Consider the following 57,671-nt stretch of genomic DNA (forward strand, 5'->3'; position numbering starts at 1 on the left):
TGTAGCTTAGCAGAAAGAAAATAAGCCCAATTAGACTAAGCAAAAAAATAACACATCTCCTTATTGCAAAAATTTTATTTTCTTCACTGGCTAATATATTTTTTAATTTTTTCATGTTATTTCCCTTCCTTTCAGGTTTTCTTGTTGGCATTCGCTAAACTCATTACAGTAAAAACTAACGAAATGAGTGTGCCGGCACCAAACAATGCAATTAAGGATAGCAAGCCTATTTCCCAAATTGCCATTGCTCCTACAGTGGTATCACTATCAAGACCATCCAAAACCGTCGTATCCGCTAACATATATAGATAATAATGATACGAGTCATTAATTTTTTCCAATAATGCAGGGTTTGTATCAAGAGTCGCTGCATTGAGGTCTTCCCATTCTTTTCCGCTTCCATAGTGCGTAAATCCACCAAGCATCATGTTTGTTCCAGCCATCAAACTTTCATTTGCTCGCATGTAATCAGCTGATTTTGTTGAATCCGTCAAAATGAATCCTTTGTAACCCCACTCTTCACGAGTCAACCCGGAAATAAAATCTGCATCCGCACTTGAAAAGGTGGTGCCGATCCGATTGAAACCTGTCATAACAGATTTAGACTCGGCTTTTACCAAGGCATATTCAAACGAACGCAACTCGTTTTCACGCCCGCCCTGTTCATCAAAAAATACTGCTATCCCGTCTCTGTTTGCTTCTTGATCATTGAAAGCAAAATGTTTCACACCTGCAATCATACCCATATCTTGGTAGGCCGTGATCACATTTTCGGCTACAATTCCTGACAATACGGAATCTTCGGAGTAATACTCGATATTTCTTCCGTTATATGGTGTACGATGAAGATTAAGTCCTGGGCCAAACCACCAATTGACACCTGTCCAAAAACCATCATCAGCCAGCTGCATCCCTTGCTCTTCTGCTAACTTATGGCTGAATGTCGAGGCTACTACAGTGCCACTGCTGAAAACATTTGGTTCATATCCGTATCCCTCATCTTCCTTATCCAAAGCATGAATACCACTTGTGTTGAACTTTCCATAAGGAACAATATACCCTAGCGGACTATCAGCTGGATACGGTCTAGGCGTCACTGACTCTTTATCTGTAAGTACATTCCCCATTAAGCTGTTCAATACATTATCAATGGCAGTAGCTTGCCTAATCGAATCAAATATAGGATCTTCAAAATCTTGTATACCTTTCATATCAAACGCCGTACTTCCGTTATCACTTGAAAACACAAATTCTGCTTTTTCAGCAGCTGCATTTGCCGCTTCAAGATCCAGCGTCTGGTTCTGTAGTTCTATTATCATTTCCGGACTAGCTGTAAATTCCTTTACTTCTTCCGGGAAGGTATCTGACCAATTATTTCTGCTTAAGTACGTTACAGAGGTCTCCGTCCCCAAATTATTGATATCTGCATCTTCAAACTGATTTTGCACAAGCCCCCCGTTGATGCTGGTAACAAAATCTACATTTGATGGTAGTTGTTCAATTCCTACTATGATACCGGTTGTCGTTACATCCGCTAATTTGCTTGCATCTTGTTGCTTGATGATTGTCTGAACTGCATCATGGGCACCATTTCCGGTTGCGAAATAGTAATCACCTTCTGAAAGTCGGAAGGCGCCCTTTACCCCGTCATGTTCAAATGTATTGTCATATGAAGAAAAATCACGCACATTAAATGTGATGGTCACTGTTTCTTTTTCGCCGGGCTCAAGTACGGAATCAGAGCCATCGTTTGTCTTGCCATATCCAACCAATTGAATTGCTGATTTTTCAATACCATTTTGTCTGTCATATTCCGTGTAAGGACTGTGTACGTAAAGTTGTACAACATGTTTTGCTCCTCTTTCACCTATATTGGTGACTTCAATATCAATAGAAGAATCGCCGTTACCACTCCAATCAATCTCTTTAGAAACAACTTCCTCGGAGAACACAGAACCCTCAATCCCATATCCAAATGAATAAGTGACTTCATTTTCATAATCCCAAAAACCACTGCCATCAAAAGTCTCATTTTTGGATGCTACGGTAGCATTACCTTGCTCCATGATTGAGTCATAATATCTTGTTTCGTAATATTTGTATCCTACATAGATACCTTCTGTTTCAGCTACATACCAATTTGACCTTAATTTAAATTGCGGGTTTTCGCCTGTAGCAGTCGGATCGATTTCTTCTCCATTTGAAAAATTATAGACACCGTAATTTTGAACAGCTGGTGATTTTGCAGTATTCACTGCATACGTGTCCGCCAAATGTCCTGATGGCAGTATCGTTCCAGCAAGCAAATCTGCAACTCCATAAAATCCGTAGGTTCCCGGAGTGCCAATCCATAAAATGGAGTCTATCTCACTATCATTTTTTAGTTCTTCTATTTCTAATGTATTAACAGAGTTCAGCAGGACGATAATCTTATTAAAGCCCTGCGTTTTTACATATGCCAACAAGTCCTTTTCATCATCCGAGAGACCCAGAACATTTCCTGTTTCACTGGTTGAAAACTCGTCCGGATTGCCGATTCCGCTCTCACCAGGATAAAAACTGCTGGCTTCACCTGCATCTCTTCCTATTACAACGATTGCTGCATCTTGAAAGTCAGCATACTCACTACTGTCGATCACACTGTATTCACTTTGGGGAACCTCGTTGATAACTGCCCCAATTTCAGTTGTTGCATTGTTGCCGGAATCCGCTCTGCTAGGGGCGTATTGTTTTACAACATTTTTGTACAACGATACTGTCGCTGGATTGACTGAGAATCCTCGATCGGATAACGCATCTGACAAAGATACTAATTGGTCTGCTTTTTTTGAAACTGTCGATCCAACCGAACTACCATACTGCGTCATATAGCTTCTCATCCCGAACAAAGTAACTCCTTTATCCCCAGTTACTTGTAGTCCATCAGCATTTCCTTTCAACAATACGGAACCTTCTTGTTGCAAGCGTATCGCCAGTTCTTTTTCTGCCTGAATGGATTCTTTAGCTGTTTTAAACCGCGACTGGTATTTGTAATCAGCTTCATCCTTACTTAAAGCGATTTCATTGCTGATAACACCAAATGCGCTATCTATCGTAGAGCGCCATGTATCACTAATGGAATATGCACACATAAAAAAAGTCAGCAGCGCGATAAAAACATTACTCATCCCTCTGAGAAAGTACAAATGGTTATTTATAAATTTTTTCATGTCTTACCCTCCTATTTTAAATTACTATCATTGTACCGATTGAGGGCAGTCTCTTATTGCATTTTTTTGCTTACTTTTTGCACTTCATTTACACACAATAGTCAATCTCCTGTACTTATTGGTAAAATTTATGCAATACGCTTTCATTATGTCTCGCTATAATTTAAGTACATCAAACATTGGAGGTTAAAAAATCATGAAAAAATCAATTGGTTACTTGTTCTCATTATTGGCATTGCCTGTTTTATTACTTGCCGGCTGCGGTGGTTCTGATAGTGCAGCCTATACTGCCAGCTATTCAATGGAAACTGCTGATCAGATTACAGGCCCTCACTTATTCCCTAACGAAACAATTGTAGGGATGATGTCCTCGCAAAATCAGTTATTCGTGGACTATCAACTTGAAATTGAAGGTGACGAATATACATTGACTTCAAAAGCTTACACAGGAAATCCCGATACTAAAGAAGCATATGAAGTTGGTGATGCAGCAGGAATTGCGCTTACAGTTTTGAATACCGCTAAAGGTAAAGTTTTAGAACAAACAGATACTACGATCAAAATTGATAAAGCAACATCGGTTACCTATTCTATCCCTGAAGATGAATGCGATTCCACAGCTAAACAATTAGCCGAAATCATTACATTAGCTGAGCCAGGCTCTGAATCTCCATTGGGTACTTGGTCGAGTGAAGATAAGCCCGAATTATTAGAAGCTGTACCGGCAACAACATTCTCTATAACAGAGGATGGAAATATCACAAGCTGGAAGTAAGTATTCGCTTGAATCGACAGAATTTTTTCATGTGGGTTAATGAAAATTAATCACGTGATATCCTTTATTATCATCAAAAAATAAAGCTCTACAGATCATTAAAAATGACTGTAAAGCTTTTTCTATATAAATACGGAAACCCATTTACCAAATTAAACAATTATATCATTAGAAAGGAAAAAAAATGAAAGTACTTAGCATAATCGTCCCCTGTTACAATTCTGCAGAATATATGGAACGCTGTATAAACTCACTATTGTTGGGAGGTGACGCAGTAGAAATCATTATCGTCAATGATGGCTCTAAAGATGATACAGCAAATATAGCAGATAATTATCAAAAACATTTTCCTTCTATCGTTAAGGCGATTCATCAAGAAAATGGCGGCCATGGTCAAGCGATCAACTCTGGTTTAAAGTTTGCAAACGGAAAATACGTCAAAGTAGTCGATAGTGATGATTGGTTAGAAGCAAACGCTTATAAACATATTTTGAACTTTCTGGAAAAACAATTTGACTCCGAACTTGATATGGTAATCAGTAACTATGTTTATGAAAAAATCGATGCCAAACACAAAAAAGTGATCAAATATGATAAATTTATGCCTGTCCAACAAGCATTTGGATGGGAAGATGTTCACTTTCCGATAGGCAAATATTTATTGATGCACTCCGTAATTTACCGAACAGAATTATTAAAGAAAATCAATTTGGAATTGCCGCAGCATACATTTTATGTAGATAATCTGTATGTCTTCCAACCTCTCATTCAAGTTCGGAAAATGTACTATTTGGATGTAGATTTGTACAGATACTATATCGGCAGAGAAGACCAGTCTGTTAATGAGGCAGTCATGATCAGTCGGATTGATCAGCAATTGTTCGTCAATCGACAAATGATTCATCATTATTCTACGGCTGAAGACTTGGATATCGCTGTTGTAAAATATATGCAGAAGTATGTTGAAATCATCACTGCCGTATCCTCCATCCTCTTGATCAAAGAAGGCTCTGAAGAGAGTTTACGGAAGAAAGAAGAACTCTGGTCATTTTTGAAACAAACGGATCCTGTTCTCCATAAAAAATTACGCAGGGGCTTGTTTGGTTTAGGTGTCCACTTACCCGGAAAATTCGGCAGAAAAACGGCTATTGGTGTATATCAGGTCGCCCAAAAAATGTACGGGTTCAATTGATGATCCAGGAAATCAGTAGCTGTAATGTAGCTTTGCATAGTCATTGTCCCTGTTGTTATTGATGTTAAATTAGATTCTATACTTTTTCGTGCTGATGGATAAAATTCCCTCAGCACGTTTTTATTTATGAAAAAACGCAACCGTGACAAAATAATTTAAACTCCCCATCCCCTTGGCAATTCGACCGTCATCTTTGTACCCTTTCCCAGCGTGCTCTCAACGGTGATGGAGCCTTTTAACAGATTCACGACGCGCAGGACTAGGGCCATTCCGAGGCCGTTGCCCTCAGAGGAGCGAGAAGGGTCGCCTTGGTAAAATTTGTCGAAGAGGCTGTTCAACGTTGTTTGTGCCATACCGCAACCAGTGTCAATGATCTGGACGTAAACCCTCTTCTGGTCGGAGGTCTGTTTGATGCTGATTTTTCCGTTCGGATCGGTGAACTTGATGGCGTTGGAGAGGATATTGTTCCACACGATATCCAGCATGCCGCTGTTCGAGGCGATAAAAATATTCTCTTCCAGTTCGATCTCGACTTCAAGCTGCTTCTGTTCGATGATGATTTCGTATTTGAGGATGGCTTCCGCCAATTGTCTGGAAAAATCCAGCTGTTCGATGTCCAGAATGATTTCCTGATTCTCCAGCTTGTTCAATTTGAGGACATTCGTAATCAGTGAGTCCAGTTTCCTTGATGCTTCCACGATGGTGGCGATGTAGTCTTGGGCATACTCAGGTGACAACTCCACTTTTTGAAGGGCTACGGCATAGCTTTGGATCACCGATAGCGGGGTCTTCATTTCGTGGGAGACATTGCTGATGATGTCATTTTTTAGCGTTTGGATGCTGCCGAGTTCCTCCACCATCTTGTTGAAATCCTCGAACATGACATCGATGTAGTCGTACTTGTCCTGCTTGTGGTACGGCGCAATGTAGACGGTGAAATCGCCTTCCGCGACGGTTTTGGCGGCTTGACTCAAGGTCTTCATCGGCTTGTCGAAATAATACTTTTTTTGATAGAAGATGATGCTGATGATCACAAGTGTAACGACTGCCCAGAAACCCACCATCGACAAAACATAATAGAATGGCATATGATTGACCCCGACGTATGTGTTGTAAATAAGCGCCTGTGCAACAGCCAATGCAATCAATACCCAAAAGATAACGAGAAACCCATACCAATAGCTCAGCTTTCGCTTGACCCTCGGATCAATGCCCAGTTCTTTTTTGTTTTTCTTCATTCTGACTCCCCTTTCTATCTGAAGAAAAAGAAACCCTTCGCCTGGCTTATAATCGGCCTGACGTAAAGGTTTCTCCCTGATAATCTCTTAATTTTTGCGTTTTTTGATGACAGCACCTACTCCGACTGCTGCCGCAGCCACTAAAACAAATAATACTTTCGGATCCATGTAGTCACCTCCTTTCAAGGTTTCATTTGTTTCTTTTTACATACATAAGCATACGCCGAGCTTGTTGCTGATTTGTTTAAGAATTGTTCGCATCGTGTTAATGTTGATCAGGACTGTTTCCTATCCTCATATCTGCAGTCGTAACTATCCTTTATGATGCGAAGACCGATAAGACAGGCCAACAATCCGAACACTATGCCCGCAATACCGCTGCTCGCTGTATAGTTGTCTTCATGGACTGCGGACATGATGGCGGTTTGCGTGATTGAAAAGCAGAGCAAAGTCCCAGATAGGCTGATTCCACGCAGGGCTTTCGCTTCCAAAGCCTGGCTATATCTTAATTTAACCGCTCCCCGCAGGTTGATTCCAAACAGAATAAATGTATATGCGGCAATCAGAACGGCCAGATTCAATGGATAGCTTCGGGTGATTTCCCCATAAAAAAGGCGAAGAGAATAGAGGCTATAACAACTGCTGGCACCCGTGATGATGATCCCCACTCGCCGATAACTCTTCTTTTTTCTCTTCGTATCCTGCTCGGGCATCTGTAGCGCGACAAAGCGAGCGATACCCATTCCGGAGCTGTACAGTGCATTGGCCAACATAAACCCCGATAGAGACAACAGGCTCAGCAGTGCCTTCGCCAAGACAAACAGCATATCCTTTAGGATGATCATGTAGGTGAAGAAGCGCCGATACTCCTTCTGGTACCCAGCGATTCGTTGGCGATTCGTAATGATTTGGTCAAAAAATCGGTCAGATCGCTTCTCCCTCGTTCCCAACACAGTCCCCTCCGCCTTTGTGTTTGTCCACACTTATTTCAGCACTGCCTTGTAGCCTATGCCGTGGACAGTTGTGATTTGGAAAGCTTCGCAGGCAGAAAACTTATCCCTCAGTTTGGTGATGTAGACGTCGACGGCCCGCAGACTGATTTGGCTCTCCAAACCCCAGAATTCATCCATCAGATTGGCACGCGAAAAGTTTTTTTGGGGATAGGACAACAATTTGAACAGAATATTGAATTCACGAGTCGTCACCGGGATCTCCGTCTCATCCAGACTGGCCGTCATAGCATCGGCATCCAACACGAGAGTCCCCGCCACCACTTTTCGTTCGCTCATGATGTTCGCCCGCCGCAACAAAGCCTCCACCCGCAACACGAGTTCGTTCAGGTCGACTGGTTTGACCATATAATCATCGATACCGGCCCGGAAACCTTTTTGTTTCGAGACGATGTCGTCCCTTGCGGTCATGAGCAGGATCGGAATTGTTTTATTCAAGGAACGGATCATTTTCGCAAATTCGAATCCGTCGACAAACGGCATCATGATATCAGAGATGATAAGATCGTACATCTCGCCATGCATCAGATCATAAGCTTCATTGGGGTTCAGGCAACCTTGTATCGTATATCCGTAATCGGATAGGTACATGCATACGATCTGGTTCAATTTCAGATCATCTTCCACCACTAACACTTTCGTCATCTGTTCACCTCCTCTGCATAAACCAAGAATACACTGTCTACGTAACAGCAAAGTAAACAATTCCCGCTGATGCTGCATTGATACAATAGAGTTATTCTTTAAGAGTACGCAACGGACTGCGGGAGGTGATAAGAACGAAGAGGACTCACAGAAAGCATCCGCTTTTGTGAGTCCTCTTCATTCCATTTTAAAGACTGCAAAATTCAGGTTAATCTTTAGAATATTCCCGTACTATTTACTCCGGAATAAAGTTGTTTCTAAAGCTTCCCAAATATGCCAAGCTCGGCTTTGGCATCCGCTTCTGGGTACTCCTGTCCACCGCAATCAATCCGAATGTTTTTCCATAGCCTTCTTGCCATTCGAAGTTATCCAACAAGGACCAGTGCAGATACCCGATCACCGGAATACCATCAGCAACGCATTCCCCCACGCCTGTCAATGCCCTTTTTATATATTCCACCCGCCTGCTGTCATCGTCCGTTCCGATGCCATTTTCCGTAACAAAAATCGGCTTCTGCAATTGCCCCGCCACACGACGGATAACATGCCCGATTCCTTCCGGATAGAACTCATAGCCCATCTGGGTGACTTCTGAACCTTCCGGAACCGGGAGACTTCCGTTTTCTCCCATCAGCTTTCTTGTATAATTCTGTACGCCAATAAAATCATCCTTTTGCAGATAAGGAAGGTAATGCGCAAAATCATCATCCCAGGCTTTCTCTGCCTGAGCTTCTCCCCTTGGCTGCACTTGGATGTCAAACAGCGACAACGTCAGCCCGACTTTCAGATGCGGGCATATTTCCTTCATGGCCTCGCGTGCAGACTCATGAGCACGCATAACCAGAATATCTCCCTTCTCTGAGCGCAGGGATAAAAAGGTGTTGACCGGCTGTTCCGGTTTCAGGCCAAAGACCGCCGCTTCCGCCGCCTTTCTTCCCTGCATTTCCTTTGGCAGTTCAAAATTCAGTCCGATTTGTGGAGTGATCCCCATTTTCATCATCATGTCTCTGGCTACGGCGGCAATCTGCAGTCCCATATTCGCTTCGTTGATTGTGCAGACATATTCCATTAGATCCCCTAATTTGCTGACCACATGGCGGCAGTAGTCTGCGAAATACTGAATGGTGATTTCACTTTCCCATCCGCCTTCGCTGATCAACCACTTTGGCGAAGAAAAGTGGTGCATGGTGACAACTGGAGTGATGTTGTGCTCTCTGCAGCATTTCAATACATTCTCGTAGTGTTTGATTTCCTTCTCATCAAACCGACCCTTTTCCGGCTCGATCCTCGCCTATTCAATGGAAAAGCGATAGGCATTCAGACCAGCTTCTGCTATCAGCTGAATATCTTCTTCATACCAGTTGTAGTGGTCTACCGCATCTAATGATGGTTCTTTGTAGCCGGAATTCTCCATCTGCTCCAATGCCCAAAAATCGCTGTGGATATTGTTTCCTTCCACTTGGTGCGCTGCTGTAGCTGCACCAAGCAAAAAACTTCCCAGCTTTTTTATTCATGCTTATTTCCTCCTTTTGCTTTTAAAATTATGTTCATACTTATTAGTTTCGTAGTTTATCTAGTTGTTTTTCAACATCAAAAAAGTGAAGGAGTATCAACATTATGAGGCAAATAACACCTGGCAGAATTGTATATAAGCCTTTAATTGAGAATAATGCAGCATCGGTTTGGACCGCACTCGATTGCATGTAGCCAGCAATTCCCATCATAACTCCGATAACAGCCGCTGAAACACCTTGGCCAAGGTTTGCAGTGAAGCTATTTAAAGCCGCAGCCAACCCTTCTATTCGTTTTCCAAACTTAAGTTCACCATAATCAATACACTGTAATATAAAATAATGGTTGAGCATTGTGACTCCTGACGCCCCAATACCTGTAAACATCACCGTCAGTAATACAATTGGGACATTCGTTGGGAAAAAGAAACGGATTCCGCTGGCAATTAAGGAGACAGCTAAACCTATGCGGATGAAATTTACCGCACCAACTTTTTTTGTCACTATTGGAAATAGTAATAATATAAAGGGTCCTGCTAAACCTAATAACCCAATCAGCCCCATCAACCCTAAATTACCTAGGATGTAAGTGAAATAATAAGTACCAACCATTGCCATGATATTTTGGATTGCATTTGCTAGCATTATGACACTTGACAAGATGAAAATGTATTTATTTTTAGAAAATAACTTGATGCTTTCTTTCAGACTCAATTGTTGGATCGAAGCCTCTTCAGGCTCAACTTTGACTTCTCTGATGGTAAAATATCGGATGACTCCTAATAACATCATGGGTATTGCATATATAAGTGATATCTTTGTCCATCCACCTGGTTCATTTCCAAAAGCAACCATCAGATTGGGCAGCAACATGCTGGCAACTGCTGCAAGCAACATGACAATCACGCCAGAGATAGCTAATAATTTCCCTCTATCACTGTCTTTTACGATGGCACGTCCCAGAAACACTGTTTCTGAAGCTTGTAGTGTTGTCTGGCAAATCGAAGTAATCAGGGTATAGACTATGAAGATATAAATGAGCGTGCTAGTTTGTCCCATATTTGGCGTACTAAAAAACATGACAATCAAAATCCATAGAGGAACGACCAGTAATTCATAAGGTCTCCCTTTCCCTCCTTTAAAGTTAACTTTATCAATCATATAACCCACAAATAGGTCTGCCATCGCATCAAAAATCTTTGCTACCAAAAATACGGTCCCCACTACCGCAATATTTAACCCTAGTACCTCAGTGGAGTAAAATGTAATCTGATTTAAAATAATCATACTGACAGCAATTGATACCGCTCGCGTTGACCATGCTGGAATATACCAGTTTGGCATACTCTTTGACATTTTTGCACTAATCGTTTTTTCCATCATAATCCTTCTTTCTTCTGTAGCTTATTTTTCTAATGATTATTGGGAATATGTTATGAATGGCCACTTCGTTTTTTCAGTATACGATTATTCTCCTTTGTCAAAGGTATACTGATAAGTACCCGCCGTAATCGTTTCCGGCATGTAATTCGGCAGACAAATCTCGGCGGTTGTGTTTGCCGGTATGGTCACCTCTAATTGATAGCCCTCTGTTCCTTTTTTCCAGCTCGTTGCAGCAAGCCCGTATAAGCTATTGTATGAAGCAGTGGCATATTCAAGGGTGCCTCCGGGTTGGGGTTTAATCTTGAAGTGGTTTTCGCCGCTTACCTCTATGCCTCCCACGGTATGGAACAGCCACTCGCATACTGCACCAGGAGAATAGTGGTTGTGGCTCTCTTTCCCTTCCCAATCTTCCCAAACCGTTGTAGCTCCCGCATTTACTTCTGCAAGCCAGCTGGGGGACTTTTCATTCTCCAGCATTTTATAGGCAATGTCCGTATACCCGTTATTCGATAAAGCCTCCAGAAGGAATGGCGTGGAGAGAAAGCCTGTTCCGACACGATAGTCCCTATTCTTTACTGCACTTACTAATGCTGTCGCAATTTCCTCTCGTTTTTCATCTTCCGCTAAGCCGAATGCCAAGGGCCGGACCAATACGGCTTGACGGTTGGTATCGAATGACTTGTCCTTGAGGAACAGCCATTCATAGGCTGCTTTTGCGCCTTTCGCGTATTCTCCGTATACAGCAGCATCCTCCTCTTTCCCGATTGCTGCAGCTATTTCGCTCATGCATTTCATCGTTTCATGCAGGTAGGCGGTACATATTTCCGTGTGCAATGTCCGTTCCTTAGGAGAGGTCCTGAATTCCTCTGGCTCGAGCCATTCCCCTAAATGGAAACCTTTCTCGTACGTATATTGGTCATAAGGATTATCCTTGGCCAGTTTTTTGTTTTTCATTCCCGTGTTCTTGATCATGAACTGCGCATAGCGCGCCATCTGCGGGTAGAAGGTTTCGATGATGTCTTTGTCTCCATACCATTTCCAGAAGCGATAAGGGATCAACACGATCGCATCCGCCCAACCAACCGATCCCCCGGTATTGTTGTACACCATGTCCATTCCGACATAAGGTATCACTGCGGCGTTTTTACCATTTTTGAATTGGCCATCCGCGAAGTCGTGCATCCATTTCCGGTAGAAAGGAGCGATATTCATCAGAAACGCCGCGGTATGGAAGAATACTTGCCCGTCCCCTGTCCATCCCAGACGCTCTCTCGTAGGACAATCCGTTGGAATATCGGCAAAGTTGCCTTTCATGCTCCAGCGCGTATTCTCCAAAAATCGGTTGACCTTTTCGTTGGAGCAGGAAAATTCTCCGGTCTCTTCCATATCGGAATAAACGGCGATGGCTGTGAATTGCGCGGGTTCTATATGGATATCCGTTTCCACTTCGGCATAACGGAAGCCGAAGATAGCAAAGCGGGTCCGGTACTCATCCTCCCCACCGCTGCAAACGTATTCAATTTCCTGTTTGGGTGTGGCGGCCATTTCCCCCGGAATCTTGCTTTCATTTCCGGTTATCAGCAGCAATTTTTTCACTGTCCCGAATTCTTTGGCGGGCTTCAGTTTCTGGAAATTTTTTTGGGTGAATTCCCCATCCTCATCCAAAATCTCACCCAAGCGCAGTTTCAGCTTTTGGCCTTTAGCCCCTTTGATCCGGAAGGAGATGAATCCGGCGATATTTTGACCGAAATCTAGCACTTTTTTTCCTGAAGGTGTCATAATCAATTTCGGCGTGAAGTGTTCCTGTTGTTTGATGTCGACATTGTTGGAAGCTGTAGGAACCAGCTGTTCCTTAACCAGTGCTGCCTTCCCCTGGTAGGTTGGTGCGAAGGAAGCATCCACCACTTCCCCATCCTTCAGATCAGCAAATCGGATGGCGCCGTCATTCGACCAAGAAAAACTGTCGTCACTGATTATTTTTTCGTGCGTTCCGTCCTCAAATTCCACTTCCAGTTGGCAAAGCAGTTTTGTCTGTTTCCCGAAAACGTTCGTTGGACCAAAACACCCGATTGATCCCCGATACCAGCCATCCGCCAATTGCATTTCCATGGTATTTTCACTTCCCAAAAGCTCAGTGACATCGTAGCTTTGATATTGGATACGGTAGCGGTAATCGGTACAACCAGGAGCCAATTCAAAATTTCCGACGCGCCGTCCATTGATGGTAGCCTCATACAGCCCGCAGGCGGTCATGTATAACCGGGCTTTCTTGATGTCCTTCTGCAATCGGAAAGTCTTTTTGAAGCAATCCACCGGATATCTTTCATTTTTACGGGGAGTATAGTTCCCGCTGATCCAATGTGCTTCCCAGTCATGTTCATCCAGAAGCCCCATTTCGAACCAGGAAGTAACGGCTTCCCCTTTTCTGTCTTGCTCATCCCAAAGTGAGACGGACCAAGCTATACGGTCACGGCTTTTCAAAGGAGGACCTTCGTAAGGGATATGCGTCATCCTATCGGAATAGATTTTCCCGGTATCCCAAACGACTTCGTCCGCTTTTTTTGCGCTGATGCAATACGCTGTTTGTGTGATCCCATTTTCACATTTCCAATAGAAACGTGGGTGTCTATTGTCCAGGCCAAGTGGCTCTTTTAGATATTCTGTTCGAAGTTCAATTGCCCTCACGCTTGTCCCTCCTCTTTTACTTGAATTTTCAGTTCAGCTGTTCCTGCGCTTACTCCTTGCACCTTCACAGTGATTTCTCCTTGCTGTCCGCTCCGCACGATTACTTGTGCACGGCCATAGTAGCTGGTGAACGCGCCTTTGTGGTATTCTTCCTCGGTCCGGGGATTGGCGCTTCCGAAAGCAAGCAACTCCCCGCCGTCAACCGTTACCTTCAAAAGCTGATCGTCATTGCTTTCAATGATCCCGTTCTCACCGATTAAGGAAACATCAATGTAGACGACCTCATTTTGCTTGATTGTATTTGTCTCGGCAGTCAGTTGTAATCCCGTCTTGCCGCTCGCGGATGTGAGTGCTGTCCTACCCATTTCATTGCCTTTTTCATCGAAGGTCACCGCCGTCAGCGTACCCGCCGCATAAGAACTCTTGAAAGTCACTTTGCAGTCTTTCAGTTTTTTCTTCTTCGTTGCTTTATCACCCAACCGTAATTGCACGGAATGGGCATCTGCGTAAACCTCTACTATGGCTTTATTACCTTCGCAATTCATCCAGGACCAACTGTTGATTCCATTCGTTCCTCGCCATACGGATTTTGCAGGACGATTTCCGGGCTTATTGACGGGCTGGACTGCTATATAAGGTTCTTTTCTGATTCCCCAAACGATTGCTGCATATTCCGCTTCTGCACCTACGTTGCCTAAAATATCAATTGCGCCAACGTCGGCCAGTAGCCATGGATAGGGTTTGTCAAATCGTCGGCCGTCTTCTGTATAACTCCAGGCTCCGATTCCTGCTTCTCCTAGATAATCCCAAGCTGTCCACATGAAATCTCCGATCAGGTAGGGCAATTCCTTTACCATTTTCCAGTTTTTAGCGATATCCTGTGGAAAGGTTTCTGATCCCACCAGAATTCTTTCGGGATGGATCTTCCCTTCTTTGCGGTAACGGCCGGAAGCATAGTTGTAGCCGGCGATATCCAAACTATCAAACAGTGGCGTAGTGACGGCATCGGCTTTTTTGGAGTTGGCTGCCTTGTTCATTCCCGTACCTACGAAGGATGTCATGAGATTGAACAACGTGCTGCTTACCTTCTTATCACCTCCACCGGCAGGCTCCTTCTCTCTTCCGCCTTCTTCTTTATAGATGCCTTTCCCTTTACTTGCCATATTGATGACCATCAGATTCACGCCGCAAGTCACAGGGCGCGTAGCATCCAGTTCCTTTATGATGGCCACCATTTCCCGCGCAAGTTGGACCCCTTTTTCGTCTTTCGGCTCGGAAATTTCATTTCCGATCGAATACATGATGACCGAAGGATGGTTGTAATCCCTTTCCACCATGGCGCGTAGGTCATGCTTATAGTGATCCATGAATTGGGAAGCATAGTCATATTTGCTCTTATGGAAATACCACATATCCCAAGACTCATCCATAACGTACATCCCATACTTATCACAAGCTTCCAGCATGGCTTTTGAAGCTGGATTGTGGGAAGACCGGATGGCATTGAATCCGGCTTCTTTCATAATCCGAATTCTGCGGTCTTCACTGACAGCGAGCGAAACGGCACCCAAAATGCCATTATCACTGTGGACACAACCGCCTCTGAGCAAGGTTTCATTCCCATTGACGAAGAGACCGTTCGCATTCCATTCAATAGTACGGATTCCAAAATCTTCCACTACCTGGTCAACAATCTCTCCGTCCTTTTTCAACTGCACCACGCACTGGTAAAGATGAGGGCTTTCGTCACTCCATAACTTTGCGCTAGGAATATCTAAAGAGAGATTGTCTCCTTTTCCTGAAGCCACGGTTATACCTTCATGGCGGATTTCCACCTGCACTTCTTCCCCGTTATGTTGCGTTTCTATCTGAATTCTTGCCGGCTGATGGGATAAAGTTGTTATTCTTAGCCCTTGGTGTCGTATATGTTCCTTATTTCCGATATGCATCCAGACCGGACGATGGATGCCGCTTCCTGTATACCAACGGCTGTTTGGATGCTGACTATTGTCCACGACTACTTTTATTTCATTTGTTTTGCCGTATTGCAAAAATCCTTCTGTATCGATCAAAAATTGAGTGTAGCCATAAGCATTTTTTCTGGCTTCTTTACCATTTATGTATACGCAAGCATCCTTGTAAACGCCCTCAAATTCGATAAGGATTTTTTTGTCGTTCCAATCCTCCGCTACAAAGAAATTCTTTCTATAGGTATAGATCCCACCGGGAAAAAAGGCCCCGGCACTTCCGGAGGCATTCTCAGGGTTACGTCTTTCCTCTATCATGGCATCATGAGGCAGCTGAACGACTTTCATAGTCGAACTTCCTTTTTTTAATAATAGCCAATCCGCCATAAAATCTATTTTCTTCATATCCACCATTCCTTTTCCAACTAACTACCACACATTATAGATAACGCTTTCTTTTTTGTATTGCATCCGAGTGTCCAAAATTATATAATTGTGTCATCAATCTGGAAGAGGCGGAGCTATCATGAACCTTAATTCATTTTTACGTTACTTTTATTCTTCGTACTATATTCCGATCTATTTGTATGAGCATGATAAATTGGTCGCAGCAGTTCCTGCACAGGAACCAGAAACCTACCCTTTGCCTGTTTATTTCTCTTTGCTGAATGACCCCATCCAGCAAATCACGTATACAATGACTTCTTTCCATTCCTACTATGGCGGTGTGAAATTGGAGGGAAATAAAATGCTTATCATTGGGCCTGTTAATGACTTTTCTTATAGTGAAGATTCGCTGCTGGCCATTCAAAAAGAGTTTGCAGTGAAAAATGTCAGTTCCGATGGCTTCATTGATTTTTTCAAAAATATTGCTCCTCAAAATTGGGACTCATTCGTAAATACTTTACTTTTTGTTGATTTTATTTTGAATGGAACAGAATTATCCAAAAAAGATGTTTTTCTCAGCACGGATGAACAGACCCAAAGTACAGTGATGGAAGATTATGTCACTTTACTTTCGGAAGAAAAAGAGGAAAACGCGCTCTATAACAGTTTCAATATCGAAGAGGCTATGGTGCATTTTGTGGAAACAGGCCAAACAGAAAAATTGAAGGCCTTCGCCGAGCAGGCCAGGTATGCAACAATTGGGAAAATTGCTCCTACGGCTCTTCGTCAATGGAAGAATCTATTTATAGTGAATGTGACGCTTATATCCCGGGCCGCAATGAGAGGGGGCCTCTCCCCCAGTCTGGCCTATCAATTATCGAATGTTTATCTGCAGCAAGCAGAAAGATTGACGGATGTAGAAGCGGTTAAATCCCTTTTATGGCAAGTTCAATTTGATTACACTAATCGTGTAGCAAGCTCTGCTATCCCAACCGGTGCGGATAAAACACTTCATGAAATTGTCCAATATGTTCGCAACAACACGAACGCACCTCTTACTGTATCTGAAATAGCAGAACGAGTAGGTTATACACGAACTTCCCTATCCAGAAAAGTGAAAAAAGAGCTCGGATTCAACTTAAGCACCTTCATAAGAGAGACGAAACTGGACGATGCGAAAGACTTGCTTGCTTATTCGGATAAAAGTATTACCCAAATCAGTAACTATTTATGCTTCTCAAGCCAAAGCCACTTCCAAAAATCATTCAAAGCCTATGTCGGATTAACTCCCGAAAAATACCGAAAGTCATTCTGGAAAATGGAAACACACACCTCTCGCCACTAATCATTTTTCAAATTTTCAAAAGAGCTGTAATGATGATAAAACTAAAAAAACCTTCTAAGCATCGGATATAGATTGGCGAACCAACTATATTCCGGCACTCAGCAAGGTTTTTTGTACATCAAATATCCGCTTTTTTCGGCATTTATATTTTGGCCGTTTCCAGGCCTGTTTTCATGATCTTCCCTTCCGCCTGCAGCCAGAGGATCTCATCCCGCATAGTATCCCGGAACGGGCGAACTTTGTAGCCCAGCTCCATTTCTGCTTTTTTGGAAGAAAAATGGTTGTTCCGCAGCATGTTGTAGACCGCGAAGGACGTCATTCTCGGATGACTGTTGGTCAAACGGCCGATCATGTCGGAAGTTTTTCCCAAAATTTTGGCAATGGACGCCGGCAGGATCGTCTTGACGTTCTTGGCACCGCTCAATTCCGACAACAGATCGAACATTTCCCGCATCGTCACGAGTTCATTGCTCATGATATAGGATTCTCCTCTGCGGCCTTTCCGCGCACAAGCAATGCAGCCTGCAGCCAAATCGCGGACATCCACGGCGTTGAAGGAGCCTTCGACACCGGCTTTCATTTCCCCCGCGACATAGTCGATCACGAACGAGCTGACGGGACCGTAGGCGAAGTCATTCGGACCGCAGATTCCGGAAGGGAAGACGATGGACGCATCCAACCCTTGTTCCACCGCATCCAGCACCAATTGGCTTGCCTCAGCTTTGGTTTGCCCATAGAAACCGACGATGCCTTTCGGCGAAAAAGAACGGACTTCTTCGATTTCCTGTCCCTTCGGTAATTCTGGTATGGCACTGGTCGAACTGACATAGACGAATTTTTTGACTTTCTTTTCGAAGGCTTTCTTCAACATATTCTCGGTTCCGCAGACATTGACTTCATGCACCTTCGGGTTGTAATCCCCGCTGACGGTCACGATGCTGGCGCAATGGATGACATACAGTTCGCGGTCACCTGTATCGAAAAAGCGATCGAGGTCCGCTTCCACCGTAATATCCCCGAGCACGACCTCCACATCGGCCGGCACATGGGGAAGGGCCGGATCGCCGTTCAACACCAACGCACGGACGTCCTCCCCTTGTTCGATCAATTGTCTTGAAATGTTGCTTCCCAATAGACCTGCGGCACCGGTCAATAAAAACAGTTTCTTTTTCATCTTTGCTCCACCTTTTTAGTTTGTTATTTTCTTGTGAAGGGTCCTACACCTGAGGCGATGCAGCCGCCGTCGCACACGATATCCGTGCCGGTCAGGTAACCCATCCGTTCATCGAGACAGGCTGCGAAAAGTTGGGCGATTTCGTCCACTTTCCCCAGACGTTTGATGGCATTGTATTTGAGATAAGTCTGGGCCTCTTCAGCCTCCAGTTCCCCCATCGGTGTTTCGAAATTCCCTGGGGTGACGGATAAGACCCGAATGCCTTTTTCTCCGAAACGGGAGGCATCTTGCTTAGCCAACCAGATCACAAAATGTTTGGATATGCCATAGGCCACGCCGCTCCTGACCTTTTTCGGGAACAGCTGCAGCCAGCGCAGCATTTTTTTCATGAACAGCTCTTCATCCACCAGAGCCATTTTATACAACCGCTTCGGCATGACGATTTTTGGCGTGAGATAGGCCGACATCGAGGAGACATCGATCAGGCAGCCGCCCGCTTCGATAACGTCGATGAAAGCATTATGGATATGCAAGGTTCCCAGTGCATTGGCGGCCATGATCGTCTCGGCTTCCCCCATATGCGGGGACATCCCGGCAGCATGCAGGACGCCCTGCACTTTTCCGAGCCCTTGCGAAAAATCCGCCAAAGCCTCGACCGACTGCTTATCCGAAATGTCGCAGGTAAACGTCGCGACATCCATATCATAGAAATCCAACTCCTTTTTTGCCTGCAACAGTTTCTTTTCGGTCCTTCCGACCAGAACCACTTTCCCATAGTCTCCAATTACCTTGGCGGTGGCCAGACCCATTCCGCTGCCGCCGCCAGTGATGACATATACTTTTTCCACGGAAGCACCTCCCTTTCGATGGCTTAAGTTTATAATGCTCACGTAACGGTAAAGTAAACAATTCTAATTTCTTGGGGATTTGTTACAATGAATTTACCTGATGCGTTTAAAATAATGGATATAAGATAATGAAAAATTTTGATTGGGAGGATGGTCCATGGCAACAATTTTAGTGGCGGAGGATGAAAAAAACCTTCAGCTGTTGATACAGGCTCAACTGAAGCCCTACTACACGGTTTTGACGGCAGATAACGGGGAAGAAGCCCTTGCGATCATCGAATCGCAGCACATCGACCTGCTCATCGCGGATATCATGATGCCGAAGATGGATGGAATCGAACTGTTGAAGGAACTTCGCCGGGATGGCTTCCAGTTCCCGGTCTTACTGCTGACGGCGAAACAGACGATCATGGATAAACGGGAAGGCTTCAAGACCGGCGCGGATGATTATCTGACGAAGCCGGTCATCTACGAGGAGTTGCTTCTGCGGATTGAGGCCTTGCTGCGGCGCGCGCACATTTCCGCCGAGCAAAAGATCGTCATCGGCGAGGTGATGCTGGATTCGGCGACCTATGCCCTTTCCGACAAGGACACAAGCCTGTCCTTGCCGAAAAAGGAGTTCGAGCTGCTGTTCAAATTGCTTTCTTATCCCGGGCAGATTTTCACCCGCAACCAGTTGTTGGATGAGATCTGGGGTTTCGATTCGGAAAGCAGCGAGGACACGATCAAAACGCACATGAATCGTCTGCGGAACAAATGCAAATCTTTTGAGGTGTTCCAGCTGATCACCGTGAAGGGCTTGGGCTACAAGGCGATGATTCTGGAGGAGGTTGGCAAAGATGACAAATAGGTATCGGAAAAATGAGAGCCCGCTCACGCATTGGCTGATCATGCAGGCATTGATCATTGTTGTGACCTCCGTCATGTCCTCCTTGTTGGTCGTGGTGTTCTATGATCTGATCACTTCACCAGCAGTACCGACTGATCCGATTATCGGGATCGGCATGGCCTTTCCGATGGCAGTTGTGACAGGCACCATTTTTTACTTCTTCTCAAAGAGAATGAATGAGAACACCAGCAAATTGATGAACGCCATCAAAGCAGTCTCTTCCGGGAATTACCGCTACAAACTGGATGCAGCAAACGGGCCTTTCCAAACGATATTCCAGGATTTCAACAAGATGACGGAGGAACTCGCCGGTGTGGAGTCGTTGCGGAATGAATTCGTCAACAAATTCTCGCACGAATTCAAGACGCCGATCGCCTCCATCAGCGGATTCGCCGACCTTATCCTCAGGGGCAACCTCAGCCCGGAAGATGAGCGGCAGTATCTGGAAATCATCCTGGCGGAGTCGAAGCGGCTCGCTGCCTTATCCACCGACTCCCTGTTGCTCTCCTCCTTGGAATCGCAGCAGATCATCGTGGATAAAAAGGCTTATTCTTTGGATGAACAACTGAAACAAGTCGCCATCATTCTCTCCCAACAGTGGACCGAAAAAAATATCCAAGTGGAATTGGAGCTACCTGAACTGACGTATTTCGGAAATGCTGAACTGATGCAACACGTGTGGATCAACTTGCTCAACAACGCCATCAAATACACACCCAAGGGTGGCACCATCGTTATTTCCGGGAAGCAGGAAAAAAGCCGGATCAGCGTCTCCTTCCGCGACTCCGGCATCGGCATGACCTCGAACGAAATAGCCAACATCTTCAACAAGTATTTCCAAAGCGATCCGAACGACAATGGCCGGGGCTTAGGACTTGGCCTCGCGATCGTGAGCCGGATTGTTTCCTTGGCGAAGGGCCAGGTAATGGTTAAAAGCGAGCAGGATAGCGGGAGTATATTCACTGTAATGTTGCCTGATTAAAATAGCAGCATTCATTGCCTTGTATCGAATTTTCGAGAAGCAAACATTATATAAAATACAAAGAAGAGGCCATCTTTTTCGAGATGCCCTCTTCTTTGTATCTACAATCCTATAACATTAGAGAATTATTGAGTAAACGATTCCATTTTTTTCTCAATATCATAAAAATGTAGAGCAATTAACATAAGCATACATATAGCAGCTGGAATAAGAGAATACAATGATCGGATAGAAAAAATAGCGCTGGCTGACTGCTCTGCTTGAGACCCAATGTATCCTCCTAGTGCCATCACAAAGCCGACACTAACGGCTGCAATTCCTTGACCAATTTTTGCAGCGAAATTGGTCACAGAGGTCGGCAACCCTTCTACTCTAATACCCGTTTTTTGTTCTCCATAATCAATACATTGTAAGATAAAGTAACTATTCATCATGGTAATGGTTGATGCACCTATCCCTGAAATCATTACTGTTGAATAAACCACAGGCAAATTAGTAGGAAAAATAAAACGCAAAACATTTGCAATAGTTGCTAAAATCAACCCGATTCTCACAAATCCTACAGCTCCAATTGTCCGAATTGCAGCAGGAAAGAGAAGTAAAACAAATGGAGCTGCTAACCCTACCAATCCCACTATCCCAAGTAAAGAGAGGTTACCGATTACATAAGTAAAATAGTATGTACCAGCGACACTAACGATATTTTGTACTAGATTAGCCCCTAAAATGATCAAAGATAGAATAAAAATATATTTATTTTGCTTTAAGATACTTATTCCTTTTTTGATGCTGATTTTCTCTTCTTTTGTTTCAGTGTCAATCGTTCTTTTCTCTTTTATTGTTACGAAACGAATCATACCCATCAACATCATCGGTATTCCTAGAATAAGAGATATTTTGGTCCAGCCTCCAGGTTGAGTTCCTAACGTTGCCATTAATGAAGGAAGCATTATGCTGACTGCTGCTGAAAATAACATAGTAAGAACACCTGAAATGGATAGAAGCTTTCCTCGCGTTGTTCCGTCTTGAACAGCTCTGCCTAAATAAACCGTTTCTGATGCCATCAAAAAAGTTGAACAAACTGAAAAAATTAAGGTATACATAATAAACACATAGATGATTTTTCCAGTTTCGCCAAAATTAGGGGTACTGAAAAGTAATATGATTAGAATCCATAACGGAATGATGAAGAGTTCATACGGCCTTGCTTTTCCTAATTTTGTATCTGTTCGATCAATAGCAAATCCGACTAATAAGTCAGTTATACCGTCAAAAAGTTTTGAAACTAATAAAATGACACCTACTACGCCAGAGCCTAAACCCAAAACCTCGGTAGAATAATAGGTAACTTGCATCATAAGTATGACACTTATCGCTACAGATATAGATCTCGATGCCCAAGCCGGCGTGTACCACAAAGGCATCTTTTTTGACACTTCTTGATTAATCCTTTTTTCCATTTTTCTTCCCTCTTCCTTTTTATAACTATTGGTTAATTGCCTGTTTTCGGTATTATTCCCAAATTTGAAACGGCGTTCCTCTTTTATCCTTGATATGATTCAACAAAAGCTTTGTAAAACCGCAAAATTATATTGAGGTACGAAAGCTGGGTTCTTGATTTAATTCTTTGCATAATTGTTTTATCTTTCACTCTCTCTTTTCCAAATCTCTGCCAATCTATAAAAACTGTCTTTCGGTTTTCTTGTTTGAGTTTTTCTGTCTACTTCAATAAGACCGAATGTTTTACTATAACCTAATTGCCATTCAAAGTTATCTAATAGCGACCAATGCATATATCCTAAAACAGGAATACCATCTGCTATACATCGCTTTACCCCGCTCAAAGCTTCTTCAATAAAAGTTACTCGATCCTTATCATTATCTGTTGCAACGCCATTTTCTGTCACTATAATAGGTAGATTTAATTCGCTAGAAACTTTACGAATCACATTTTCTAAAGCTTGAGGATAGAATTCATATCCCATTTGTGTTTTCTTCTTTTCTTCTGGAACAGATAGCTCTCCTTCTTCACCAACTAGCGTTCTGGTATAGTTTTGAAGTCCAAAAAAGTCATCTTTTTCAATAAATGGAAGGTAGTGTTTGAATTCATCATCCCACATCTCAACGGCTTTTTCTGTTGCATTCCCTACAACTTGAATATCGTGAAGAGAAAGAGTTAGGCCAATTTTAAAACGATTATCCACTGTTCTCATAGCATCTCTCGCTGCTTCATGAGCTTGCATAATAAGTAAATCCCCTTTTGGTGTACAAGGGCTCAAAAAAGTGTTAACGCTCTCAATTCCACCGAATGCTTTACCCGCTTCTCTTTGTCCAGCCATCATTTTTTCCGGTAATTGAAGTTTAACCCCGACTTGAATATTAATTCCTAAACTTTTTGCAAAAGATTTCATAACTGTGATAAGTTCATTTCTCATATTTGCTTCATTAATTGTACAGATAAATTCCATCAAGTCCCCTAATTCGGTTACCACATACCTACAATAATTTTTAAAGTAATCAACAATTTTTTCATTTTCCCATCCCCCTTCTCTGATTATCCATTGCGGGGAAGAAAAATGATGCATGGTTACAATTGGGGTTATTTTGTTTTCATGACAGCATTCCAGTACATTTCTATAGTGTTCCGTTGCTTCTCGATCAAATATTCCTTTCTCTGGTTCAATCCGTGCCCATTCAATAGAAAATCGATAAGCATTCATTCCCGCTTCCCTCATCAATTGAATATCTTCTTCATACCGGTTATAATGATCTACTGCTTCTCCAGACTTTTCTTTAAAAGTGCTATTTTTCAAATGCTCCATAATCCAAAAGTCGCTCTTGTCATTATTTCCTTCTACTTGATAGGCTGCCGTTGCAGCACCCAACAAAAAATTATTTGTCATTTTTTCTCTCTTCCTTTCAATATTTAACGTTTTATATAGTTATCCTTGTTTCTTTGTTATAAAAATAAAATTGTAGCAAATTATTTCCTATGATATGCTTTTATAAAAGTAGGGAAACAGTTATTACATATTCTGACATTTTTTTAAAGGAGGATATTTAGTTGAACAAAAAACAACAAATCTTGAAAATAATCTATGATTATTTCTCCTTCCCAGTATCAAGCGTGAATGAGAATGTATCCTTTTCTTCTGTCGATCAGCAAGACGCCAACTTTCCTATTTATACTTCAGAAACTATTGATTCCTATCAAATATATGACTTCAATTCACCATTTAAATTGTCACTTATTGATCATCGTGGCGACTTTGCTTCCTATTTATTTACAGATATGGTTACTTCCATATTTAGTAACAATCCGAAGAATGAGCATACATCCAGTCAGTTACATAAACATAATTTTTTTGAATTAGTCTATGTAATTGACGGACAAATTGATTTTAGGATTGAAGATACGCACCGGCGCTATCATGCTGGCGATGCATGTATCATAAATCCAAATGTAAAGCATGTAGAGATCAGAAACTCTCACTGCACGGTTTTATATCTTAATTTCAAACCGGAATTTTACAAAAATTTAAACTTATACTTTCAAGAAAATAATGATCAGCCTACTGAGCTTTCTGACTTTTTCAAAAGAAATGAGCACAGCACGCAGCGAATCGATTATATAGATTTTTCTCCAGTTCCTTCCGCAATAAGGGATCATTCCCAAGAGTCTTTACAAGTGCTATTCCATCTTATCGAGGAACTTCTTTTTAAACGAGCGGGTTACCAAGATATCGTCACTGGATACATCAAGCGCTTATTCTCTTTTCTACAAGCACCTTCTACTTACAGTTGTTCCAATACCCAGTTTCAAATATTGGAAAGTCATTCTCTCTTTGAACGTACTCTTTCGTATCTATACAACAATAAACGCAAAGTTTCCAGAGATGAGTTAGCAGAAGAACTCCATTATAATGGGAATTATATTAGCCAAGTCTTTCAAAAACATACAGGGCAAACGCTTGCAAGTTACATTCGCAACAACTATTTAAATGAAGCAAGTAATTTATTATTGAATACTACAATGAGCATCACAGATATCATTAAAAAACTAGGTTTCGAAAATCGAACTGCTTTCTATAATCAATTTAAAAACAAATTCGGTATGACACCTCAAATATATCGAGATTCTGTTGGGAAAAAACGTTAACTTTCTTTTTTATCTAGTACTTCAATAGTAGCTTTTTGCCTGGATAATCTTTCTGCTTCAATTTCTATCGTGACTTCACCCGGTTCTGAACAAAGAACAACCGCTAATGCTTTTCCATAATATGAAGTACATTGTGTAGTTACATAAGATTCTTCTGTCCTTGGATTTGCACTTCCAAATCCAAGGAGCTCTCCACCTATAACGTGAATATGTAGTAAACGATCGGCATTTGATTCTACTATTCCATTTTTGTCTTCAATTTTTATAGGTACATAAACAATTTCCCCAGCCCTTACTTTCATTTCTTCAGGATTCACTCCAACTCGAAGCTCTTCTTCAGCACTTGTTAAACTGTTTCTGCCGATCTCATAATTGTCCTTGTTATAAGCGATTGCTTCTAAATGGCCTGCTTTGTACCTTGTATGAAATAGAGCTTTCATTTCCTCTACTTTTTGTCTACCAATTTCTTCCCCATTTAAGTGGAGTACGATAAGATCTGCATCTGCATATACTTCTACAATTGCATCGTTTCCTACACAGTTTTTCCACGACCAACTCGGTAAAGCATTTGTTCCACGCCAGACAGATTTGGCGGGTTCGATTCCTCCGTGATTAGGCGGCTGAACGCAAATATATGGTTTTTCTGCTGTCCCCCAAACAATTGACGCATACCCTGCTTCGCCGTTATCATTTCCTAAGATATCAAAAACACCCATATCTGCTAATAGCCAAGGATAGGGCTTTTCAAATCCAATGTCATCTTCTGAATAAGCCCAAGCCCCTGCACCAACTTCTCCTAGATAATCCCATGCAGTCCACATAAAATCGCCAATAAGATAGGGATATTTTTTTACCATTTCCCAATTTTTATAAATATCTTGTGGAAACGTTTCGCTGCCATATAATAAACGGTTTGGATTTGCTTCCCCTTCAAGCGGATATCGACCTGATGCATAGTTATATCCAGCTATATCCAATAAATCCAAACTAGGAGAAGTCGCTATATTAGCTTCTTTTGAATTTGAAGAGTGATTCATTCCTACCCCTATTTTTGAAGTCATAATGTTAAACATCTTGCTACTATTCGGCAATTGTTGTTTTTCATCCCTGCCGCCATCATCTTTATAGATAAATTCCCCTTTAGCAGCCATTGAAACAATCATTAAGTTCATCCCACAGGTTACAGGTCTTGTAGGATCTAATTCATGCAAAATTGAAATAATCTCTTCTTCCAGTTCCAATCCTTCTTGACTAGCAGGTTCCGAAATTTCATTCCCAATTGAGTACATAATGACTGCAGGATGATTGTAATCTTTTTCTACCATTGCTTTCAAATCAGTATGGTATCCTTCTTTAAAATCTAAAGCATAATCATATTTATTTTTTCTGGAATACCACATATCCCAAGTTTCATCTATTAGATACATTCCATAGTAATCACAAGCTTTTACCAGAGCTTCGGACGCAAAATTATGAGAGCTTCTTAATGCATTAAATCCTGCTTCTTTTAGAATTTTTACCCTTCTAAATTCTGATTTCTCATAAGTTTTAGCCCCTAGAATACCATTATCATGATGAATGCACCCTCCCCTCAATAATGTTTCTTTACCGTTGATAAACAACCCCTTTGGGCTCCATTCAATTTTTCTAATTCCAAAAAGAACTGATCTTTTTTCTATAACGCTATCATTCAGTGATAAAGTAACGTTGCACTCATACAAGTGAGGGCTATCATCACTCCATAGCTTAGCTTCGGGGATTGTTAACTCTGCCCTTCCTTCGTTATCGGTTTTTGCGCTTATGATCTTTTCTCCAGAATCAATAATATCAATGGTCGCGATTCCTCCTGTGGAAGAAACATCAACTAAAATTTTTGCAGGATCAATAGAAATTGTTGTAATTTTTACTCCAGTAGGCAAAATATGTATTTTTTCTTGTTGCCATATCCAAACCGGACGATAAATTCCACTCCCAGTGTACCAGCGGCTGTTTGGCATCTCACTGTTATCAGCTATCACTTGGATAGTATTTTCTTTTCCATACTCCAAAAAAGGATCTGCCTTAATCCAGAATGGACGATAGCCATGTGAGCAATAATTAGCCTCTTTTCCATTTATATTTACTACTGATTTTTTATAGACACCTTCAAATTCAAAAGTAATTTCTTTTTCTTTCCACTCTAAAGGAACGAAGAAATTTTTCTCATAAATATACTTTCCGCCTGAAAAAAAAGCTCCTGCACTTCCTGAAGGCTGATCTGCGGATCTTTCTTCAAAAAGCATGGCGTCATGTGGTAAACGTACCTCTTCCTTCTCATCTTGATCAAATTTCCTAAACATCCAACCTTCATTCCAGTCTTTACGCATATATATGCCCTCCTATACTCTTTATATACTTAATAATTTAAAGGTTTTAGAAACCGTTTACAATGCGTTTGCACCCTCTATGATTTTACATATTGTATCATTTCCGTAGTTTTATTTTAAATTTTTCATATTAAATAGAAAGAAAAAACTAATAAATTAGCAGGGAAATAGTATTTTATTATGAGTACTGTGCTATTAACGTGTACTCCGAAACTTTAGAAATCTGTTCTTCAGTACGAGTGTTTACGTCCGACTTCCTTCAGATTCCACCTCACGGTGGACACCCTTGTCTTTCGCTAACAGTTCCTACTGCAGAGCCTGTAGTGGACTTTCACCACCAAGTTATCACCCATGCCGGGCGCACAAAAAGAACGCAGATGAATGATGTCATTTGCGTTCGTGAAAATAACTTGTAGGGAAAATTGACAACTCTAAATATTGAAAACGAATAAATGCATGATTTTATTTCGCATAACATCACATTCTCTTGAAATAAGTACGCGTGGTGCGTTTCCTCTAATGGTCCATTGAAACAATAAATTGAGAATGCAAATAAATCTCTATTTTTCCTATAACTTTTGTAACTTCTATAAAGATGTCCGGAAAATTCTTGAAGTAGCTTTTTATGGACTCGTTAATAATGTGATTCTTACATATGCGAATCCCTCATTTTACGTTTTTGTATCATTAGTCTTTAGCCACGAATAACGATGACAACTAGGAATTATCCAAAAATCTCTTGACTTAGAGTCAAGATCAACCTGTATAATGCGCTTATATTCGGAATTTTCCGGAGACGGTAGGTTAACGAAGAACTTACCTGAAAACAGATGTAACCGCAATCAAAAATCGATTTTCGAAGGAGAATGAAATGAAAAAACCAAACACGATGTTACTGGTCTTCAGCGCAATGAGCTTTGTGCTGGCGATGACGGCTTTTGCCTTCAGCGGCATTTTGGACAAAGTGGCTGTTTCGCTGGGCATCTCGGTGGCCCAGTCCGGTCTGTTGAACACGATGTATTCCTATGGGGCCGCATTTGGGGTGCCGATTACTTTGATCCTGTTCCGGACGGTCGAACGCAGCAAGATGCTGAAATTGATGCTGTTTGCGACGATTTTGACGACCTTCGCGCTCATCTATGCCCAAAATTTTGTGCAGCTGCTGATTGTCCGGCTCTTGATGGGGATTTCCGCCAACAGCTACGGCGTGTTGGCCATTTCGACGATTTTGGCGCTCTCGCCCAAGGATCGGCAAGGGCGTTCCTTGGCTTTCTATATCATGGGGAGTTCCTTGGCGCTCGTCATCGGCATCCCGTTGACGCGCGCCTTGTCCGCAGTCCTGGATTGGCGCAGCATTTTTTGGATACTGAATGCCATGATGCTGTTGTCTCTCGTTTATTTCCTGAAGTATTTGCCGAAAGCGGATCATGAAGCCACCAAACTGGATCTGAAAAATGAGCTGCAGTTCTTTAAGGACGGGAAAACGTTGCTGCTGCTTGCCTATACGTTGACGATGTTCATGGGGTACCATGCCTTCTACACCTATGCGACACCGTACTTGCTGCTGCTTTTCCCTTCCATCGAGCCGCTGATGAGTCTGATCTTGGTTGGTCTTGGCCTCGCCAGTTTTACAGGAAATCTGATCGGTGGCCACGTATCGGATGCCATCGGATACGCCAAGTCGATGATGCTCGGGGCGGTGCTCCAGACGGCAGCGATGTTGCTGATCTTGGTTTTCCAACCGTCGAAGTGGTTAAGCGTGCTCTTCATCATCGTCTGGCTGATGAGCGCCTGGTTCACCGGCCTGCAGCTTAACACCGGTATCGCCCAGGTGACCGAGAACAAATCCAGTTTCATGCTCAGCATCAACGGCTCTTTGATCCAATTGGGCGGTGCGTTCGGCGCCAGCCTGGCTGCCGTCGTCATCAACCTCACCGGCATCCAAAGCATCGTCTTCGTCACCCTCTTGACCAGCTTAGCAATCGTGCTGATCCAATTGGTTTCGATGAAGAAATATCCTTGAGGCTGGCTTGAAAATAGCGTAAGGACAAGAAAAGGCAGGAACTTCCTGTAACCGGGTGAGTTCCTGCCTTTTTCTGTTACCTTTTTATCCTGAAAGAGCCCTTAAGCAAACGGTCGCTGTCAGCTTTTCGTAATTTTTATCAATTTGTTATTTATCTCTTTCACTGCTTCTTCAGAGAAATAATTTTTCATCTTATTCGCAACCCATAGCAACGTAACCGGCGCGCCAGGCACAGAGCGTTCTGCGATGTCTGGTGCGGATTCTTTCACTACGTTCCACGCTTCTTCATTTTCCATCAAAGTCCCTAATGTGTCCAGAACCGAATAAGCATCACTCGGGAAAAGGTCAACTTCGCCGCGTTCTTGGGTAAACCAGTTTTTGACATTTATCTCAGGATTCGGATCTACAAAAATATAAGATTGATCTGGAGCATCAACCTTGTTGAAGCTTGCAACGTCTTCGTAACTGCCGGAATATGCCCTAACCTTGTTCTCTCCTGGCTGTAAACGTACATTTTCAAATGAAAACACGGTCTCACCCGCAACGGTTCCCAGATCTGTCTCATTGATCATTAAAGAGACTTGTTTCAGATTCGAATATACCTTGATGTCTACCGTATCTTTGTCCCTATTGGCAAAACGTTTTTCGCAGATATGAATAAAAGGTTCTGCAGACCAGTTGGCTTTGTAATAGTAAAAAGCATCTTTCTTAGTATTACGATCAAAAGTGACTAACCCCTTACAGTTCTTCCCTTTCGTGCCGCCTTCGTTTCTGACGCTGCTCCCAAAATCAAACAAGTTCCAAACAAAACTTCCCCACATATAGGACTTTGCCTTGATGATGGGATAGGTTTGTTCATGGTAGACTGCTTGAAACTCTTCACTATAATCCTTCACTTTTGGGGTGTCAGAATGGAACGCCAGATTAGAATCAGCACCATACTCAGAAATACCCAACGAAACTTGCGGATTTTCTGTGTGGAAATTTTCAATCCAAGCATTCAAATCTTGCATGCTGTCATAATACCAACCAAAATATAAATTATACCCCACCATGTCAGTAATAAAGTTTAATGGACTGTTGTTTTTGACTTCATACATATTGGCACTGGCCGTCAAGGCAGTGGGCAGTAAGGCACGCACACGGTCATTCAACGTATTTACTGCTTGATACATCGCAAGGGATTCTCCGTCCATGGCAATTTCATTTTGAATCCCCCAGAAACATATCGAAGGATGGTGACAGTTTTGTAGGATCAGCTCGGTTAATTGGTCGGCCGCATTCTCCAATACGCCTTCCCTATCCGGTAAGGACATCATCGGTATCTCAGCCCAAACAACATATCCTTCTTTATCGCACACATCATAAACAGATTGACTATGCTGATAATGAGAAAGCCGGATTGCATTGGCGCCAATCTCCCTTATGAGCTCAAAATCCTTTTCGATGTGTTCGTTCCTAACAGCATTCCCAACCTCTTCAAAATCTTGATGTTTGGCAACGCCATTTATCCGCAAGTGGTTATCATTCAAAAAGAAGCCCCGGTCAGGGGTTAAGCTGCACTTTCTGAAGCCGAATGTTTTCTTGATTTGATCGACAGCCGTTCCATTCTTCTGCAAGGTTGCTTCTAAAGTATATAAATACGGACTTTCTTGCCCTTCCCAAAGATTCGGTCCTTCCAGCTCAATGGCAACATTTTTTTGGTCTGACGGGATCGTTTCCGAATAAATGATATGATCTCCTTCATCCAGTATCTTTATGTTCACTGCAGCATCTGAGGCGCAAACTGTATGTACCTCTAAATTGACGACACCTGATTTGTCCTCTTTGACTTCACTCCTGATGATGATGCCATCTGTTCCCCAATAGTCTAAAGAGAAATGATCTTTACCCACGCAAATCAGATTTACAGATCTGTACAGTCCCCCGTATATTGTAAAGTCTCCATTAAGAGGGGATACGTCCTTCGTTTGACTATTATCCACAAACACAGTGACTATATTTTCCTTATCCCAATCATACAATTCCGTAATATCAAATCGAAAGGCCGAATACCCCCCGCGATGTTCTCCTACAAATAGGTCATTCAAATAGACTTTGCATACACTGTTCGCACCTAAAAATTCTAAATACAGATTATCGTCTTTATGATTTTCTGAGAGAGTAATTGTTCTCTGATAGGAAAACTCTTCCCTGCTATTATTGACCTCATTGTTCCATGTATGCGGTAAATTTATACGCTCTTCCGATACAGATTTGGGTGTTGTTTTTTCTAAGTTGACCTCTCTTTTCTTAAATATCCAGCCTTCATTTAATGAATAAGTGTGCCGCATGGGTAAACCTCCAACCTTTTTAATTTATAACTCACATACGCTTCCTTTATATATACGTATAGGCCTTCGCATACTACAAAAAGGAGTAATGCTCAGGCCTATGATTGGTATTATGCTAAAAAATTAAGTCTTCTGTCCCATTTCTTTCTTCTTGGATAGGTTCGATAGAAACGCCTCAATCTGACCAGACTTACTGGTTATGATCCAGAATGTCATCATAAATATTCCGAAGAATATGTTATTCCAGCCACCGCTATCATAACCCATTGCACCCAAACCATAATTCATCAACTGGATAGTTAATGCTCCAATGGTAAGTCCAATAATCTCAAGAGTGAGTTTCCCCAGGAACATCCCTATGTAGACAGAAGCGATGTAACTGAATAAAATCCCTGTAGAAGATAAATTGGATAATGTTTCTACTTTATTTTGAGATACAAAGATCGTTGCCGCGAGCCCGAATAATATACCAGAAAAAACATAGGCTGTAATAACATTTTTTCTCTCGTTGATTCCAATGTTTACCGAGACATGCTGACCATGTCTCAATAGTTTTGCTCTATACCCAAAAGGCGTAAGCGATAGAATAATTTGGTAAAAAATCATGGCGAACACCATAATGTAGATTGTGTAGGGTTCTCTCCCAAAAATATTCAAGCCCACATTCGCCATAATATTTACACCATTGCCCCCTGCAAGAACAAGCGTCAACGCTTCATAAACTAACGCTAACATGATGGTACAAATGATGATCGGCAATTTTGAGGTGACATAGACTGTGGCCGTAATCATACTGATGATTACTGAGAAAACAACACATAGTGCCAGTAGCATCATCGGTCCACCATTAAACTGTTGCGTATAATAGACACCCAGCGTTCCAGCCAACACCATCGTAGCCCCACCTGAAAAGTCAAACCTACCATGACGCAATTGCATGGCTAACCCGCAGCCCATCGTGACAGCCATCCCCAAATTCCTGAAAATAGCTTTCCACATGGCCGATTGCCCATAATAGTCGATTCCATTTGATTTCGTGATGGTGTACATAACCACGAACATCAGAATGGGCAAGCATATTGTTATCGCTATATTCCTGACCATTGTTTTACTATTCATAAATTTCACCCCAGTATTTCCTTGTGACTAGTCGTCTTACTATTCTCATTTGGCCATCAAATCTTCCATAGACATGTTCACAAGTACTTCTTTGAACTCCTCATAACTTGCATCTGGATTATATGCAGTAAGATATTGCGTGAAGTCTTCCGGAGAAATGAAAGCTTGGTCTATATCTGCGGTGAAGTAGAAACATTTTTCTTCCAGAGCTGTTAACTCTTCATCGTTGGTTACAAAAACCACTGAAGTATCGATACGCTCTGCTTCTTCTGGTTGATCAGCAAATGGTTTATCAGCCACAGCATTAAGGATCATCGCAACAGGAAGGGCTACCGCTTCGACATTCGATAAGGTCATCATTCTCATTTCGCCATTTTCAAATGCGTCTAAATCATCTTTTTTAAATCCTGTAGTATACAAATCAATATCTGTCTTATCCGCGCTTACCATCGTTGGATGCACAAAGCCACTCGCTAAGCTAAAAATAGAGTCTAATTCAGGATAGTTATTAAAATATGTATCTTCCAATGCACTAAAACTTAGCTCCTGCGTCTCATAGATTTCAATCGGTTCGGCCGCAGTGTCATTATGGCTTTCAATTGTTTCCGTAAACGCTTGGATTGCCGCACTTTTTTGTGGGAAGTATAGTAATGGGAAGGTTACGATGCCTACATTCGTATTGCCATCTTTGATTACTAACTCGGCAGCTTTTTCTCCAATTGAGGAAGTATCGTACAGGCCATCATTCACATTTCCCAAATAATAGTCACTTGACTTTAACTCATCAAAACTGCTGTCCATGTCTGTGATGAATGCCGATAGGAATACACCTGCGGCTTCACACTCCTGCAGAATTGCTGGTGTTCCGCTGTCTATCGCCAGAATAATACCGTCCACTCCGGATGCAATCAAATTCTGCACGGCTGTTATGTTGGTCTGCTCATCGTAGCTGCTTCCTACGACATACTCATACGAAAAGCCAACTTCCTCTGACAAGGCGTCCATATAGACGGTCAGTGCATCGAGTGTCTCTCCGCTCTGCATATGACCGAGTACGCCAATCTTTACATCCGCATAATCAAATGAGGCTTCCTCAGCTGCACTGTTGCCTGCCGCAGTCGAGTCGGACCCTTGTTGTTCCCCTGCTCCACCACATGCTGCCAAGCCTAATACCATTGTTGCACTCATAAGTAGTTTTATCATTTTTTTCATCCTGATCATCTCCTGATATATTTTTTATGAAACATTCCAAACATTGCATAGCGGCAGCTTATCTAGGTAACACGACTCCTTTCTTACGGCTGGTTATAATCACGATGACAGCAAAAATCAATGCTTTTACCAGCGGAACATTACTTGCGGCAACCCCGGATAGCGTAAGCCCATTTGTCAAAAGAACATAGGAAAATGAACCGATCAGAGCAGCACTGACTTTACTCTTCATTCCTCCTGACAAAGGCATGCCGCCGAGGATCAACGCCACCATAACATCCATATGATAGCCTGCACCCGTGACACGGGAAGAGCTTCCCGACCGGGCTAAAATGAACAGGCTCGCTATCGCTACGCAGGTTCCCATGATGAGATACGCATAGATTTTGTTTCTGAATACATTCACACCACTTTGTTTAGCAAATTCCAAGTTTGCACCAATACTACTCGTATATTTCCCTAGACGCGTATAATTGAATAAGTAATACACGATACAGAACATGATTACCAATGCTCCAATTTGAACATACATGTTTTTCCAGAATGAAAAATCAAAGCTGGTTCTGATTGTATTGGTTTTTAGCGTTATAATCGTTTGAACGCCCGTTCCGATAAACATCAGGAACAAACTAGTGATGACAGAAGGGAGACCTAACCAAGAACTCACCGCACCATTGATTAATCCAAAAGACAGCGCTAAGAGCAAGGCAGCCATAAAGGCTAGCAAAAGATTTCCTGTGGCATTTAAAATTAGCGCTTGAATCAGTGTGCAGAGACCGATTGTGGCTCCAATGGAGATGTCCAAATTTCCCATTGAGTATACAAATACGCCTCCCAGACATACAATAGCCAAAGCCACCGTTTGTTGCACCACAATGCTGACGTTATAGGCTCCAAATAGGTTCCCATTGGAGGTAAAGCTAAAAACGATCAGGATCAATATTAAGCCTAAGTAAGGAACAATACTTAGCCAATCCCACTTTTTAATTTTTTTCATCAGACCAAGAAAATCCGCCGATTCGATATGATTTTCTCCACTCGATTTATTTGCTGGTTTTTCCATACTTATCTCCTTTCGTAATTCCCAAAAGACGCCATTAAATGATGTATTCAATGATATCTGTCTGTTTCAGATCCTTGTCCCGTGTAATGCTGGCGCTGACTTCATTGTCTTTCATAATGATGATCTGATCGCACATTCCGATCAGTTCCGGCAATTCTTCACTGATCATCAATATCGCCTTATTATCCGCTTTCATTTGGCTAATCAATTGATACATAAATTGTTTAACACCAATATCCACTCCGCGAGTCGGGCAATCCATGATGAAGATGTCGCTGTCTTTTGCCATCCATTTTGCGAAGGAAACCTTTTGCTTGTTACCGCCAGATAACGTCGAAACGTATTGGTTCTCGTTGTTGCATTTTATGCTGAAAGCATCAATTTGATCCTGGGCAACTTTTGTGGATGCTTTTTTTGATAAATACATCATCTTTCCGGACAGTCCCCGAATACTTGGCATAATGATGTTGTCTCGAATTGAGCCTTCTCCAATCAGCGCTTCCCGATCGCGATTTTTTGAGATATAGCCCATATTGTTGTCGATTGCCGACATAATGCCTTCGATAGGGTTTCCTTTACATTCGATTGTGCCTTCTTTCAGTCGTTCCAATCCAAATGCGGCTCTCCCTACATCCCGCATGCCGCTACCGGACAATCCGCCCAGGCCTAAGATTTGACCCTTGTGCAATTTCAGATTAAAGTTTTTTATTTCATTAAAGGATGCATTCTTAAATTCCAATACAACTTCACCAGAGTGGGAGGGATCATAATCCTCTCTGTAGTAAGCTTCTCCAATTTCTCGCCCTACCATCATATAACGGATTTTTTTGGGATCCATCTCGCCTTTTTCCAACGTCCCTATGATGTTTCCATCCCTCAATACCGTCAAAATATTGCACACGTCAATGATTTCGTCCATGTCGTGACTGATGAATATGACCGCTTTTCCCTCAGCCGCCATTTTGTTGATGAGCTTGTAGATTAACGCTCTCCCGATATGGCTTAAGGCTGTAGTTGTTTCATCAACAACTAACAGCTGCGTATCATCCGTTACGGCGCGGCAGATTTCAATCAGTTTTCGGTCTTCAAAGCTGTATCTGTTTATGCTGTCACCTCCCTTGATGTGCTCGACACCAAATTTTTGCAGGAGGGCATCAGCCGCTTGAACCATTTTCTTTTTGGATACCATACCTAAGTTAGTGAATTCCGCTTCTTTTCCCGCAAATAAATTCTCTGCTACAGTTACATCACTGATCGTATTTGCTTCCTGAAGGATCATACTCATGCCTTGCTCACGGGCATAAATCATACTTTCAGGGTTCCATTCTTTCCCCAGGTAAAACATTTCACCACTATCGCAATTCTGCAATCCGGATGCAATGCTGGTCACGGTGCTTTTACCGCTTCCATTTTCTCCGACCAGACCATGGATCTGTCCTCTTTTTATCGTCAGGTTTACACCTTTTAAGGCAATCGTCGGTCCAAAGCTTTTAAACATATTCTTAACTTCCAGCAATGTTTCTCCTTGTATGGACATTTTTGCAACTTCCTTTCTGTATCAATATCGCGTGTCCCAGCTGTTGCACCACACGGTTTCATTATATTTCCCTTTAAATTCCGACTGACCCGTTATCTTCTCAACTGTGGCTTGAATGCATGCTCTGGTTGGTCCGTAAGCATTTATGAATGTTTTCATCATTGGCAAATCATACAAATGATTGGTATAGCTTAAAGAAACACAAACTGTAGGAACTTCATTGATCCACCAAGGCAATTCATTGGAATGCGGCGCAGAATATTTCACCCGTACATTATTTTCCTGGGCATAGCCTTTCATATGGACAAACACGAAAACAACATCGTATTGCTTTTTGAAAGATTCAACTGTTGGCATAGCCATAATTTTAAATTTATTGAATGGTGAGCGTTCTCTTTGCTCAAGGTCATAAAACGAATCATTCACGTCAACCTGAAATCCAGCTTTTTCCAGTTCTTCAACCACGATTTTCTTGGCTTTGTCTGTCCCATCCGCATAAGAAACGGGAGTACTTTCAAGAAAATACAGCATGGCTCGTTTCTTCTCACGCACATCGATCGGCAGCAAGCTTTGTGTATCCTTGACCAGCGTAATGCTTTCATCAGCAATTTTTTTTGCCGTTGCTAAGTGCTCTGCACTGCCGATTTGCGCCAATTTCGCCGTCGCCTCTTCCAGAGACTCCGCTTTCATTTTGTGCAAGCCTTGCTTTGCCTTCATCCCTAAGATATGTTCAAGGGCTTCCTGTAATCGCTCTTCAGAAATGATGCCTTTTTCATACCCATCCAGCATATACTGGAAATCCTCTTCTTCATCATGCATGAACAAGAACATGTCGCATCCCGCTGCAATCGCATGTGGCAGCTGTTCGTTTCTTGGTCTAGCACTCAGCAAGCCCCCCATATGAGAAGCGTCGGTCACTACTAGCCCTTTGAAACCTAATTGTTTTCTCAATAAATCAGTTGTGATTTCAGGCGCTAGCGTAGCCGGCATAATATCTTCATCCAGGATACCTGGCCTTAACTTTCTGCTGTATGCAGGAAGTGCAATGTGGCCAATCATAATCGTTTCCAGCCCATCTTCTATAAGTGACTGATAGACCTTTCCGAAACTGGCATCCCATTCTTCACAGGTCAGATCATTGATCCCCATCACCAGGTGTTGATCTCTTTCTTCAACACCATCCCCCGGGAAATGTTTCGCGCTTGCCAGTATATTGCTGTTTTTTAAGCCTTTGATATTTGCTTTGGCCAACTCCAAAACTTGATCCGCTTCATTCCCAAAAGATCTGGTATTCACGATCGTGTTGCGCCAATTAAAGAGGATATCCACGATTGGCGAAAAGGTCCAATTGCAACCCAAGGCGGTAGCCTCTATGCCACCGATATGTCCCATTTGATACGCAGCTTCCGGAGTACCAGTCGCTCCACATTGCGCTTGTGTTGCCACTTGCGTGCCGTTTTGACAGAGACTGCTGCCGCCATCCTCGCAATTTGCTGCAATAAACATAGGCGTTTTACTGTACTTCTGGAACGCTCGATTTTGATGTAAGATTTTAAGAGGATCCCTTTCAGTATAGCGCGCTCCCCCTAGATGGTATTTCTCAACCAAATTCCGGACGTATTCTTCGTTACTGCTTTTACCCAGAACAATAAAAAGTTGTCCAATTTTCTCTTCAATCGACATGTTGTTGATTGTATCTTCTACCCACTCAATGTCTTTATCCGCTAACCCATACGGCATTCCCTTAAGATTGGTTATCATTTATCTAATCACCTATCATTCATTTATTTCCCATACTATAGCATGTTATCTTCTATACAATTAGAATAAAACGGTTTCAATTAGAACGTTTTTAAGGTGATTTCCTATTTTTGTTTATTTATCCCCTATTCTGGAGTAAACTACTGTTATAGTTTGATTTTAAGGAGAAATAAAATGAATTCATCAACGATCGATTTTATTACAAAGCTTCTCTCGGATACACTGCATTTAAATTTTAATTATTTCATAGCTCCCTACCCTAATCTATCCGCTTTTGACCAATCTCTCCGAGAAAGTCTTGAAGATTCTGAAACCTTGTACAGACAAGTGCAGGTGTTTCTGTCGACGATGGAAAAAAATACTTTCTATTTTGTAACGGATAATTATTTAATCAACTATATTTTTTTCTTTCCGTTTGCGGATAAACAGGATATCGTTGCCATAGGCCCTTATTTCAACAATCCTATTAATGATGATTATTGGCATGAAATCACTGAAAACAATCACCTGACTGCAGCAGATATCCAAAACATAAAGGGATTCCTGTTCGGGATTCCTCAAATAGACAATAACTTGCATCTTATTTCAATCATTTCAAATATCGTCTCCTATATCAATAAAGAGGACATCACGCCGTTCTCAATCAACTATCATGATTTTTCGAATTCAAGTAAAGATCATTATATTTATACTCCTAAAGATAATTTTGAAGCTTATTTCGACGCTGTATTCGATCGCTATAAGATAGAAAAAGAGCTTCTCAGCCACATTCGTAACGGGGATTGGGAAAAAGCATTAGTGGAAGCAGAGCGGTTCATGAGTTTGCCGATTGAACCTCGCCTAAAAAACACACTCAGGGATCAAAAATCCCACTTGACTTCAGCAAACACTTTATTTCGTAAGGCTGTTGAAGGAAATGAAATACATCCTGTATACTTACATGAAATATCCAGCAAGTTTCTGCATATGATTGAACTTACCACCTCAGAAAGTGCTCTACATAAATTATATGAACAAATGATCCGGGAATATTGCTTGCTTGTGCAAAGTAAATCCAGAAATACTTACTCTCTATCCGTCAGGAAAATATTGGACTACATTGAATTCAATCTGAATTTACCCTTGACGCTGAACAGTATTTCCGAGAAATTCAATTTATCCGCTCCCTATATTTCCAGTCAGTTCAAAAAAGAAGTCGGAACTACTGTGATTCGGTACATTAACCAATTACGCATCAATGAAGCCATAAAATTACTTGACTCCAGTTCTATGAGTATTCAAGACATTGCCGCATATGTAGGTATCCCTGACTATAATTACTTCACGAAGGTGTTCAAAAAAGAGAGGGGCCTAACGCCTAGCGACTATCGGAAGGACATTTCCAAGTAGCCTGTTTTCGAGCGGATTAAAAAAGGTGAGATCCCGTACTGGGACCTCACCTTTTACTTATTGAATTTTTTCTAAAATCAATTGCGCACAGTCAATTTGGTTGGGAATATTGCCTGCTTCATCTTTGACGCGCCAAATGTCGGGGGTAATTTCATCCACGACGTACATTTTTCCGTCAGTGTCATAACCAATTTCAATTTTGAAATCGATTAAGGTCAAGTTCATTTCGGCTAAAGCATCTCTAAGAACTGCGCCGACTTTCGTTAAGATATCGAGCGCTTCATCGTATTGCCCCGGTTGTAAAATACCTTTCATTTGGCACAAGCGATCCGTAATCAATGGGTCGCCTTGTTCATCGTCTTTCAACGTCACTTCCAAATAGGGCGGATCAAAAGGCAACCCTTCCGGCAAGGTAAAACGGCGGCACATACTGCCAGCAGTGAAATAGCGTAAAACAAATTCCAGATTCGGTACCGTCAGTTGGCGCACTTTCATGACACCTTTTTCGATATCCGCATCCAGGTAGTGCGTAGGAATGCCATTTTTTTCCATCAATTCAAAAAAGTATTTAGAAACAGTCAAACCCACTTTTCCTTTACCGGCAACACTGCCGCCAACTGTGTTGGAGCCTGGATCGAAGACGCCATCTTCGCCGGTTGCGCTATCTTTAAATAATAAGTAGACTTCCTTATTCGCTTCATCCAATAAGACTGTTTTTGTTTTGCCGTCGTACAATTCTTTCATGTTTTCCCGCCTTCTCTGAAATATCCAGTGTTTTCAAAAATGATACCATTGGATATTTTTATTGTCGAGGCTTTTTTCGGTTTTTAATAAAAAAACCTGAATAAAGTTCATTATAAATTGTAAATCGAATTAAAATTCGACCGAAAATCATAGATGAACAACTTTTTGTTCGGATTTTACACCGAAGCAAGCTTTTGATGAAGGGAGATCTTCGGATATGTTCAGATCCTAATCTGCACGCTTCTTCTCCGGCGAACGGAGGCGTCGCCGGAGTTTAGTCCATATTTTTCCGGCCAACTCCGGCGATGTTCCCTTCATAGAAGGTAAGGTTTATTTTGGAGTGCAAACTCCGGTGAGTGGCCGCTTCGCCGGAGTTGCAGGCAAATTTCGGGGCCGCTCTTGTAAAGGCAATTCCAAATAAAGAGGCCGCCTCGCAACTATACGAGACGACCTCTTCTTTGTGTATTCATTATGAACCTAGCTTCACTCCAGCATATCCTTATAGATATCCCGCAGGATCTCCAGTTGGTCATCCGACCAGGTGCCGCGTTGGCGTTGGTCGCGGAAGCGGCGACTTTCGGTCTCCAAAGCTTTTTTGGAGCGTTTGATATCCTTGTAGAGTTCCATGGCGGAGATGCGCTGGGCGCCCTTCGAGAAGACGAGCTGCTGTTCGGCCAGGTCGCTGGTGGCGACGTAGACTTCGGTCAGTACGTTGCGCAGCTTTTTGACGACGCCTTCGATGTAGGTGTCGGCGGTCTCTCCCTGGGCGGTGAAGATGACCTTCACGCGGTACTTGGAATATTCTTTCGTGATGCCGGGTACGAACTGGGCGTCGAAGACGCACCAGACTTCATTCCCTTCGTAGTTCTGATAATCGGACAGCGCCTGCAGCAGTTGATCCCTGGCCTCTTCGATGAGGTCCTGGTTCTTCAGCTTCACCAGTTCCGGCCAGGCGCCGATCATATTGTAGCCGTCCACTATCAGGATTTCTTTCTTCAACAGGATCTTCACCTCGCTTTTTCTGGTACGCAGACGCTACGAATCGGATCAAACGTGGCGTTTGCGGAAAACTTCGTACATCATCAGTCCGGCTGCAACGCCGGCATTCAGGCTTTGCACATGGCCGACCATCGGGATGGTCAACAGGCCATCAGCGGATTCCTTCAACAGGCGGGAAATGCCTTTACCTTCGTTGCCGATGATCATCGCCAACGGCAACGTTGTGTCCCACTGCCGGTAATCCTGCCCGGACATGTCGGTGGCGTAGATCCAGACACCGCGTTCCTTCAATTCTTCGATGGTGCGGTGCAGGTTCGTGACGCGCACGACCGGTACGTGCTCGATGGCGCCTGTCGATGCTTTGGCGACGGTCGCCGTCAAACCGACTGCGCGGCGCTTGGGAATGATGACTCCATGGGCACCGCAAGCATCTGCGGTACGCAGCACGGACCCCAGATTATGCGGATCCTCGACACCATCCAGGATGATGAAGAAAGGATCTTCGTTCTTGGCGGCAGCCGCTTCGAACAGATCATCGAGTACGGCATACTGGAAAGCAGCAGTAGCGGCGATGACGCCCTGGTGGACGGCGTTATCGGACAACGTGTCGAGCTTGCTTTTCGGTACCGCTTGGATCTGGATCTTGCGGTCCTTCGCGAGCTTGATGATGTCGCCCAATTTTTCTCCGCCCAGTCCATCCTGGATGAACAGTTTGTTGACATCGCGATCGGAGCGCAGCAATTCCAATACCGGGTGGCGTCCCATCACGAAGTCTTCGTTTTCGGGTGTTTCTTTTTCTGCGTCATCGCGTCGTCTTGGTTTCGGTTCCGGTCTGCCCTTTTTCGGTGCATTGCGGCTGTCCTTGAACGCGCGGTTCGGTTTATTTTTCATAATTGTTTTCCTCGACTTCTTGGATACACCAACGGATCAACTCTTCAAGCCGAACTTTTTGCCCGGAAAGATGCAGATAGCCCATCAGCGACTCGAAGCCGGTCGCGATGCGGTAGGTCGTTACGTCCGCATTTTTGGCGATCGTATGGCTCTTGCTGTTGCGGCCGCGACGGTACATATCCATTTCTGCTTCGCTCAGGAAGCCTTCTTTTTCAAGCATCGCATGCATCAGTTTCGCTTGGGCCTTGGCCGAAACGAAAAAAGTCGCGCGCCGGTGAAGCTGGTTGGGTTTGGTGTGTCCTTTTTCTAGTAAATGCGTTCTGATATAAGTCTCATAAGCGGCATCGCCGACATAGGCCAAGGCAAGACCGTTCAATAAGCTCCAATTCTGTTCTGTCACTATGCTCTTCTCCATCTGGTGCCTTGGGCGGTGTCATCCAGAATGATGCCCTGATCCTTCAGGTAATCGCGGATTTCATCACTGCGGGCGAAATTTTTGTCTGTTCGGGCTTGTGTCCGTTCATCAATCAAAGTCTGGATGTCGTCATCCAGCAGTGCTTCTTCACCGAGTACGACGCCGAAGACGCCTGCCATCGCTTTGTACAAAGCCAATGCTGCGGTGATGACTGCTTCGGAAACGGCTTCGCCTTCCGCGTAGATGTTCAATTCCTTGGCGAACTGGTAAACGATAGACATGGCGTTATCCGCTTGGAAATCGTCATCCATTTCGGCAACGAACTGTGCCTGCAGATTCTGGAACAAAGCCAATTGCTCGGCATCATCGGGCAGTGCCGCAACGGCATCTTGGAGGCGGTAGTGGGCATTCTGATAGGCGATTTTTACTTTCTCCAGATTGATTTTGGCTTCTTCGATGGCTTTTTCGCTGTATTTTACCGGACGGCGGTAATGCGCAGTTCCGAGGAAGAAACGCAGCACCTGCGGATCGACTTCCTTCAGGATATCATGCACCGTCACGAAGTTCCCGAGCGACTTGCTCATCTTCTCGGCTGTTTCACCGATTGTGACGAAGCCGTTGTGCATCCAGTAGTTCGCGAAGGTTTTGCCGGTTTTGGCTTCGCTCTGAGCGATTTCGTTTTCGTGATGCGGGAAAGTCAGGTCATGGCCGCCACCGTGGATATCGATGGTGTCGCCCAAGTATTTGGTCGCCATCACCGAGCATTCGATGTGCCAGCCCGGGCGTCCCGAGCCCCAAGGTGATTCCCAAGAGACTTCATCCGGCTTCGCTGCTTTCCAAAGTGCGAAATCAAGCTGATCTTCCTTTTTCACGTTCTCTTCCGCATCCAGGCGTTCGCTGGCGCCGACGATCAGGTCCTTGATCGATTGATCGCTCAATTTACCGTAGTCCTTGAACTTACCGGTACGGTAATAGACGTCGCCGTCAGCTTCATAGGCATAGCCTTTATCGATCAGATCGCCGATGAAGGCGATGATGTCCGGGATATTTTCCATCACGCGCGGATTCAGCGTCGCTTTTTCGACGTGCAGAGCCGCGGTATCTTCATAGAAGGCCGCGATGAACTTTTCAGCGACTTCCTTCGCGGAAATGCCCAACTCTTTGGCGGCACGGATGATCTTGTCGTCCACGTCGGTGAAGTTGGAGACGAAATTCACGTCATAGCCGCGGTATTCCAAGTAGCGGCGGACAGTATCGAAAGCCACTGTGCTGCGGGCATTGCCGATATGGATGTAGTTGTAGACGGTCGGACCACAGACGTACATGCCCACCTTATTCTTTTGGATCGGTTGGAACTCTTCTTTTTCGCGCGTCAGGGTATTGTAGATTTTTAACATTGCGCACTCCTTTCCAGCTTCGAAAAAAGGGCTGACGCCCTTTTTCGTTTGCTAATCATTCGGTCATTTTTTCCTCATTCCGTTTATGGTAACGGACGATTTTTGCCGGGATGCCGACAGCTGTGACATCAGGCGGAATTTCGCTGACGACGACAGCCGATGCCCCGATTTTGGCATTGTCGCCGATTTTGATCGGCCCCAATACTTGCACATGGGCAGACAACAGCACATTGTTCCCGATCGTGGGATGGCGTTTGCCGGTATCTTTCCCGGTGCCGCCCAGCGTCACGCCATGGTAAATCATGACATCATCACCGACTTCGGCGGTCTCCCCGATAACGATCCCCATACCATGGTCAATGAACAGACGATGCCCGATCGTTGCCCCCGGATGGATCTCGATACCGGTCAAGAAACGCCCCAGATGCGAAAGCACCCGACTGAAGGTATACCATTTTCGCTTATAAAAAAAATGAGCGATATCATATATAAGGATGGCATGTAACCCCGGGTACGTCAGAACGACTTCTAACGTACTCCTTGCAGCCGGATCATGATCTTTTATGGTTTGAATTGTTTCGCGTAATCTATTCAAGTCATTTCATGCTCCTTTTTGGATTATCCATCCATTATATAGAATCAGCTCATTTTTACTATCCTTTTTTTGTCCGTTCTATAGCTTTTCCAATACGCTGTTCAGGTGAGCCAAGCTCTTGTCTCTGCCCAACACTTCGATGGTCTTGCCGATTTCAGGTCCGTGCATTTGGCCGCTGACGGCAACACGGATGGCCATGTATAGGTTCTTGCCTTTGATCTTGGTTTCTTTTTGGACTGCTTTGATGGCACCCAAAATTTCGGCTTCTTCGAAAGGCTCGATGGCAAGCAATTGTTCTTTGAATGCGGCAAGCACGACCGGCGCTGTTTCGGCAGCCAGGATTTCCTGCGCTTCTGCGTCCAGGCTGAGTTCATCAGCGAAGAACATTTCCGATAGGTTAACGATTTCCGCGGCATAGCTCATTTGCTCATGGTACAAACCGATCAGTTTTTTCGCGTACTCACTGTCGGCTTCACTCGGATTTTCCGGCAATTTTCCGGCAGCCACCAAGTGCGGCGCGGCTAACGTTACGATTGTGTCCAAATCGGCACTCTTCATGTATTGGTTGTTGATCCATTCCAGTTTCTTCTGGTCGAAAGCGGCAGGCGATTTGCTCAAACGTGCCGGATCGAACATCTTGATCAGCTCGTCTTTCGAGAAGATTTCGTCTTCCCCGACCGGTGACCAGCCCAGCAGCGTAATGAAGTTGAACATCGCTTCCGGCAGGTAGCCCAAGTCTTTGTATTGTTCGATGAACTGCAGGATCGTTTCATCGCGTTTGCTCAATTTTTTGCCGGTTTCGCTGTTGATGATCAACGTCATGTGTCCGAAAGTAGGTATTTTCCACTCGAACGCTTCATAAATCATCATTTGTTTCGGTGTATTGGCGATATGGTCATCCCCGCGCAGAACGTGGGTGATTTCCATCATGTGATCATCCACGGCAACCGCGAAGTTATAGGTCGGGAAACCGTCGCGTTTGCGGATGATGTAGTCCCCACCGACGCTGCTGGCTTCGAAGGTGATCGGTCCTTTGACGATATCATCGAACGTATAGGTGTTTTCGATCGGTACCCGGAAACGGATGACTGGAGTAATGCCTTGCGCTTCTTTTTCAGCTTGTTGGGAAGGCGTCAGGTTTGCGCATTTACCGCCGTAATGAGGCATTTCGCCGCGTGCCCTTTGGTGTTCGCGTTCCGTTTCCAATTCATCCTCGGTGCAATAGCACTTGTAGGCACGGTTGGAAAGCAACAATTGATCGATCAACGGATCGTAGATATGCTGTCTTTCGGATTGACGGTACGGTCCGAATTTGCCTGGTTTGTCCGGACCTTCGTCCCAGTCCATCCCTAACCATTTCAAGTTTTGCAGTTGGCTTTCTTCGCCGTGTTCAAGGTTACGTTTTTGGTCCGTGTCTTCGATACGGATAATGAACTCGCCGTCGTTGTGGCGAGCAAACAGGTAGTTGAACAATGCGGTACGAGCGTTTCCGATATGCAAGTTACCGGTCGGGCTTGGTGCATAACGTACGCGGATTTTCTTTGTCATATGAAGTATCCCCTTTTCTGTGAAGCTGTTTATTTCGTACTTGTTTATTTATTTGATGCCTTTTTGTGAATGCGCAGGCTTCGCAAAGATCATGCGGCCGGCAGCTGTCTGGAGGGCGCTTGTGACGACGACTTCGATCGTTTCGTTCATGTAGTGCTGTCCCTCTTCGACGACGATCATCGTGCCGTCATCCAGGTAGGCCACCCCTTGATTGCGTTCCGTTCCGACTTTGATGACGGTGACGACCATGTATTCGCCAGGTATGACGACCGGCTTCACAGCATTTGCCAAAGCATTGATGTTCAGCACCGGCACATTCTGGAATTCGCAGACTTTGTTCAGGTTATAGTCATTCGTGATAACGATGCCGTCGATCAGTTTCGCCAAACGGATCAGCTTGCTGTCGACTTCAGGAATCTCTTCGAATTCACCGTCATAGCTCTCCACGATGATGTCTTCTTCTTTTTGAAGTTTGTTCAGGATATCCAATCCCCTTCTGCCCCTTACACGCTTGAGGCTATCGGAAGAATCCGCGATATACTGGAGTTCGCGCAATACGAAGTTGGGAATGACGATGACGCCTTCCAGGAAGCCGGTTTTGGCGATGTCGTAGATGCGGCCGTCGATGATGACGCTCGTATCCAAAATTTTGTATTTGCGGAAAGTATCATCCGCTTTGCGGTCCAGCATCTGTGTTTCTTCCTGCTTTTTCGGTTTCGGTGCGAACAGTTTCCGGAATTCTTCAATCCGGGTAGTCCCCACGCGGAAGCCGAAGTAAGCCAAGATCAAGGACAAAATAGCCGGCAGCACATCGTTTATGACCGGTATCCTCAGTGATGTCAACGGGATTCCGATCAACCAAGCCAATACAAGCCCGATGATCGTTCCGATCGAACCGAACAACATGTAGCTGACCGATAAGGTACTGAAATAATTTTCTATCTTTTGGATGATGTCCAAAATCAATTTCATCAATAAGAATGACAATAAATAAAATATAAGTGCTCCAACCCCAAAATTAACAAAAACATTATTGAAAAGATTGTTTCGTATGCCCGCTAATTCCCACAGGTAAGGCAGTGCTGTGATACCAGCGCTGCCGCCCACCATCAGGAAGACGGCCGTAATGATTTTCCGTTTCAAAGGCTTCCCTCTCTTTCCTTCTGTCATCAATTTTTATTCGGAAATACTTTGCGCAGCGTTTCTTGAAGCGTTGCGACAGGAATGATCTGGATCCCTTTCGGGTGCTTCCAGCCAGCCATATTGTTCTTCGGCAGATACACCTTCGTGAAGCCCAATTTTTCAGCTTCGTTGACGCGTTGCTCGATCCGGCTCACCCGTCGGATTTCCCCGGTCAGGCCGATTTCACCGATAAAACACTCGGTCGCGGAAGTCTCACTATCCCAATAACTGGAGGCGATGCTGACGGCTACTGCCAGGTCGATGGCCGGCTCATCCAGCTTCACGCCACCTGTCGATTTGAAGTAGGCATCCTGGTTCTGCAGCAGCAAGCCCGCCCGCTTTTCCAGCACGGCCATGATCAGCGAAACCCGGTTGTAGTCCAAGCCGCTTGCAGTCCGGCGGGCATTCCCGAAGACTGTCGGCGTAATCAGACACTGGATTTCGGCCAAAATCGGACGCGTGCCCTCGAGTGAGGCAACGACTGCTGAACCGGATGCTCCGGCAAGCCGTTCTTCCAGGAACAGCTCGGAAGGATTCCGCACCTCACGCAAACCGCCCTCGATCATTTCGAAAACGCCGATTTCGTCGGTCGATCCGAAGCGATTTTTGACGGCGCGCAAGATCCGGAAAGCATGATGCCGATCGCCTTCAAAATACAGCACCGTATCCACCATGTGCTCCAGCATCCGTGGACCGGCAATCGCGCCTTCCTTCGTCACATGCCCGACGATGAAGATCGCGATGTCGTTGCTCTTCGCGATCCGCATGAATTCGGCCGTGCATTCGCGCACTTGCGACACGCTGCCGGCCGTGCTCGTGTTGTCCGGATGGATCATCGTCTGGATCGAGTCGACGATGACGAATTCCGGCTTGATCCGCTCGATCGTGTTTCGGATCGCGTCGATATCCGTTTCCGGGTAGATGTAGAAGTCGGTGCCCTTGACCCCTAGCCGTTCCGCCCGCAACTTGATCTGACTCGCGCTTTCCTCTCCGGAGATGTACAGAACGCGGTGACCGCCTTGATTGATCTGCGCAGAAACCTGCAGCAGCAAGGTGGACTTGCCGATTCCCGGGTCGCCCCCGATCAGAATCAACGAACCGGGCACGATGCCGCCGCCCAGCACATGGTTGACTTCTTCCATCTGCGTTTTGACACGCGGCAGGTTTTCGGTCTTGATGTCCTGGATGGCGATCGCTTCAGGTACGTTCCCGCTGAAATTGGAACGCTGCTGTTGCTTCACGGCTTTCGTCGCTTCCTTTTCTTCCTCCATTTGGTTCCAAGTGTTGCAGTTCGGGCAACGTCCCAGCCATTTCGGCGACTCGTATCCGCAAGCCTGACAAACGTATTTCACTGCATTTTTCTTTGCCAAATGAATCTCTCCTTCAAGTATGAATCAACTTATCTTATTTTATCACAAAAAGCCTACTCTACGTATAACAATACGCAAATACCCACTGATTTGGCTTTTCTTTTTAAGCCTGTCCTGACGAGCCGAAACCGCCTGTGCGTTCTGATCCTTCCGCTTCATCCTGGTCCGCTTTCAGGAACTGGAGGAAGATGCCCTGGCCGATACGATCACCCTTATGGATGACTTTGTCGCGCAAGCCAAAATTAAGAAACTGGAAGTAGATGTGCCCTTCATTGCCCTCGTTGTTGTAATAATCCGCATCGACTATGCCAACACCGTTCGGCAGCACGATGAAATTTTTCAGTGGATTGCTGGAGCGGTTCGTCAATTGAAGGTATTCATCTTCCTGCATGTAGGCTTTGATTCCGGTAGGCACCAAAAGCGGACGCAAAAGCTCCTCTTTCTTTTCGATTGCCTCATCGTTGTCGCTCCCGAACAGTTCTCCAAGCTGCAACCCCGCACTTTTTACGATCGTTTTCCAGATCGCCGGCAGCACGATTTCTTCGGCTGCTTCAAAATCATACCCCGCTGCGTGTTTCGTTGCACGCTTGGGTAATTGGATGTTTTTATCGGCATAACTGCTGATGACTTCAAACCCTCTTTTGCTCATGGATCAAAACCCCTTTTTCTCTCTAGTATCGCTTCAGCGATTTTTCATGCATCAAAGAACCATTTTACCAAAACAACGGTTGTTTTTCACGGTTTAGTTGTGCACCTGTCAATTCCTAAGGATTTTCTGAACATTTTTTGCGATTGGAAAGCGCCTTCGGCAAAACGCACAAAAAACAGGTGCTTTTTTTGGTCAGTTTCCCGTGGTCGCGGAATCCGCTTTCAAATAGAATAAGGACATAAAGAAAAGCCAAAAAAACCAAAAAGGCAGGTACAAATAAATGGTAGAGATCCAATTGAACAGTATCCACAAAAAATACGACAACGCCGCTAATTATTCGGTTACAGATTTCAACTTGCACATCCAAGATCGCGAATTCATCGTCTTTGTTGGTCCTTCCGGTTGCGGAAAGTCAACAACACTGCGGATGATTGCCGGTTTGGAAGATATTTCTGAAGGTGAATTGATCATCGGCGATACCGTCATGAACGATGTGGCACCAAAAGACCGCGATATCGCGATGGTATTCCAGAACTATGCCCTATATCCGCATATGACTGTATTCGACAATATGGCGTTCGGTCTGAAATTGAGAAAGTACGCTAAAGATGAAATCAAGAAGCGCGTCGATAACGCAGCAGACATCTTGGGCTTGACGGAATACTTGGACCGCAAACCGGCAGCTTTGTCCGGTGGGCAAAGACAGCGTGTCGCTTTGGGCCGCGCAATCGTGCGTGATGCAAAAGTCTTCCTGATGGATGAGCCGTTATCAAACTTGGATGCAAAATTGCGTGTGGCCATGCGTGCTGAAATCGCGAAATTGCACCGCCGCCTGAATACGACGACCATCTACGTAACCCATGACCAAACCGAAGCGATGACCATGGCAGACCGCATCGTCATCATGAAGGATGGTTTTGTGCAACAGATCGGCAGCCCGAAAGAAGTTTACGATACACCGGTTAACGTTTTCGTAGCTGGCTTCATCGGATCGCCTGCCATGAACTTCTTCAACGTTACTTTGCAGGATGGCGTCATCACGAACGGCGAAGGGCTTAAATTGACCTTGCCGGCCGGAAAACGCAGAGTGCTGGAAGACAAAGGCTACAACGGTAAAGAATTGATCTTCGGCATCCGTCCGGAAGATATTCAAAGCGAGCAGATCGTTATTGATACCAACCCAACTTGGGCCGTAAAAGCGGAAGTAGTCGTATCCGAATTGTTGGGTGCTGAAACGATGCTTTACAGTAAAGTCGGCGGAACAGAATTCATTTCTCGTGTGGACGCGCGCGATTTCCATTCGCCAGGCGAGGTCATTGATTTGGCCTTCAACATGAACAAGTCCCACTTCTTCGACAAGCAATCCCAAGATGTGATCGCCATCCCTTAACCAGAGGATGGAGGCATCACCCTAATTACGCTTACCAGTTCTAACCTACCCTCCCCCCCATAGAAAAAGGCTGTCGCTCAATTTTTGAGGACAGCCTTTTTCTTATGGAGTTGGGTGGCCGGAGGAGCGCAGTAGAATGCGGCCTCACCTCCGATGAAGACCCCCTCATCGGAGCAGACCGGCAACAACCGAGCTCACCTCCGTCGAAGCCGTTCTTACCGGAGGACAGCTCAAAATGTTGGCTGAACTCCGGCAAAGCCTCCGTTCAACGGAGGAGCGCGCTACCGCTGCTACCGGTCATTTGCGAAAAAGCTATTCTTCCACTGCATCCGCGTCGAATGCTTCCTCTGGGGAGATCGCGTCCTTGACCCATACCGAAATCGAACCGGCATTGACCGGGAAGCGGCCGTTGCCGTCTTCACCGATTTCGACTTTGTCTTCACGGTTGCCTGTATAGTCCGCGAAAGTCTGCCCGGCATACTGTTCGCCGACATACATGTCCTTGAAGCCCTCTTCACTGTTGGAAAGGACTGTCGCCAAACCGTACGGATGCTCTTCGTTGCCCAGACGGGTCCAGCCGACGCAGTTTCCGTGATCGAAGTAGTCGCGCTGTTCACCGTAAGCATGGTTCGCGCGCAGATAGAGCAATTTATCCAGGAAGGTTTTCTGTCCGTCGATTGGATTCGCACCTTTAATACCGTAATAATCGCCGTAGAACAAGCACGGGAAGCCTTGTTCGCGCAAGAGTGTCACGCCGTATGCCAACGGTTTGAACCATGGCTCCACAAAGGATTGCAAAGCTTGGTCGGGTTGTGAGTCATGGTTGTCGACAAACGTAACCGCATGGGTCGGATTTTTGGCGACCAGCGTCTGCTTGAACAACTCGCGCAGATCGTAATCCTTGCCCTGCTGGGATGCGACATGGAAGTTCTGATGCAGGGCCACATCGAAAAGATCGAAGGTGAACTCGGTCGCTTCCAAATACTCCTTGATCGCGCCGTATTTGTACTTCCAATATTCACCGACCACGTAAAAATCATCGCCATGCTGCGCGCGGATCGTCTCCACGAGATCCTTCACGAACTGATCATTGATGTGTTTGACTGCATCCAAGCGGAAGCCGTCGACACCGGTTTCTTTGATGTACCAATCGGCCCATTTCTTGACTTCCTCAACGACTGCAGGGTGGCCGTAGTCGATATCCGCATACATCAAGTAATCGTAATTACCGTACTCGCTGTCTACACTTTCGTTTTCCGCCCAGCCTTTTTCGAAGCCTTTGATCATGTAGATAGCTTCTTTGCCATTCTCGTTGTTGAAGTCCGTCCCGGTGAAATGTTCCCAAGACCATTTGAAATCAGAATATTTGTCGCCACGGCCCGGAAAAGTGAATTTCGTCCAGCCTTCGATTTCGTATGACTTGGACTCCTTTTCCTGACGCTTGTCGGGATTCACTTCATAAGCAAGGAAGCGTTCTGTCTCGTCTGCACCGGCCTTGTGGTTCAGGACGACGTCGGCATAAACAGCAATTCCTTCCGCATGCAAAGCTTCGATTGCAGCCAAGTATTCTGCTTTGGTTCCGTATTTTGTGCGGACGGCACCTTTTTGATCGAATTCGCCCAAATCATAGAGATCATAGACGCCATAGCCTGTATCATTCGTCCCTGTCGCTTTATAGGCTGGAGGAGTCCAGACGGCTGTTATGCCCAGTTCCTTCAGATGCTTGGCATCCTCCTTCAGGCGATTCCATAGTTGTCCATCATCATCCAGATACCATTCAAAATACTGCATCATCAATCCATTTCCTGCCATGCGATCACTACCTTTCATCCTGATTAATTTTGTTGTGGTCCACAAAATGCTTTTTGCTATCCTCATTATACACGCTTCCCTTCCATTTTCCTTTTGAGACGCCTCCCGCGTGCCGTTTCTTCTTGGCAGGACAAAATGCTTGCATCTTGAATCGGACGCCTGTATACTGACCTTAAGTTAGCTGATTGCTGATTTCTTTTTTTGGCTATATATCTCGAATTAGGAATATACGAAACAGAATACATAACGAAATGAGGATAATATCCATGAACACTTTAAGAGGAATCCACCACGTCACCGCCATCACCAGCAGCGCCGAGAAGAATTATGCCTTCTTCACCAATATTCTGGGTATGCGCTTGGTCAAAAAAACCGTCAACCAGGACGACATCCAGACCTATCACCTATTCTTCGCCGATGACCGCGGGAGTGCCGGCACGGACATCACCTTCTTCGACTTCCCCGGGATCCCGAAAGCAGTCAGAGGGACCAATGAAATCTTCAAGACGGGCCTGCGCGTCCCATCGGATGAAGCACTGGTCTATTGGGTAAAACGTTTCGACAAATACAACATCACACATTCCGGCATCTATGAGCAGTTCGGCCGCAAAGTGATCGACTTCCAGGATTTCGATGAGCAGCTTTACCAATTGGTTTCCGATGAGGCTGATACCGGCGTGGCTCCCGGGATTCCGTGGCAAAAAGGGCCCGTTCCGAATGAGTACGGCATCCGCGGTTTGGGACCGATTTTCGTCCGCATCGCTGATTTCAATTTCTACAGACAAGTCTTGGAGACTGTCCTTGGTTTCCGTCATGCTGATTCAGTCGGCGAAACACATCTCTTCGAAGTGGGCGAGGGCGGAAACGGCGGCCGCATGATCGTGGAGCACAACGCTACGCTGGGTCAGGCGCAGCAAGGTTTCGGCAGCGTCCACCACATGGCTTTCCGCGTGAAGGACCGCAAAGAACTGGAAGAATGGATCGCGCATATGGGCTCCTACCGCTTCCCGATTTCCGGCTACGTTGACCGTTTCTACTTCGAATCGCTTTATGCCAACATTGCCCAAGGGATTCTCCTCGAGTTTGCGACGGACGGCCCCGGATTCATCGATGATGAAGAGCCTTACGAAACATTGGGCGAACGCTTGGCCTTGCCGCCTAAATTCCGCAACAACCGCGAAGAGATCGAAGGATTGGTGCGCCAATTCGACACCGTGCGCAGCACGAAGACTTTCGAAAAAGAATATTTGGACTGAGAACAAAAAGCAGGAGCCGTCTCGAATCAACGAGACAACTCCTGCTTTTTTTGCGTTTTAAACGGATTGTGCTTCCTTCAGCACCAGACAGACACTCTGGTAGTCCCCTTGCAGGGCATCCTTCAGGTAGAGTCCGCGGTTCATCAATTCATCGCCGCCGATTACACCTTCGTAGCCGCTGACGTTGTAGTATTTGGCAGAATCCAAGCCTTTGAACAACACTTTTTTCTTCTTCAGGTTGGCCCGATCGAGGACGCGGTAGTAGAAATAAAGCGCCTCATCCTGTTCCGGACTGACGAAGATCCAAGCCGCTTCGTTCTGCGTTTCGAAAGGACTGAGGATGCGATGGAAGACACCGTATTGGACGAGCTTGCGGTGTTCCTTGTAGAAGCTGATCTGCTCCTTCATCTCCTGCTTCTCGGCTTCGGAAAGCGTCGTGACGTCGAGTTCGTAGCCAAGATTGCCGGCCATCGCCACATCCCCGCGCATCTTCATCGAAGCCTTACGGTGCGTCTGATGATTCGGGATAGCTGAGACGTGCGAACCCATGCTCGAAATCGGCATGACAAGGCTGGTGCCGTATTGGATTTCCAGTCTCGCCACCGCATCGGTATTGTCACTGGTCCAAGTCTGCGGCATATAGTAAAGGATACCTGGGTCGAAGCGTCCGCCACCGCCTGAGCAGCTTTCGAAGAGAATCTGCGGATATTTCGTCACCAGTGCCTCCATCACTTCATAAAGACCCAGCATGTACTTGTGCAGCACTTCCCCCGGCAATGCGCCTGGAGCCGCCGTACCGATTTCGGTCATGTTGCGATTATAGTCCCATTTGATGTAGTCGACCGGTACGTCATCCAGTATCGCCATCATCTGCGCCAGGATGTTGTCGCGGACTTCCTTGCGGCTGAAGTCGATCACGTATTGGCTGCGGCTGAGCGATTTTTCCCGGCCTGGCGTATGGATGCACCAATCCGGATGGGCGCGGAAAAGTTCGCTGTCCTCGGAAATCATTTCCGGTTCGAACCAAAGCCCGAACAGCATCCCTTTCGCCTTGATGTTCTCCGCGAGCTGCTTCAAGCCGGACGGCAATTTCGCGGTATGGACATGCCAGTCACCCAAAGAAGAGTAGTCATCGTCACGTTTGCCGAACCAACCATCGTCCAGCACGAACAGTTCGATCCCCAAAGTGGATGCTTCATCGGCCATCGCCTCAATCTTTTCGGCTGTGAAATCAAAATAGGTGCCTTCCCAGTTGTTGATCAGGACCGGACGCTCCGCAAGTTGGTGCTGGCCGCGGATCAGATGCTTCTGGTAGAAAGGATGCAGCGTCTGCGATAGGCCATTCAACCCGTTTTCGCTGTATACCAATACGACTTCCGGTGTCTGGAACGCCTCTCCAACAGGTAAATGCCATTGGAAGTGGGTTGGATTGATGCCCATCTGGACGCGTGTCTGCGCGTAAGTATCGACTTCGACATTAGCTCGGAATTCGCCGCTGTAGACGAAATGGAAACCGTAGACCGCTCCCTGGTCTTCGGTCGCCGTTTTATCGGCCAACGCCACAAATGGTTGATAGGCGTGACTGGTAGTGCCACGCTTACTGTCGAGCGTGTGGATGCCGCGGACAAGTGGGGTACGCACAATTTGGCGTTCCCTTCCCCAAGCACCCGGCAACTGGATCATGTCAAAATCAGCATCCGGGAAATCGATGGACATGCTCAACGCTTTGTTCAGATGGATGTCTTCAGCTCCATTGTTGCGGAAACTTGCTGAACGTGTGAGTACCGGATAGTCGCGGAACAAGGTGTAGCTCAGAACGACTTCGACTTTTGTGACGGTATCTTCCATCGTCAGCAGCAAGGTTTCCGCCGGCTCTTCTTTTGTTTCGTAAGTATGCGGCAAGCCTTGCAATGGCTGTTTGCCGGTTACGATTTCATGGCTCTTATAAGTCAGCAGGCTGACAGTCGTTTGATCCGGATACAGGCACTCGAATGCTGATTCGCGGAAATCGCCACTGCCATTCCCCGGAAATTCCTGTGGCAAGGTCGCAAGCGAAAACACACGGCCGGGCACCTCGAACGGATTGGGCGCAAAGGCATTGTCTTGGCGCGGGTAATCAGCCACTTGCGAAAAGCTGTTGAGCCGCTTTCCCCAATACTGATGGGACACATATTTTTCTTCTTCCAGTGCGATCACATAGCTCACTGATTCGTTCTGTAAATGAAAATATTTTTTTGTTTCATCAAATGTTATCGTCACAGTCATCACTCCTTGGCTCTCTTCATTTTTCTAAAATATTTGTTCATCTCCTGCCGCAGTGCGGTGCAGGATCGAGAATTTGTTCGTAGGCAGGTCGACTGTCAGACTGGCCGATTCTTCGGCAGTGACCCACGTCAAAGTGAAGGCACCTTCGTCGAGCATCGTTATCTCCAAGTCGCCATCGAACGCTTTGGCCGTGTTGCGGAAAACCAGCAAACGGAACAGATCTTTTACGACCGGACGCTCGATTTCTTGATTGATTTCATCCAGGCTATAGTAGTGACGGTTGATGTTGCGGCCTTCTTTGCTGTTCTCCAGCAGCTCCAGATCGTTTTCGCCGGCCAGCAAGCCGACATAATAGATCTGCGGAATGCCCGGCGTGAAGCACTGGATCGCCCGCGCCAACAGATAGGCGGCATCATTGTTGCCCAAAGCCGAATAGTAGGTGCAGTTGATCTGATAGATGTCCAGGTTGTTGTAGGCTTCCGAGCTGTAGATCCGCTTCAGGTTGGCGCCCTTTTCATAAAGGGCTTCAACTGCGAAATCCACTTCTTCCTGGGTAAGCAGATCCTTCACGTCGACGACACCGATGCCGTCATGCGTATCCAAGGTCGTGAACTGGTTGCGCGGGCAGATTTCCAACCAGTGCAAGAGTTTTTCCGCTTTGCCGCTGTAAAGAGCGTGCAGCACCAGCATCGGCAAAGCAAAATCATAGACCGGATAGTCTTTTTCTGCGATTTTTTGTTGGATCGTGTAGTGCTCATGGATTTCCGGAAGCACCGTCACACCATATGGCTCCAGGATTTCCACTGCGTATTCCAGCATCTCCCAAATTTCGGGTTCTACGAAGAAGCAGTTCGTATCCAATTCCTTGATGGCATAGGCGAATGCATCCAGGCGGATGATCGAAGCTCCTTTATCCGCCAAGAAACTAAGCGTATCCTTGATGAACTGGCGCGTCG

The 57,671-nt window shown here is 44.7% G+C and carries 43 protein-coding genes and 1 pseudogene (2 of these 44 only partly in view); 10 read left to right on the forward strand and 34 right to left on the reverse strand.

The window, feature by feature from the left end:
• Positions 1-115 carry the 5' end (the start) of a hypothetical protein gene (locus ACKPCD_RS01755; RefSeq protein WP_321433816.1) on the reverse strand. Its footprint begins 362 nt before the window's first position, so the window shows 115 of its 477 coding nt (coding positions 1-115); its start codon is at positions 113-115; its stop codon lies off the left edge, out of view.
• Between the two features lie 16 nt (positions 116-131).
• Entirely contained in the window at positions 132-3,209 is a 3,078-nt protein-coding gene (locus ACKPCD_RS01760) for a glycoside hydrolase family 3 N-terminal domain-containing protein (protein ID WP_321433817.1), read from the reverse strand.
• Positions 3,210-3,405: 196 nt separating this feature from the next.
• Between ACKPCD_RS01760 and ACKPCD_RS01765 the strand changes: the two genes are divergently transcribed.
• Both ACKPCD_RS01765 and ACKPCD_RS01770 read left to right on the forward strand, forming a co-directional pair.
• Positions 3,406-3,984 carry a hypothetical protein gene (locus tag ACKPCD_RS01765; protein WP_321433818.1) on the forward strand — a complete coding sequence of 193 codons (579 nt, stop codon included), beginning with the start codon at positions 3,406-3,408 and terminating at the stop codon, positions 3,982-3,984.
• Positions 3,985-4,168: 184 nt separating this feature from the next.
• Positions 4,169-5,176: a glycosyltransferase family 2 protein gene (locus ACKPCD_RS01770; RefSeq protein WP_321433819.1), complete on the forward strand. Its 1,008-nt coding sequence runs from the start codon at positions 4,169-4,171 to the stop codon at positions 5,174-5,176.
• 155 nt (positions 5,177-5,331) lie between these two features.
• Here the strand turns inward: ACKPCD_RS01770 and ACKPCD_RS01775 are convergent, their stop codons facing one another.
• From ACKPCD_RS01775 to ACKPCD_RS01810, 8 genes and pseudogenes are all read right to left on the reverse strand, one after another.
• Positions 5,332-6,414: a HAMP domain-containing sensor histidine kinase gene (locus tag ACKPCD_RS01775; RefSeq protein WP_321433820.1), complete on the reverse strand. Its 1,083-nt coding sequence runs from the start codon at positions 6,412-6,414 to the stop codon at positions 5,332-5,334.
• Between the two features lie 275 nt (positions 6,415-6,689).
• On the reverse strand, positions 6,690-7,367 hold the full coding sequence (locus ACKPCD_RS01780; RefSeq protein WP_321433821.1) for a cation diffusion facilitator family transporter: 678 nt from the start codon (positions 7,365-7,367) through the stop codon (positions 6,690-6,692).
• A 30-nt stretch (positions 7,368-7,397) separates the two neighbouring features.
• Entirely contained in the window at positions 7,398-8,069 is a 672-nt protein-coding gene (locus ACKPCD_RS01785; RefSeq protein ID WP_321433822.1) for a response regulator transcription factor, read from the reverse strand.
• Positions 8,070-8,304: 235 nt separating this feature from the next.
• Entirely contained in the window at positions 8,305-9,138 is an 834-nt protein-coding gene (locus tag ACKPCD_RS01790) for a family 1 glycosylhydrolase (RefSeq protein WP_324292988.1), read from the reverse strand.
• Positions 9,112-9,558 (reverse strand): annotated as a pseudogene (locus tag ACKPCD_RS01795) (family 1 glycosylhydrolase); the annotation flags it as partial. The pseudogene ACKPCD_RS01795 and the gene ACKPCD_RS01790, both read right to left, overlap by 27 nt.
• A 67-nt stretch (positions 9,559-9,625) precedes the next feature.
• The gene (locus ACKPCD_RS01800) at positions 9,626-10,960 is read right to left on the reverse strand and encodes an MFS transporter (protein ID WP_321433823.1); all 1,335 of its coding nucleotides are present in this window, start codon (positions 10,958-10,960) and stop codon (positions 9,626-9,628) included.
• 87 nt (positions 10,961-11,047) lie between these two features.
• Positions 11,048-13,648, reverse strand: a complete 2,601-nt coding sequence (locus ACKPCD_RS01805; RefSeq protein ID WP_321433824.1) for a family 78 glycoside hydrolase catalytic domain — start codon at positions 13,646-13,648, stop codon at positions 11,048-11,050.
• Positions 13,645-16,020 (reverse strand): glycoside hydrolase family 2 protein, encoded by a 2,376-nt coding sequence (locus ACKPCD_RS01810; RefSeq protein ID WP_321433825.1) that lies wholly within the window; start codon positions 16,018-16,020, stop codon positions 13,645-13,647. Before ACKPCD_RS01810 ends, ACKPCD_RS01805 begins: the two co-directional genes overlap by 4 nt.
• Before the next feature lie 121 nt (positions 16,021-16,141).
• Between ACKPCD_RS01810 and ACKPCD_RS01815 the strand changes: the two genes are divergently transcribed.
• Positions 16,142-17,347 carry a helix-turn-helix domain-containing protein gene (locus tag ACKPCD_RS01815; protein ID WP_321433826.1) on the forward strand — a complete coding sequence of 402 codons (1,206 nt, stop codon included), beginning with the start codon at positions 16,142-16,144 and terminating at the stop codon, positions 17,345-17,347.
• A gap of 142 nt (positions 17,348-17,489) precedes the next feature.
• Here the strand turns inward: ACKPCD_RS01815 and ACKPCD_RS01820 are convergent, their stop codons facing one another.
• Both ACKPCD_RS01820 and ACKPCD_RS01825 read right to left on the reverse strand, forming a co-directional pair.
• On the reverse strand, positions 17,490-18,521 hold the full coding sequence (locus ACKPCD_RS01820; RefSeq protein ID WP_321433827.1) for an NAD-dependent epimerase/dehydratase family protein: 1,032 nt from the start codon (positions 18,519-18,521) through the stop codon (positions 17,490-17,492).
• Between the two features lie 23 nt (positions 18,522-18,544).
• A complete protein-coding gene (locus ACKPCD_RS01825) occupies positions 18,545-19,369 on the reverse strand; it encodes an SDR family oxidoreductase (protein ID WP_321433828.1) in 825 nt (274 codons plus the stop codon).
• 157 nt (positions 19,370-19,526) lie between these two features.
• Between ACKPCD_RS01825 and ACKPCD_RS01830 the strand changes: the two genes are divergently transcribed.
• Entirely contained in the window at positions 19,527-20,219 is a 693-nt protein-coding gene (locus ACKPCD_RS01830; protein WP_321433829.1) for a response regulator transcription factor, read from the forward strand.
• Complete coding sequence (locus tag ACKPCD_RS01835; RefSeq protein WP_321433830.1) at positions 20,209-21,240, forward strand: sensor histidine kinase; 1,032 nt, start codon at positions 20,209-20,211, stop codon at positions 21,238-21,240. The genes ACKPCD_RS01830 and ACKPCD_RS01835 overlap by 11 nt, the downstream gene beginning before the upstream one ends.
• 125 nt (positions 21,241-21,365) lie before the next feature.
• On the opposite strand, the gene ACKPCD_RS01840 is transcribed toward ACKPCD_RS01835, so the two are convergent.
• Complete coding sequence (locus tag ACKPCD_RS01840; RefSeq protein ID WP_321433831.1) at positions 21,366-22,700, reverse strand: MFS transporter; 1,335 nt, start codon at positions 22,698-22,700, stop codon at positions 21,366-21,368.
• 180 nt (positions 22,701-22,880) lie between these two features.
• Positions 22,881-24,143, reverse strand: a complete 1,263-nt coding sequence (locus ACKPCD_RS01845; protein WP_321433832.1) for a glycoside hydrolase family 1 protein — start codon at positions 24,141-24,143, stop codon at positions 22,881-22,883.
• Between the two features lie 161 nt (positions 24,144-24,304).
• Between ACKPCD_RS01845 and ACKPCD_RS01850 the strand changes: the two genes are divergently transcribed.
• The gene (locus tag ACKPCD_RS01850; RefSeq protein WP_321433833.1) at positions 24,305-25,399 is read left to right on the forward strand and encodes a helix-turn-helix transcriptional regulator; all 1,095 of its coding nucleotides are present in this window, start codon (positions 24,305-24,307) and stop codon (positions 25,397-25,399) included.
• On the opposite strand, the gene ACKPCD_RS01855 is transcribed toward ACKPCD_RS01850, so the two are convergent.
• On the reverse strand, positions 25,396-27,765 hold the full coding sequence (locus tag ACKPCD_RS01855) for a glycoside hydrolase family 2 TIM barrel-domain containing protein (RefSeq protein ID WP_321433834.1): 2,370 nt from the start codon (positions 27,763-27,765) through the stop codon (positions 25,396-25,398). The two genes, ACKPCD_RS01850 and ACKPCD_RS01855, sit on opposite strands and share 4 nt — an antisense overlap.
• Before the next feature lie 871 nt (positions 27,766-28,636).
• Here ACKPCD_RS01855 and ACKPCD_RS01860 point away from each other — a divergent pair.
• Positions 28,637-29,788: an MFS transporter gene (locus ACKPCD_RS01860; RefSeq protein WP_321433835.1), complete on the forward strand. Its 1,152-nt coding sequence runs from the start codon at positions 28,637-28,639 to the stop codon at positions 29,786-29,788.
• A 119-nt stretch (positions 29,789-29,907) separates the two neighbouring features.
• Here ACKPCD_RS01860 and ACKPCD_RS01865 read toward each other — a convergent pair whose 3' ends face one another.
• From ACKPCD_RS01865 to ACKPCD_RS01890, 6 genes are all read right to left on the reverse strand, one after another.
• Complete coding sequence (locus tag ACKPCD_RS01865; RefSeq protein WP_321433836.1) at positions 29,908-32,121, reverse strand: glycoside hydrolase family 2 protein; 2,214 nt, start codon at positions 32,119-32,121, stop codon at positions 29,908-29,910.
• Between the two features lie 123 nt (positions 32,122-32,244).
• Entirely contained in the window at positions 32,245-33,240 is a 996-nt protein-coding gene (locus tag ACKPCD_RS01870) for an ABC transporter permease (protein WP_321433837.1), read from the reverse strand.
• A gap of 45 nt (positions 33,241-33,285) precedes the next feature.
• Complete coding sequence (locus ACKPCD_RS01875; protein ID WP_321433838.1) at positions 33,286-34,452, reverse strand: sugar ABC transporter substrate-binding protein; 1,167 nt, start codon at positions 34,450-34,452, stop codon at positions 33,286-33,288.
• Positions 34,453-34,510: 58 nt separating this feature from the next.
• Positions 34,511-35,515, reverse strand: a complete 1,005-nt coding sequence (locus tag ACKPCD_RS01880) for an ABC transporter permease (RefSeq protein WP_321433839.1) — start codon at positions 35,513-35,515, stop codon at positions 34,511-34,513.
• Between the two features lie 34 nt (positions 35,516-35,549).
• Entirely contained in the window at positions 35,550-37,052 is a 1,503-nt protein-coding gene (locus ACKPCD_RS01885; protein WP_321433840.1) for a sugar ABC transporter ATP-binding protein, read from the reverse strand.
• Between the two features lie 21 nt (positions 37,053-37,073).
• Complete coding sequence (locus ACKPCD_RS01890) at positions 37,074-38,813, reverse strand: glycoside hydrolase family 3 protein (RefSeq protein ID WP_321433841.1); 1,740 nt, start codon at positions 38,811-38,813, stop codon at positions 37,074-37,076.
• Between the two features lie 174 nt (positions 38,814-38,987).
• On the opposite strand from ACKPCD_RS01890, the gene ACKPCD_RS01895 reads away from it, so the two are divergent.
• Positions 38,988-40,202 carry a helix-turn-helix domain-containing protein gene (locus ACKPCD_RS01895; RefSeq protein WP_321433842.1) on the forward strand — a complete coding sequence of 405 codons (1,215 nt, stop codon included), beginning with the start codon at positions 38,988-38,990 and terminating at the stop codon, positions 40,200-40,202.
• A gap of 57 nt (positions 40,203-40,259) precedes the next feature.
• On the opposite strand, the gene ACKPCD_RS01900 is transcribed toward ACKPCD_RS01895, so the two are convergent.
• The 10 genes from ACKPCD_RS01900 to ACKPCD_RS01945 all read right to left on the reverse strand — a co-directional run bounded on the left by ACKPCD_RS01900 (position 40,260) and on the right by ACKPCD_RS01945 (position 49,992).
• Positions 40,260-40,946 (reverse strand): phosphoribosylaminoimidazolesuccinocarboxamide synthase, encoded by a 687-nt coding sequence (locus tag ACKPCD_RS01900; RefSeq protein ID WP_321433843.1) that lies wholly within the window; start codon positions 40,944-40,946, stop codon positions 40,260-40,262.
• Positions 40,947-41,429: 483 nt separating this feature from the next.
• Positions 41,430-41,945 (reverse strand): NYN domain-containing protein, encoded by a 516-nt coding sequence (locus ACKPCD_RS01905; RefSeq protein ID WP_321433844.1) that lies wholly within the window; start codon positions 41,943-41,945, stop codon positions 41,430-41,432.
• Positions 41,946-41,993: 48 nt separating this feature from the next.
• Complete coding sequence (gene rlmB, locus ACKPCD_RS01910; RefSeq protein WP_068561493.1) at positions 41,994-42,710, reverse strand: 23S rRNA (guanosine(2251)-2'-O)-methyltransferase RlmB; 717 nt, start codon at positions 42,708-42,710, stop codon at positions 41,994-41,996.
• A gap of 115 nt (positions 42,711-42,825) precedes the next feature.
• Positions 42,826-43,251: a Mini-ribonuclease 3 gene (locus ACKPCD_RS01915; protein WP_086989693.1), complete on the reverse strand. Its 426-nt coding sequence runs from the start codon at positions 43,249-43,251 to the stop codon at positions 42,826-42,828.
• The gene (cysS, locus tag ACKPCD_RS01920; RefSeq protein ID WP_321433845.1) at positions 43,236-44,648 is read right to left on the reverse strand and encodes a cysteine--tRNA ligase; all 1,413 of its coding nucleotides are present in this window, start codon (positions 44,646-44,648) and stop codon (positions 43,236-43,238) included. Before cysS ends, ACKPCD_RS01915 begins: the two co-directional genes overlap by 16 nt.
• A 55-nt stretch (positions 44,649-44,703) precedes the next feature.
• A complete protein-coding gene (epsC, locus tag ACKPCD_RS01925; RefSeq protein WP_086989687.1) occupies positions 44,704-45,243 on the reverse strand; it encodes a serine O-acetyltransferase EpsC in 540 nt (179 codons plus the stop codon).
• A gap of 78 nt (positions 45,244-45,321) precedes the next feature.
• Positions 45,322-46,791 (reverse strand): glutamate--tRNA ligase, encoded by a 1,470-nt coding sequence (gene gltX / locus ACKPCD_RS01930; protein ID WP_086989685.1) that lies wholly within the window; start codon positions 46,789-46,791, stop codon positions 45,322-45,324.
• A gap of 48 nt (positions 46,792-46,839) precedes the next feature.
• Positions 46,840-47,934, reverse strand: a complete 1,095-nt coding sequence (locus ACKPCD_RS01935; protein ID WP_276647863.1) for a PIN/TRAM domain-containing protein — start codon at positions 47,932-47,934, stop codon at positions 46,840-46,842.
• A 26-nt stretch (positions 47,935-47,960) separates the two neighbouring features.
• Positions 47,961-49,343 carry a DNA repair protein RadA gene (radA, locus tag ACKPCD_RS01940; protein ID WP_276647866.1) on the reverse strand — a complete coding sequence of 461 codons (1,383 nt, stop codon included), beginning with the start codon at positions 49,341-49,343 and terminating at the stop codon, positions 47,961-47,963.
• 103 nt (positions 49,344-49,446) lie between these two features.
• Complete coding sequence (locus ACKPCD_RS01945) at positions 49,447-49,992, reverse strand: dCTP deaminase/dUTPase family protein (protein ID WP_321433846.1); 546 nt, start codon at positions 49,990-49,992, stop codon at positions 49,447-49,449.
• A 280-nt stretch (positions 49,993-50,272) separates the two neighbouring features.
• Between ACKPCD_RS01945 and ACKPCD_RS01950 the strand changes: the two genes are divergently transcribed.
• On the forward strand, positions 50,273-51,382 hold the full coding sequence (locus ACKPCD_RS01950; protein ID WP_321433847.1) for an ABC transporter ATP-binding protein: 1,110 nt from the start codon (positions 50,273-50,275) through the stop codon (positions 51,380-51,382).
• Positions 51,383-51,694: 312 nt separating this feature from the next.
• On the opposite strand, the gene ACKPCD_RS01955 is transcribed toward ACKPCD_RS01950, so the two are convergent.
• Positions 51,695-53,194 carry an alpha-amylase gene (locus tag ACKPCD_RS01955; protein WP_321434526.1) on the reverse strand — a complete coding sequence of 500 codons (1,500 nt, stop codon included), beginning with the start codon at positions 53,192-53,194 and terminating at the stop codon, positions 51,695-51,697.
• Between the two features lie 266 nt (positions 53,195-53,460).
• On the opposite strand from ACKPCD_RS01955, the gene ACKPCD_RS01960 reads away from it, so the two are divergent.
• Positions 53,461-54,450, forward strand: a complete 990-nt coding sequence (locus ACKPCD_RS01960; protein ID WP_276648634.1) for a VOC family protein — start codon at positions 53,461-53,463, stop codon at positions 54,448-54,450.
• A 57-nt stretch (positions 54,451-54,507) separates the two neighbouring features.
• On the opposite strand, the gene ACKPCD_RS01965 is transcribed toward ACKPCD_RS01960, so the two are convergent.
• Positions 54,508-56,709 (reverse strand): alpha-galactosidase, encoded by a 2,202-nt coding sequence (locus ACKPCD_RS01965; protein ID WP_407702678.1) that lies wholly within the window; start codon positions 56,707-56,709, stop codon positions 54,508-54,510.
• A 30-nt stretch (positions 56,710-56,739) separates the two neighbouring features.
• Positions 56,740-57,671 carry the 3' portion of a sucrose phosphorylase gene (gtfA, locus tag ACKPCD_RS01970; RefSeq protein ID WP_321433849.1) on the reverse strand. Its footprint extends 508 nt past the window's final position, so the window shows 932 of its 1,440 coding nt (coding positions 509-1,440); its start codon lies off the right edge, out of view; it ends in the stop codon at positions 56,740-56,742.

Origin of the sequence: Trichococcus flocculiformis (assembly GCF_963662535.1) — a bacterium.
In the GTDB taxonomy this organism is placed as follows: domain Bacteria; phylum Bacillota; class Bacilli; order Lactobacillales; family Aerococcaceae; genus Trichococcus; species Trichococcus flocculiformis.

Bases quoted from the DNA above. Each gene is read 5' to 3' on its own strand.
- ACKPCD_RS01865 (WP_321433836.1), bottom strand. From the start codon at position 32,121: ATGCGGCACACTTATTCATTAAATGAAGGCTGGATATTTAAGAAAAGA.
- ACKPCD_RS01945 (WP_321433846.1), bottom strand. From the start codon at position 49,992: ATGAGCAAAAGAGGGTTTGAAGTCATCAGCAGTTATGCCGATAAAAAC.
- ACKPCD_RS01845 (WP_321433832.1), bottom strand. From the start codon at position 24,143: ATGACAAATAATTTTTTGTTGGGTGCTGCAACGGCAGCCTATCAAGTA.
- ACKPCD_RS01895 (WP_321433842.1), top strand. From the start codon at position 38,988: ATGAATTCATCAACGATCGATTTTATTACAAAGCTTCTCTCGGATACA.
- ACKPCD_RS01875 (WP_321433838.1), bottom strand. From the start codon at position 34,452: ATGAAAAAAATGATAAAACTACTTATGAGTGCAACAATGGTATTAGGC.
- ACKPCD_RS01960 (WP_276648634.1), top strand. From the start codon at position 53,461: ATGAACACTTTAAGAGGAATCCACCACGTCACCGCCATCACCAGCAGC.
- ACKPCD_RS01810 (WP_321433825.1), bottom strand. From the start codon at position 16,020: ATGAAGAAAATAGATTTTATGGCGGATTGGCTATTATTAAAAAAAGGA.
- ACKPCD_RS01775 (WP_321433820.1), bottom strand. From the start codon at position 6,414: ATGAAGAAAAACAAAAAAGAACTGGGCATTGATCCGAGGGTCAAGCGA.
- ACKPCD_RS01790 (WP_324292988.1), bottom strand. From the start codon at position 9,138: ATGGAATATGTCTGCACAATCAACGAAGCGAATATGGGACTGCAGATT.
- cysS (WP_321433845.1), bottom strand. From the start codon at position 44,648: ATGTTAAAAATCTACAATACCCTGACGCGCGAAAAAGAAGAGTTCCAA.
- ACKPCD_RS01870 (WP_321433837.1), bottom strand. From the start codon at position 33,240: ATGAATAGTAAAACAATGGTCAGGAATATAGCGATAACAATATGCTTG.
- ACKPCD_RS01770 (WP_321433819.1), top strand. From the start codon at position 4,169: ATGAAAGTACTTAGCATAATCGTCCCCTGTTACAATTCTGCAGAATAT.
- ACKPCD_RS01840 (WP_321433831.1), bottom strand. From the start codon at position 22,700: ATGGAAAAAAGGATTAATCAAGAAGTGTCAAAAAAGATGCCTTTGTGG.
- ACKPCD_RS01800 (WP_321433823.1), bottom strand. From the start codon at position 10,960: ATGGAAAAAACGATTAGTGCAAAAATGTCAAAGAGTATGCCAAACTGG.
- ACKPCD_RS01950 (WP_321433847.1), top strand. From the start codon at position 50,273: ATGGTAGAGATCCAATTGAACAGTATCCACAAAAAATACGACAACGCC.
- ACKPCD_RS01890 (WP_321433841.1), bottom strand. From the start codon at position 38,813: ATGATAACCAATCTTAAGGGAATGCCGTATGGGTTAGCGGATAAAGAC.
- ACKPCD_RS01835 (WP_321433830.1), top strand. From the start codon at position 20,209: ATGACAAATAGGTATCGGAAAAATGAGAGCCCGCTCACGCATTGGCTG.
- rlmB (WP_068561493.1), bottom strand. From the start codon at position 42,710: ATGGGACGCCACCCGGTATTGGAATTGCTGCGCTCCGATCGCGATGTC.
- gltX (WP_086989685.1), bottom strand. From the start codon at position 46,791: ATGACAAAGAAAATCCGCGTACGTTATGCACCAAGCCCGACCGGTAAC.
- ACKPCD_RS01820 (WP_321433827.1), bottom strand. From the start codon at position 18,521: ATGAAAAAGAAACTGTTTTTATTGACCGGTGCCGCAGGTCTATTGGGA.
- ACKPCD_RS01785 (WP_321433822.1), bottom strand. From the start codon at position 8,069: ATGACGAAAGTGTTAGTGGTGGAAGATGATCTGAAATTGAACCAGATC.
- ACKPCD_RS01815 (WP_321433826.1), top strand. From the start codon at position 16,142: ATGAACCTTAATTCATTTTTACGTTACTTTTATTCTTCGTACTATATT.
- ACKPCD_RS01760 (WP_321433817.1), bottom strand. From the start codon at position 3,209: ATGAAAAAATTTATAAATAACCATTTGTACTTTCTCAGAGGGATGAGT.
- ACKPCD_RS01955 (WP_321434526.1), bottom strand. From the start codon at position 53,194: ATGGCAGGAAATGGATTGATGATGCAGTATTTTGAATGGTATCTGGAT.
- ACKPCD_RS01880 (WP_321433839.1), bottom strand. From the start codon at position 35,515: ATGGAAAAACCAGCAAATAAATCGAGTGGAGAAAATCATATCGAATCG.
- ACKPCD_RS01830 (WP_321433829.1), top strand. From the start codon at position 19,527: ATGGCAACAATTTTAGTGGCGGAGGATGAAAAAAACCTTCAGCTGTTG.
- ACKPCD_RS01855 (WP_321433834.1), bottom strand. From the start codon at position 27,765: ATGCGTAAAGACTGGAATGAAGGTTGGATGTTTAGGAAATTTGATCAA.
- ACKPCD_RS01885 (WP_321433840.1), bottom strand. From the start codon at position 37,052: ATGTCCATACAAGGAGAAACATTGCTGGAAGTTAAGAATATGTTTAAA.
- ACKPCD_RS01765 (WP_321433818.1), top strand. From the start codon at position 3,406: ATGAAAAAATCAATTGGTTACTTGTTCTCATTATTGGCATTGCCTGTT.
- ACKPCD_RS01915 (WP_086989693.1), bottom strand. From the start codon at position 43,251: ATGGAGAAGAGCATAGTGACAGAACAGAATTGGAGCTTATTGAACGGT.
- ACKPCD_RS01900 (WP_321433843.1), bottom strand. From the start codon at position 40,946: ATGAAAGAATTGTACGACGGCAAAACAAAAACAGTCTTATTGGATGAA.
- ACKPCD_RS01860 (WP_321433835.1), top strand. From the start codon at position 28,637: ATGAAAAAACCAAACACGATGTTACTGGTCTTCAGCGCAATGAGCTTT.